The organism is Microbacterium meiriae (genome assembly GCF_025143875.1).
In the GTDB taxonomy this organism is placed as follows: Bacteria; Actinomycetota; Actinomycetes; order Actinomycetales; family Microbacteriaceae; genus Microbacterium; species Microbacterium meiriae.
On the sequence record NZ_JAMBDU010000010.1, the window covers coordinates 1 to 56826 of the forward strand.

The window sequence follows — 56826 nt, forward strand, 5'->3', positions numbered from 1 at the left end:
ACGGATGCACGACGTGGGGACCGATGTGTGACCGGGTGGGCGGTTCGGTCGTGCCGTCGTGACAGGGGTGTGCAGGTGAAACCGGATGGCCGAGTGGAGCCGTTCGGCCGTGGGACGGTCAGCCGAAGGTGCGGATGCACGACGCGGGGACCGATGTGTGACCGGGTGGGCGGTTCGGTCGTGCAGTCGTGGCAGGGGTGTGCAGGTGAAACCGGAGGGCCGAGCGGAGCCGTGTGGCACGAGGGACGGTCAGCCAGAAGGACGGACGTGGGCACGACGAGGGGCGGATGCACGACGGGGTGACGGGGGCACGACGAGGGGGCCGGAACGGGCGTGCGGGCGTGGCGAGGTCGTGCAGGTGAAACAGGGAGACGGAGAGGGGAGACGGAGAGGGGTCAGACGGGGTCAGAGGGGGCGGAGGAACGTGAGGATCGAGGTGGGCTCGACGATGAGTTCCTGGAGTGCGGCGTTGAAGGGGACGCCGGCGGGTGCGTGGAGATGGGCCTGGAAGGCGTCCTCGTCGCGGTAGACCTCGTAGACGAAGAAGCGGTCGGGGTCGTCGACGAGACGGTGGGCCTCGAAGACGATGTTGCCCTCCTCGGCGCGGACGACCTCGGCGAAGTCCCGCAGCAGTGCCGCGACGCGGTCGGCGGCCCCGGGCTGCGCGGTGAAGACGGCGTGGAGGACGGTGGGTTCGGGCATGACGACTCCTCGGGTTCGGGTGGTCAGGGGCGGAGGGTCAGGAAGCGCGCCGGCGTCGTGACGAGCATCCGGTGCACCGCGTCATCGCCGACGGCTTCGCGGAGTCGCGGGAGGTAGCGGTCGCCGAGGTAGGCGAGACCCGGCATGCCGCCGTAGGCGATGTACCGGGTGCGACGGGCGACGTCGCCCCCGAGCAGGATCCGGTCGCCGGCCCCGCGCTCGACCACGGCGACCGTGAGCGCCAGCAGCTCCGCGTCGGACCGGGTGCGCGGCCTGGCGAAGCCGTCGTAGCCGAGGTGGGCACCGCGCTCGGCGAGCGAGACGTGCAGACCGGGGTCGGGGTCACGGTCGGCGTGGGCCAGGACGACGCGATCCGCTGCCACCCCCTCGGCCTCCAGGAGATCGAGGACCTCGTGGGCCGCGGTGCCGAACTCCAGATGCACCATGACGGGCGCTCCCGTCTCCCGGTGCGCCCGGGCGACGGCGACCAGGGTCGTCCGCTCGAACGGGCTGATGCGCCAGTAGTCGGCGCCGCCCTTCAGCATCCCGGCGCGCACGGGCTCCCCTCCAGGGCCCGCGGCGAGGGGCACGTCTGGCGTCTCGAACACCGCGGCGTCATCCGCCGGCATCCCGCGCGTGAGGTCGGACACGAACAGGGCGGCCAGGCGGTCGGCGCCCCACACCTGCATCGGGTGGTCGGGGCCGTAGTGGGCCTCACGGTGTCGACCGGTCGTCGCGACGACATGCAGCCCGGTCGCGGCGCTGATGCGGGCGACGGCGGCGGGGTCGCGGCCCAGGCCGAACGGCGTGGCGTCGACCATGGCCTCGAAGCCGCTCGCCCGCAGCAGACCGGCCTCCTCGCCGGACGCGTCCTCGTCGTCGAGCTCGTCCCCGACCAGCAGCGGCGACGCCTGGAACAGGTGCTCGTGGTAGTCCACGCGCCCGAGTTGCGACGGGTCGATGTCGCCGAGGACGGTCCGCACGGCGGGCATCAGCGCACCGACTCCGCAGCCTCCGCGAGGCGCTCGACGGTCTCGGGCGTGAGGTCGAGGTCGAACACGTCCGCCACGACCTGCGACCAGCCGTGGATGAAGTACCGCCAGCCGTCGACCACGTGCAGCGCGCGATCGTCCTCCTGTGCCTCGGCCTGGTGCAGGAACTCCAGCGAGCCGCGGTAGTTGAACTCCCACACATACGCGCCCTCGGGGAACACGACGGCGTCGGTCAGCGGGGAGCCGGGGCGGTCCTTGCCGAGCCCGGTGGCGTTCGCGATGACCGATCCCGCGGGCGCAGCGGCGACCAGGGCGTCGGCCTCCTCCGGCGTCTCGGTGACGACGTAGCGGAGGAGTCCCCCGGGGGTGCCGTGCTGGCGGTGCACCTCGCGGAGGTGGTCGAGCTTGTCCTGGGTGCGCGCGGTGACGGTGATGAGCGCGGGGGCGTCGTCCCGCTCGGCGAGGGCCCAGCTCAGGGCGGTGCCGGAACCACCGGCCCCGAGGATGACGACCTCGGCACCGGTGCGCGCGAAGTGATCGGCGGGCAGGAAGTCGCGCAGCGCCAGGTCGACCGTGATCGGGTCCTTCGCGCGGCCGGACAGCGTGGAGCCGCGCTTGGCGATGCTCGAGATCTCGGCGCAGGACACCGCGAACGGATCGAGCTCGTCGAACAGGTCGGACGCCGCCGCGTACACGTTCATCTTGTGCGTGGTGACGAGCGCGCCGCGGTGGTGCGGGTCGTCGCGGATCTGTTCGACCATGGCGCGGTACTGCGCGGGGTCGGCATCCATCGGCAGGTCGTGGCCGACGAGGGTCCGGGTGGGGAGGCCGAGGATGTCGGCCCACAGCGGGAACACCTTCATGATCGACGACGAGGCGGTGGTGACGCCCACGAAGCCCATGTAGTCGGCGGTGGCGGGCGGTGCGGAGGGCGTCGCGGCGGTGGTCATCGGTTCTCCTGGGGGGCGGACGCGGGGACGGGGACGGGGTGGGCGGGGTCGGCGCCACGGAGGACCGCGATCACGTCGTCGAGGGACAGCGCCCCCATGTTGTCGACGGCCTGGGTGGTCTGGGCACCGAGGTGCGGGGTGACGATGACGCGGTCGGCGAGCGCCGGGTCGAGCAGGGGGCTGTCGTGCGCGGCCGTGTCGCCGTCGAGGGTGTCCGCCGCGTACCCGGCGAGGATGCCGTCGCGGAGGGCGTCGGCCACGGCCTGCTCGTCCACGAGGTCGCCGCGGGCGGTGTTGACGAGCACGGTGCCCGGTCGCATCCCGGCGAGGCGGTCGGCGTCGACGAGCTGTTGCCCGCCGGGGGCGTGCAGGGTGATCACATCGGCGGTGCGGAACAGGTCGTCGAGGGTGACGGGTTCGGCGCCGCGGTCCCGCACGAGGTCGGCGGGCAGGAACGGGTCGGAGGCGAGCAGTCGCGGACCGAATCCGCCCAGCCGCCGCGCGACCCCCTGGCCGATCCGCCCGAAGCCGACGATGCCGACCGTCGCGGCGCCGAGCTCCCGGCCGCGGCGCACGGTCCAGTCGCCGGTCCGCACGCGGCGGTCGCCGTCCGGGATGGTGCGCAGGGCGGCGAGCATGAGGCCGACCGCGTGGTCGGCGACCGCGTCGGCGTTCGCGCCGGGGGTGTTCGTGACCGGGATGCCGCGCTCGCGCGCCGCCGCGAGGTCCACCGCCTCGGTGCCGACCCCGTAGCGCGCCACGACCTTGAGCTTCGGGCCGGCGGCGAGGTGCGCGTCGGTGACCGGTCCGGTGCCGGCGATCCAGGCGTCGGCGCCGTGCAGCAGCACCCGCAGCTCGTCGAGGTCGTGATGCGCGGGTCCGCGGAGGATACGGTGTCCGGCCTGCGCGGCGCGCCCGACCAGGTCGAGGTCGCCGTCCGAGAAGGAGCGGCTCGTGACGAGGATGACGCCCATCAGTGCGGCCTTCCGGCGAACCACGGCGCGAGGGCCGTGTAGGCGTCGGTGAAACGCGCGTGGCGCTCGGCGTAGACCGCATGCCGGGAGGGGTCGGGCGTGAACTCGGCGGTGACCTCGCTGAGCGCTCGGGCGGCGGAAAAGTCGGTGAGGCCGAGACCGACGGCTCCCGTGACCGCGGCACCGAGGCTGTTCGCCTCCTCCACGATGGTGCGGCGACGAACCGGCACTCCCCAGACGTCGGCGAGGACGGCGAGGTAGACGTCGCTCTGCGCCCCGCCGCCGACCGCGTCGATGCGGTCGATCGTCGCCCCGGCGTCGCGGAACGCCTGGATGCAGGTGAGGAGGTTGAACGCCGTCCCCTCCAGCACGGCGCGCACGAGGTGGGCGCGCCCGTGGTGGCGGGCGAGACCGACGAACGCGCCGCGCGCGTCGGGATCCCACAGCGGGGAGCGCTCGCCGAGCAGGTAGGGAAGGAAGTAGAGATCGTCGGTGTCGACATCGCTCGCGGCCTCGGCGACGAGGCGCCCCGTCTCCGGGTGCGCGGGGTCGACGGAGAGGGCTTCGGCGATCCACTGCACGGAGGCGCCGCCGGCCTGCATGGTCGCGGTCGGCACGAACGAGCCCGGGACGACGTTGTCGAAGGTGAAGGTCCGCATCGCGGCGTCGTGCAGCGGGGCGTCCGCCGCGAAGGAGATCCACGACGAGGTGCCGAGGCAGACATAGGCGCCGTCCTCGGGCGCCACGATTCCGGAGCCGACCGCGGCGAGCGGTCCGTCGCCGCCGCCCATGACGACCCGGACGCCGGTGTGCAGCCCGAGCGCTTCGGCCGCGGCGGCCGTGAGCGGGCCCGCGATCTGCGTCGACTCCAGGATCTCGGGGAACAGGGCGGGATCGAGCCGCGCGGCGGCGAGGACCTCGGGGGACCACGTGCCGGCGACCTGGTCGTACGCGTTCGTGCCGGAGGCGTCCGAACGGTCGGTGGCCAACCGCCCGGTCAGCCGCAGCACGATGAAGTCCTTGGCCACGCACACCCGGCGCACGCGCTCCCACACCTCGGGTTCGTTGTCCCGGACCCACATGACCTTCTCGATCGAATAGGTGGGGTTGAGGCGATGACCGAGGATGCCGTACGCGCGCTCGGCGCCGACCGCCGCCTCGAGCTCGCGCTGCTGGGCGCCGGCGCGGGTGTCGGCCCAGATGATCGCCGGCCGCGCGGGCTCTCCGTCGGCATCGAGGAGCACGGCGCCCATCATCTGCCCGCTGACCACGAGCCCGGCGACGTCGGCGGCGGCGGTACCGGTGCGCGCGAGCAGATCGCGGGTCGCCGTGACGACCGCGTGCCACCAGTCCGCCGGGTTCTGCTCAGCGACCCCGCCGGCCGCGAAGTGGGCCGGGTACGGCACGGTGACCGCGGCGATCAGGCGACCGTCGTCGTGGTGCAGGGACGCCTTGTTCCCGGTGGTGCCGAGGTCGTGGGCGATGATCATGGCCGGAGCCTATTCCGCGTAGGGGCGGAGGTCGACGCCGGACTCCGCGCGGTACGCCCGCGAGCCCATGCCGTGCTCCAGCACCCAGCCGTAGTCGTGGCCGGCGCCCCCGGGGTACACGGCGAGGAAGGAGTAGGGCTCGTCCCCGGTGTTCACGGAGCGGTGCGCCCAGCCCGGCGGGATGTAGCCGATGGTGCCCGGGAGCATGTCGAGCCACTCGGTGCGCTCGCCGTCGAACATGAGCAGTCCGCCGCGGCCGTGCAGCGCGAGGTAGATCTCGCCCTGGTGGTCGGGGTGCTGGTGACCCTTGGTCATCCAGAGCTCGCCGCCCGTGTCGCCGGGCATGATCGTGGTGATCGACTGGGGCAGCTCGCGCTCGATCTCGGGGACCGGGGAGCTGACGACCGTGTAGACGATCGGGTCCTCGCCCGCGGCGGCGGCCGCCCAGGCGTCGCGGTCGCGGAACAGGCCCTCGAGGTCGGACATCCGCCGGGTCAGCGTGGGGCCTTCGGGGGAGAGGGTGAGCTTCTCGGCGTCGAAGGCGATCGCCCTCGGGGAGATCGGCGGGGTCTGGTACTCGGGCATCCATGCTCCTCGAAACGGGTGCTGCGTCGTCGCGCAACCTGTAATGACAAGCTCACTGTACCTGTTATGACAGGTTGCGTCCAGTGCTCTCCTGCGCGGAGCAGGCCGCGCGCGCGATGGCCGTCAGCCGCCGAGCACCCGTTCCAGCTGCTCGCGCCCGCCGCGGATGGCGCCCGCCGTCACGTCCGCCGACCCCGGGTACTCGGCGTGACCGGCGGGAAGGACCGCGAGGTCGAGGTCGCGCGCCCCGGCGGCGACCGCGAACTGCCCCTGCGGCGGCACGTACTGGTCCCACAGGGCCGCCTCCACCCGGACCGGCACCTCCGTGAAGCCGATCGCGGTCGAGGAGTCGAACCAGCGCAGCACCTCGCGGGCCTCGGGATGCCGCAGGACGTGCTGACGCACGGTCTCCCCGCTCCCCAGGCACGGCACCGCCAGCCGTTCGTCGTACTGGCCGAAGCTCGGCACGATGAGGGTGGCCCCCACGAACCGGTCGTCCCACGGCAGGGCGAGCGCGCCGATGCCGCCGCCGAAGCTCTCCCCGACGTAGTAGAGAGGAAGCGCGCCGACGACCGAGACGAGGACGTCCGCCGCCAGCCACAGGTCACGGGCGCAGAGGCCGAGCACGTAGCGCTCCGGATCGTCGATGCCCGCGAGCACGTGCTCGGGGGTGGGCTCGGGCGCTCCGATCCCCGCGTTCAGCACGCCGAGCCCGCGGGCCACGGGATAGATCGCCGCGACGTCGTCCGGCACCCGGGCGAGATCGACCGCGTCGCGACCCCCGTAGCCGTGGCCGTGCACGACGCCCGCGCGGGGAGGGCCGTCGAGGGGCTCGACCACCCAGGCCCGCAGTCGCACGCCGTCGACGCCGGCATGCTCGACGACGGACACCCGACGGCCCTGCTCCTCGGAGGTGGAGAGGACCACGGGGGCCGCGTCCACCGCGGCGGCCTCGCGCCGCCAGCGCCGCCAGCGGTCGGCGAAACCGGGCGGCGCGGGCACGGGGCGGACGGCGCGGAGGTCGGCTTCGGTGCGGCCGTAGCTGCCGTCGAACGCGGCATCGGGGAACCAGGTGGCGTAAGGCTCGGGGAAGGTCATGCGGGCTGAGGGATCCTGTTCCGGGAGTGGGGCGGGCGGGGGTGCGTGGCAGACTGGAGGCTCCATCGGAAGGAGACCGCGTGCTGGTCACGGAACGACGCGAGCGCATCCTCGCCCTGACCCGCGATCGCGGCACTGCGTCCATCGGCGAGCTCGCGGCCACGCTGCAGGTGAGCGAGATGACGGTGCGGCGCGACGTCGATCAGCTGGCCGAGGAGGGCGCGGTCGAGCGCATCCGTGGCGGCGTGCGGGCGCGGGGCCTCCAGCGTCTGGTTCCGGCTCCGGCGGCCTCGGCGGAACGGCGGGCGATCGTCGCGGCGGCCGCGGGCCTCGTCGAGCCGGGCATGGCGGTCGGCATCTCCGGCGGACCCACGGCCCTGGCGCTCGCGAGGGAGCTCGTGCGCGTCCCGGAGCTCACGATCGTCACGAACGCTCTGCCGGTCTCCGACCTGTTCTCGCCGCCGGACCGCGCCGACGCTCCGTACACGCAGACGGTCGTGCTCACCGGGGGCGTGCGCACGCCCTCCCAGGCGCTCGTCGGGCCGGTCGCCGTCCGCGCCCTCGAGCACCTGCACTGCGACCTCGTGTTCCTCGACGCCCACGGGCTCGACGAGCAGGCCGGCATCACGACCATGAACCTGCTGGAGGCCGAGACCAACCGGGCGCTCATGGCCGCGGGCCGGGAGGTCGTCGTCCTCGCGGAGCACACCCGCTGGGGCGTGGTCGGGCTCACGACCGTGGCCGACCTCAGCGACATCGACCGCCTCGTCACCGACGACGGCCTCGACGACGGCGCGCGGGAGCTGCTCGCCGCGCACGTCGGCACCCTGCACGTCGCGCCGCGCGACGGCGGCGACGAGCGTGCGCTCGCGACGGCCCTTGCGGACTGAGTCCGCCGCCGTCATCGGGCCGTGCTCGCCCGCGGGATGAGCCGGGCGCCGACCGTCACGTGCCGCACCGGGAGATCCGCTCCCGGCGGCGCGGCGATCTGCCGTTCGAGCTCCGTGAACGCGGCGTCCACGAGGCGGGCGTGGTCGGGAGCGATGGTGCTGAGGGCGGGGACGGCGAAGCGCGCGGCCCGGATGTCGTCGATGCCGACGACGGCGACGTCACCCGGCACGCTCCGTCCCTGGGCCTGAAGGGCGGCCAGCGCACCGAGGGCGACGGAGTCGTTCGAGCAGACGATGCCGTCGAGGTCGGGGACCGCGGCGGCCATCGCCCCGGCGACGCGCTCACCCTCCTCCGCCGTGAAGGCGTCGACCTGCGCGGTGAGGGCGGGGTCGGCCGGGATGCCGGCGGCGGCCAGGGCCTCCAGGTACCCGGCGTGCCGACGGTCGGCGGCATCCGAGGGGCGGGCGTCGCGGCGTCCGACGAATCCGATGCGGCGGCAGCCGACCGCGAGCAGGTGCTCGGTGGCCGTGTAGGCGGCGGCCCGGTTGTCGATCGTGACGTGCGTGAACGGGCTCACCTGGATGTGCTCGCCCAGCAGCACGAGCGGCCCGGGGGAGGTGCGGCGCGTGAGGTCGGCCACCGTGAGCGAGCGCGGGATGTGGATCAGCCCGTCGATGGGCGGCAGACCGACGCCGTTGGCGACGTCGATCTCGCGGCCGTGGTCGCCCTCGGTCTGCACGATGAGCACGGCCAGCCCTCGGTCGTCGGCGCCCCGGACGATGCGCGAGCCGAGCTCCGCGAAGTACGGCTCCTCCAGATGCGGCACCGCGAGCGCGATGAGTCCCGTTCGGGTGGCCCGCGCGACGGGGAGCACGCGGCCGCCGGGCGAGGTGGTCACCTGCGGCCTCCTGGAGGGACGACGGTCTCCGCCGGGACGACGGATGCCCTTCACGTTAGCGCTCTCCGTCACGATTGCACTCGGAACGCGATCACGCGTGCCTCCGCGACGCCGTTCGTCCGCTCCACCACGAGGCGGGCGGCCGTGAAGGCACCGAGGTCATCCGGCAGCGGATGCACCCGCAGGCGATGACGGTTGTCCCGCTCCTCGGCCACGGTGCGCCACTCCTCGGAACCCGCCTGCTGCACCTCGACCCGGTAGTCGCGCACGAGCTGGGGCAGCACCTCGTCGGGGCTGCGGTGGTGATGCAGGGTGTTGAGCTCGAGGTCCACGTCGTCGTCGAACACGAGGCGGATCTCGGAGGCCGAGACCGGCTGCTCCCAGTCCAGGCGCAGCCACTGCGGACCCTCGGCCTCCGGGGCGGACGCCCACAGGTGCGGTCCGCCGAACGGGCGGTTGTACCCGGAGACGGCGCGCTCCGGCGCGACCGCCTCGGAGTCCGGGCTCGTGCGGAACGCGGGCACCCGTCCGCGCAGCGGCTTGGTCGGCCACTGCACGAGGAGACCGTCGCGGTCGACCTGCACGTTCCGGTCGTCGTTGTCGACCCGGTGCACGAGGGTGAGCACTCCGGGCGGGAGCTCGTCGGCGAGCTGCACCTGCACCTGCGGGTTCGCGCGGAGCACGATGATCGCGTTCTGCGGGTCCTTGGGGGCGAAAGGCGTCTCCGCCCGCACCCAGGACGGACCACCGGCGGGGACGTCGATCACGGTGCGGTGCTCGAGCACCGCGGGCACGATGTTCTGCGGACGGCCCGTGGACCAGACCTCCACCGTGACCTGCGTGTCGGACTCGGCGCCGAGCAGCAGCTCGGTCGTGTCGAGGCGCGGGTGCACGGGGACGACGATGCCGAGGTCGTCCGTCAGGGTGTGCGGGGTCGCCGCGGCCACGGTGCTCTCCGGGGTGCCGATCGTGCGCAGGGTGCTGGACGCGGTGACGGCGGCGGTGCGGGCGAGGTCGGAGGGATCCTCGTTCGCCACGCCGATGAGGGAGGCGTCGGCGCGCAGCAGCGTCTGCCGGAGTTCCGCACGGTGGTTCTCGTACAGCGCCCGGGGCGTGGCGTCGTGGGCGTAGCAGAGGGCGGCGGCGGTGCCCGCGGCCTCGCCCATCGCGGCGCATGTCGCCATCACCCTGGCAGCGCCGAACGCGATGTGCGTGGCCGAGATGTCGCGGCCCGCCATCAGCAGGTTGTCGACGTTGACGGAGTAGAGCGAGCGGAACGGGATCTCGAAGACGCCGTCCGAGAAGCGCTGCACCGCGCCCGCCCCCGTCGCGTACATGCCCTCGGCGGGATGCAGGTCGATGGACCAGCCGCCGAACGCGATGCCGTCGTCGAACGACGTCTGCTCCAGGATGTCCTGCTGGCGCAGCGTGTAGTCGCCGATGAAGCGGCGGTACTCGCGCTTGCCGGGGATGTTGCCGATCCATTCCAGCGTCAGGTTGTCGGCGTCGAACTCGCCGGAGTTCTTGATGTGGTCCCAGATGCCGAGGATCACTGCCCGCAGCTCATCACGGATCGCCTCGTTGTCGTCGACGATGTCGAGCGTGCCGCCCCACTCGATCCACCAGTAGTGCGCGCCGCTGTCGCCGCTGCGGATGATGCGCGACGAGGGGATCGGGGTGGTCGAGATGTCCTTCGCGCTCTCCGGCGCGACGTACTTCACCGGGTGCCCGAGATCCTTCGTATAGAAGAGGAGCGTCGAGCCGAGGAACTCGCGCACGGGCTGCTCGGGCGCCCAGTCCTCACCGAACTCGCTGCGGCTCTCCTTGCCCAGCCGGTGCCGGGCGCCGACGAGACGGCCGACCAGCCCGTCGCCCGTGCAGTCCAGGAACAGGGGCCCGCGGAAGACCGTGCGGATCTCGGAGCCCATCGTCCAGCCGGTGACCGACCGGACCCGACGGGCGTCGTCGGGTCCGGTGGCCTCGGCCTCGAGCACCTCCGTGTTGAGGAACAGCGTGAGGTTGGGCTCGCGGCGCACGATGTCGAGCACCACGTCGTCCCAGTACACGGGGTTGCCCTCGGGGTTGCGGAACTGGTTCTCCCGGTACATCTCGCCGATGATCCCGGTCTCCCGCGCCCACCGCTGGTTGCCGTGGGCGGTCGCTCCGCACACCCAGACCCTCACCTCCGACGAGGAGTTGCCGCCGAGTACCGGCCGGTTGTTGATCAGCACGGTACGTCGGCCGAGGCGGGCGGCCGCGACGGCGGCGCTCACTCCGGCGAGGCCGCCGCCGACGACGATGATGTCGGCTTCGACGGTCTGGGTGCGCATGGGGATGGGTTCCTTTCGGGAGGGGTGGTGGTGCCGCTCAGCGCGCGGCGATCGCTTCGATCTCGTAGACGCGGACGACGTCGGTGGCGGAGTCGGACGGGTCGGTGATGAGGAGTCGCACGGCGTCGGCGGTCCGTCCCTGGGCGTCGACGACGACCGTCGTCTTCGTGTTGCCGGTGATGGTGCCGACAGTGACCCAGCCGCCGGCGGTCCGGACCTGCACGGTGAAGTCGCGCAGCACCGACGTCTGCGGCGGCCCGACGGTGTAGCCGCTGCGCACCCGGACGACGTCGAGCGGCGCGGCCTCGTCCCACGCGACCGTGATGGTCGGCTGGGTGTCGGAGGCCGCCGAGATCCACCGGCTCGCATCCGTGCACCCGCCGTCAATGGCCTTCTCCGGGCCGGTGTCGGCGCGGAGCTGGGACGAGGCGGTCGCGGTGCCGCCGAGCGCCAGGTTCTCGCCGCCGGCATCGCCGCGGAGGGAGGCGACGATGGCGGAGAGGCTGGTGGTGCCGGCCTGGCCGTCGCGCGGGATCTCGGCGTGCCGCAGCGTCCCGCCGCCGGGAACAGTGGGGGCGCTGAGGTAGACGACGTCGGTGCCGTCGGCGCGGGTCGCCGCGCGGAGCCGCTGCTGGCCCACGACGGGGTCGCCCACGGTGTCGGCGGTCCATCCGGAAGCTCCGGCGGTCAGCAGCACCGTCTGACTGCGGGTGATGCCGCAGTCCTGCACCGACACCACGGCGTAGACGCGGGTCTCACCGCCCGCGGTCGTCGTGTCGAGGGCGGCGATGGTCTGCACGCCGCCACCCAGGGCGTCCGTGTCCACGAGGGTCTCACTCGTCCAGGCCGAGCCGGTCCAGGTCGCCCATCGCACGTCGAAGGCGTTCTCCGTCTCATCCGCGTACCGGTAGGTCACGCCCACGAGCTCGCCGTCGGCGAGGGCCATCTTCGCGGTCTGCACTGCCGGCACGGCGTCGCCGATGGTCTCGCCGGGCTCGTAGCCGCGCCACACGACGGCGCCGGGGGTGTCCGGGCGGATCGGGGTCGGCAGCGCCTGCCCGGCGACGTCGCGGAAGCCGCCCGTGGCCGGGTCGTACACCGCGTACGAACCGAGGTGACGGTAGGGATCGGCGGGCCACGGACCCCACTCCCACAGCACGTGCACCTTGCCGTCCGCGTCGACCTCGAGGTCGTCCGGGTAGAAGGAGTGGTTCACGGCCGCGGCGATCGTGGTCTCCCGGCTCCACGTCCCGGCGGCGGGGTCGTAGTGGTACAGCACCCCGTCGCGGCGGGCCTGCGGGTCGGCGCCCACCCGCACCATGAGCCAGATGTCGCCGTCGGCGCCCTGCGCGGTGACCGGGTAGGAGATCGCGGCGCCGGCGTCGGGCATCTCGGCGCTCACGTCGACGAGCGAGGTCGCGTCGTAGGGCACGGTGGAGCGGAAGTACTTCCACGGCTCGTGGTGCATGGAGACGAACGCGTGGATGTACCCGTCGCCGTCGATCGCGATGGACGGCTGGTTGTGGCCGTTGTCGTCCGCATACTCCGCGCAGGCCCCGGTCGCCAGGCGCAGGCAGCCCGATGTCCACGTGCCGTCGGCGGCGCGGACGGCCAGGTTCACCTGGTGCTTCGCCGCCACCGAACCGGGCACGTTGTAGGCGAAGTACGTCTCGTCGCCGTCGACGACGAGCGGGTTCCACCAGCCGGACTGGTTGGAGCTGTCGACCGTGACGGGCACGGTCTCGACGTCGGGGGTCGCGGCGGCGGCCGGAGCCGGCGCGGCGAGGACGAGTGCGGTGAGGGCGGCGGCAGCGGTGGCGCCGGCCTTCCAGCGGAGGGTCATGGCGATGCTCCTCAGCCCAGCAGCTTCTGCGCCTGGTCGCCGGCCTGCGCCATCGCGTCCTTCGCGCTCTGCTGTCCCACGAGGACGGCCTGCACGCGGTCGGCGATCACGGTCTCGATCTGGGCGTACTGCGGGTACTGCCAGAACGGGTTGGTGGTCGCGGTCGCCGTGATCTTCTCGGCGAAGCGCGAGCCGAACGCGTCGGACGCCACTTCCTTCGAGGCCTGCGCCTCCTCGGTCACGGGCGGCAGTCCGCGCAGCTCGTAGTCGCCGAGCACCGCCTTCAGGTCGCTCGTGGCCCACTGGCCGAAGTCCGCGGCCGTGCGCGTGCTGTCGCCAGCTCCGCCGCCGACGATGGCGATCGCGCCGCCCCAGACGAGGGCGCGCGGGGTGTCGCCCTTCTTCAGCACGGGGCGGGACTCGGGCACGAGCTTGGAGGCGAGGTCCGGATCCGGCGAGTCCTTCGTGACGGACGCGCGGCCCACGGGGGCGTCGTCGTAGATGGCGGCGCGGCCCTGGGAGAACAGCGAGCGGGCGTCGAAGCGGTCGACGTCGGCGGCGATGAGCCCCTGGTCGTACAGCGACTTGTACCAGGTGACCGCTTCGATGCTCGCGTCGTCGCCGATCGTCACCTTGCCGTCCTTGACGAGGTCGCTGCCGAACGTCTGCATCCAGATGAGAACGTCCTTGAGCTGGGCGGCCTTGGTCGAGGCGGCGTAGGGGATGAGGCCGCCGCCGAGGGCCTTGAGCTTCTTCAGCGCCGCCTCGAAGTCGTCGACGGTGGTCGGGAACGTGGAGATCCCCGCCTTCTTCAGGAGCTCGGAGTTGGTGATGAGCCCGATCGCGCCGATGGTCCACGGGAACGCGTACTGCTTCCCGTCGAGCTGCGTGGCCTCCAGGCTCGACGCGGTGTAGCCGCGGCCCTTCGTGAGTGCCGAGACGTCCTCCAGCTTGCCGAGCGCGGCCAGCGAGGCGAGCCAGGCGACGTCGACGTGCGCGGCGCCGGTGAACTGCCCGCCGCGCACCTGCAGCATGAGCTGCTTGAAGTACTCGTTGTAGGGGAAGGAGACCTCGGTGATGCCGACGTCGTTGGTCTTCTTGTAGCCGTCGAGCAGCGCGCGGGTCGCCGGGGCGGCGGCCTCCTCGGTCAGCGACCAGCTGGAGAAGGAGAAGTCGGTGGCGGTGAAGTCGCCGGTGCCGAGCCCGGCGCCGGGGGAGGAGGACGGACTGCCGTTGCCGCCGCCGCTCGGCATGCAACCGGCGAGGAGGAGGCCGGCGGCGCCGAGCCCGGCGAACTGCAGGAGCTGGCGACGGGAGACGGTGGTGTTCTCGGACATGGGGGTGCTCTCTCTTCTTCGAGGGACTGCGGATGAGGGGTGGTGCGGGTCAGCCCTTGACCGCGCCGGCGGTGAGCCCGCCGACGAGGAAGCGCTGCAGGGCGATGAACGCGATGGCCACGGGGAGCGAGACCACCAGCGAAGCCGCCATGAGTTCCGGCCAGGCGGTGGACGCCTCGCCGATGAACGTGTTGACGAGTCCCGGCGGCAGGGTCTGCTTGTCGGGGCCGGCGAGCGTGAGGGCGAAGATGAAGTCGTTCCAGCCGCGGACGAACGCGAACAACCCCGCGGCGATGAGCCCGGGCGCGGCCAGGGGCAGCACGATCGAGTGGATGATGCGCATGCGGGAGGCGCCGTCGACGCGGGCGGCCTCGATGAGCTCGTCCGGGATCGTGTCGAAGAAGCCTTTCAGCATCCACACGCACAGCGGCAGCGTGAACGTCGTGAACGACAGCACGAGCGCCGTGTAGGTGTTGAGCAGGCCGTATGCCGAGAACACCGCATAGAGGGTGATGAGCAGCAGCGCCTGCGGGAACATCTGCGACGCCAGCACGAAGTACATGAGGCTGCGGCGGCCGCGATAGCGGAACTTCGAGAACGCGTAGCCCATGTACGCCGACACGAGGACCGAGAGGATCGCGGTGATGACGGAGACGACGATGCTGTTGCGGAGGTAGCCGAACAGGGCCGGGTTGTTCGCGAGGGCGGCGTAGGCCTCGAACGTGATCTCGGTGGGGAACAGCTTCGGCGGGTAGCTGAACACCTCCGTGCGGGGGGTGAGCGAGGTCGCGAGCAGCCAGTACACGGGTAGCAGGGCGAACCCGCCGAAGACGACGACGGCGATCCAGGCGCTCACGGTGGAGGCGCGGCGGTCGGCGCGGTGGCGCCGACGGCGGGGCGCGGCGGGTGGGGCGGAGACGGCGGCCACCGTCTCTTCGGTCAGCACGGCGGTCATCGCTTCTCTCCCTTCTCGGACAGGCGGACGTAGACGACGACGAGCGCCATCAGCAGGATCATCCAGAGCAGGCCGATCGCCCCGGCGTGGCCGAGGTCGAAACCGTCGAACGCGGTCTCGTACACGGCGGTCGCGAACGTCTGGGTGGAGCCGGCGGGACCGCCGCCGGTGAGGACGTAGATGATGTCGAAGTGCTGGAAGTTCCAGATGAACTCCAGCAGGATCACGAGGCCGATGATGCCGCTCATCTGCGGGACCGTGATGGAGAAGAAGCGGCGGATGGTGCCGGCGCCGTCGATCTCGGCGGCCTCGTGCAGCTCGATCGGCACGGTCTGCAGGCCCGCGAGGAGCATGACCATCATCCAGGGGAACGACTGCCAGGTCTTCGCGACGATCACGGCGATCATGGCGGTGGTGGGGTTCGCGAGCCACGCCTGCGGGGAGTCGATGAGGCCCACGGTCTCCAGGGCCGCGTTGAGCACGCCGTAGTTGGCGTTGAAGATCCACATCCAGAGGAACGACACGACCACGCCGGGGATCAGCCACGGGATGAGCATGAGGCCGCGGAGCACCTTGGCGCCGCGGATGCGCGTGTTCAGGGCGAGGGCGAGGCCGAAGCCGATCACGAACGGCGCGATGGTCGTGCCGAGGGTGAAGACGAGCGTCTGGGTGAGGAGCGGGAAGAACTCACCGGTGAGCACGTCGACGATGTTCTGGAAGCCGACGAACTCGCGGCCGGGCTCGACGAGGCTCTGCTTGTAGAACGCGGTGATGAGGGCCGTGATCAGCGGGTACACGACGACGGCGGCGAGGAGCGCGAGGCCGGGAGCCGTGAGGAGGAGCGCGAACATCCCGTCCGAGAGGCGACGGGGCCGGCGACCTGTTCCTATCTGTGAGGAAATGGTCTGTTCTGTCATCTAGGTCATCCTTGGCCTGGGGTGATGTGTCCGCACTCTCGCGGTGCGGTCTCGGGCTTCCTCAGTATTTCCGGCAGATTACAGCGACGTCAACTGGAGAGCGCAATAGTCAGAAAGTGGTGGAAAGTGTTTGTTTTGTGAACTGACTCCTTCGGAGGGAGCCCTCGGTACGATCACGACATGGGGTTCTCACTGCTCGGCCTGGCGGTGAGTCTCGCGATCTTCCTGCCGAACCTGCTGCTGATCCCCTTCCCGCCGAGGCCGAAGCTCGAAAGCCCGGCGGTGCCCCGTGTGCTCCTCGTGTTCGAGAGGGCAGGGCAGGCGCTCTGCATGACGGTCCCGGCGATCACGGCGACCGGCGCAATCGCGTGGGGGTGGGCGGTGCCGGTGGCGCTGGCGGTGCTCGCGTACGGGGCCCTCTGGATCCGCTACCTGCGTCGCGGCCGGCCCGCGTCGGCGCTGTTCGACACCGTCCTCGGCATCCCGGTCCCGATGGCCCTCGCGCCGGTGGCCGCCTTCCTCGGCACAGCGGCTTGGCTGCAGAACCCGTGGATCGCGCTGGCCGCGGTCGTCCTCGCGGTCGGGCACATCCCGACCTCCCTCCTCGCGGCTCGGGATCACTAGGCGTACTGCTCAGTGTGGGGCGGGCGTTCTGACACATCGCCGATCCGAAACGATCAGTATCGATCCTTGCTAGTCGATTATCGATTGGCTACGGTCGGAGCAGCCGCTCCCGCGGCGCCGCGCGCATCGGCCGTGCGGGAAGCGACAGTTCGGAGACGCGATGAAGCGTGTACTGGCAAGCCTGACCCTGGCGGCGGTGTTCGGATCCGCCCTCGGCGCGGCGATCCCGTCGGCGGCTGCGGCCGCGGACGATGACGCCCTCTACCTCGCGCCGGGAGGTGACGACGCGGCCTCCGGCACGATCGACGACCCCCTCGCGACGCTGGAAGGCGCCCGCGACCGGATCCGCGCGCTGAAGGCGGATTCCGCGCTCCCGAACGACGGCCTCACGGTGTACCTCCGGGAGGGCACGTACCCCCGCTCGGCGTCGTTCGAGATCGGCGCGCAGGACTCGGGCACTGCCGACGCCCCCATCACCTACCGCTCGTACCCGGGGGAGACTGCCACCCTCACCGGCGGTCGCGAGCTGCCGCGCGACCAGTTCGCCGCGGTCGACGACGCGGCGGTGACCGACCGCATCATCGACCCGGCTGCCCGCGATCGCGTGGTCGGGATCGACCTCGCCGACCTCGGCATCACCGACTACGGCCAGCTCAGCCGCCACGGCTACTGGAAGGCCAACGACGTCAGCACCACGCCGCCCATGGAGCTGTTCATCGACGGCCAGGGCATGACGCTCGCGCGGTGGCCCAACGCCGACGCGGCCACCCCGACCGTGCAGATGGGCGACATCGTCGACGCCGGGCCCGACCGCAACGACGCCGACCTGCAGGAGCGCGGCGGCACGTTCAGCTACGGCTACGACCGCCCGAAGTACTGGACCCAGGCCGAGGACGTGTGGCTGGACGGCATCTTCGGCTACAGCTGGGAGTGGTCGTACAACAAGATCGAGAGCATCGACACCGACGCGAAGACCATCACCCTCCGCTACGGCGAGATGTCCGGGATCATGAAGAGCTGGTTCCCCGACTTCCACTTCGCGCAGAACCTGCTGGAGGAGCTCGACGCCCCCGGCGAGTACTACATCGACCGCGACGCCGGGAAGCTGTACCTCATCCCCAACGCCGCGTTCACGTCGGGTCGCGGCGCCGTGACGGTGACGACCCTCGACGAGCCGATGCTGCGCGCCGACGGCGCCTCATATGTGAACTTCGACGACCTCGTGATGGAGTACGGACGCGCGACGGCCGCCGTGATCCTCGGCGGCTCGCACGTGACGATCTCGCACAGCGACATCCGCAACTTCACCGACGGCGGCGTGCTCATCAACTCGCCGGGGCGCTACACCTACGACGGCATCCCGGTGAACCGCGGCGGCCGCGACCACGCCGTCACCGACAGCCGGCTCACGCACGTCGGCGGCGTCGGCGTGGTGCTCCAGGGCGGCGACAAGACGACGCTCGAACCCGGCCGCAACCGGGTCGAGAATTCCGAGATCGCCGACTTCGCCTACTACCACAAGGCCTACAACCCCGGTGTGATGTTCGACGGCGTCGGCAACATCGCCAGGGACAACGAGATCCACGACGCTCCCCACCCCGGGATCATCGTGCACGGCAACGACCACCTGTTCGAGCGCAACGAGGTGTACGACGTCTGCAAGCAGTTCCACGACCTCGGTGCGATCTACATGAACTCCGGTAAGACCCCGCAGCAGCGCGGCCACGTGTTCCGTGAGAACTACTTCCACGACATCGGCGTCGGCATGGCGGGCGTCGAGGGCATCTACGCCGACAACTTCACGTGGGACCTCACGATCGAGAAGAACGTGTTCGTGAACATGGGCAACGGCGCGATCAAGAGCGGCTCGGCCGACTACATCGAGGCGCGCAACAACGTCTTCGTCGACGCGTACGCCCCGTACGACAACTACGAGCAGTGGATGGGCGACCAGGAGGGCAACGTCGTCGACCGCGACTACATGCCGGCCTGGGAGAAGGTGTTCGCCGACAACAACGACTTCGTGGGCACGCCGTACCTGACCAAGTATCCCGAGCTCGCGCACTTCTTCGAGGACGACCACCACTTCCCGAACCACAGCACCTTCGCCGAGAACGTCGTGTGGAACCCGAACCGGGCCCGGATGGCCGGCGTCAACGAACACGGCGCGAAGGACGGGAAGAACCTCCTGAACTACGAGGACAACTGGGTGGCCGACGCCGACCCCGGCTTCGTGGACGCCGCGAACGGCGACTACACGCTGAAGGCCGATGCGGCCGTGTTCGACCAGATCCCCGGCTTCGAGGCCATCGCCTTCGGCGAGATCGGGGTCGACGGCGCGATCGGGCAGACGCAGCAGCCGCAGACCATCCCGCTCGAGGGCATCGCGTTCGACAGCGACACGCTCACGATCGACGCGGGCGACGAGGTGCGCGTGCGCGCCGTGCCGCTGCCGTGGAACGCCGACGACGCCGCGGTGACCTACGCCTCGGCCGATGCCGCCGTCGCCACCGTGAACGACAAGGGCGTGGTGCTCGGCATGGGCCCCGGCACGACCACGGTCACGGCGACGGCGAAGGCCGATGCCACCAAGACCGCGACCATCGAGGTGATCGTCGAGGAGGGCGACGGCGTGCTGCACTTCACCGACTTCGAGTCGGGGGCGAACGGCTGGCCGACCGACCCGAACCGCTCCATTCAGGTGGATGCATCGGGCGACAAGGTGTACCGCATCCTCAAGGGCGCCAACAGCATCCTGCCGCGGGACTTCACGGAGTTCGTGCTCGACTTCGACGTCACGGCCCCGGCGACGACCCCCGCCAACGCGGGACTGATCGTCTACGACCGCAACGGCAAGGGCGGCGGCTACATCCGCTTCCGTCAGGCCGCGGCCGGTCCGACCTGGACGATCTTCGACGACGCCTGGAAGGTCGTCGCCGAGAAGGTCGTGCCGGCGGCGCAGGGCCTGACCCCCGGGGAGACGTCGCACGTCCGCATCGCGGTGCAGGACGGGCAGATCCGGATCTCCGTGAACGGGGCGATCGCGCTGGAAGGCGCCGACCCCGGGCCCGGCAAGGCCGGTCGGGTCGGGTTCTACGTGGAGAACTACGCCTCGCTCGACTTCGACGACATCGGGTTCTCGCTCTCCGGTGTTCCGGTCACGGGCGTGAGCCTGGATGCCGACGCCGTGGGACTGACCGTGGGGGAGCGGCGGTCCGTCGCGGCCACGGTCGCCCCGGAGGACGCCAGCGACGCCCGGGTCACCTGGACGACCGATGCGCCGGAGGTCGCCACGGTCTCCGGCGGCCGGATCGCGGGGGTCACGGCCGGAACCGCGACGATCACCGCGACCTCGGTCGCCGACCCGAGCCTCAGCGACACGGTCACCATCACGGTGGACGATGCCGAGTACCCGACCACCCGCCTCGACGGCCAGCTGAAGGACGGGGCGAACTGGAGTCAGTCCGACCACATCGCCGTGGACGACACCGGCGTCGTGATCAGCGGCCAGGGCGTGCACGGCTACGAGGCCGAGCGCTTCGGCGACACCCTGCTGCAGTTCGAGGCGGAGTTCGGTGCCTTCGACGGCGGCTGGTACGGCTTCCAGGCGCGCTCCGATCAGACCGGGCTCCCCGCCTGGCAGAACTCCAACACCGGCTACCTCGCGGTGATCAAGGAGGACGTGATCGAGTTCCAGAGCTGGACCCCGGGCCAGACCATGCTCGACAGCATCCCCAACACGGTCATCGAGCCGGGATCCACGCACCGCATCGAGTTCGGGACCGTCGCCGAGGACGGTGGCACCCGCATCGTGCTCCGGGTGGACGACGTGACCGTGTGGAACATGGTCGACGCCAGGGAGAACCTCCGCATCGGTGCCGACGGCTTCTTCAACGTCTACCACTACGGCAAGACGAACACCCTGGCCGTGCGGCCGACGCCGCCGCCCGCGACGGTGACCGGCATCTGCTGGGCCCCCGAGGCAGACCCGAAGACCCGCTACGTGCGCGGCGAGGAGCTCGACGTGACCGGAATGCTGCTGGGGGTGGACTGGAGCGACGGCTCCCGCACCACGCAGCAGGTGACGGCGGACATGGTCAGCGGCTTCGACAGCAGCAAGGTGCGCCCGCACCACACGCTCACCGTGACGTACGCTGGCGCGAGCGTCGAGCTCCCGATCTCGGTGCGACCCAAGCTCAAGAACGACGAACAGGACGTGCCACGATGCGGGTGACCTTCATCGGAGACTCGATCACCGACGCGGGGCGCGATCGCTCCGACCCCGGGTCCTTCGGCGATGGCTACGTGTCGCTCCTCGCGCCCGAGCTGCAGGCGGCGGGAGCCACGGTCCGCAACCTCGGGATCGCCGGGGACCGCGCCCGCGACATCGCCGCCCGGTGGGACGCGGAGCTGCTGCCGACGGCGCCGGAGCTGCTGACCGTGTACGTCGGCGTGAACGACATGTGGCGACGCTTCGACAGCGACGACCCGACCCCAGCCGAGGACTTCGAAGCGACGCTCGGCGACCTCCTCGCCCGAGCGGTGGCGACGCACGCCCCGCGACTGATCCTCATGGAGCCGTACTTCCTCCCGGTGACGGAGGAACAGCGCGCGTGGCTCGACGACCTCGACGGGAAACGGGCGGCCGTGCGGGCTCTCGCCGCGGAACACGGGGCGGCGTTCGTGCCCCTTCACGATGTCTTCACGGCGGCCGCGGAGGAGCATCCGGTCGTCGAGCTCGCGCCGGACGGGGTGCACCCGACGCCCCGCGGATCCGCCCTCATCGCGGATGCCTGGCGCACGGCCGCGTCCATTAGCGATAGTCGATAATGGACGTAGACTGATGGTCATGACGGATGCTCTCGGCACGGCCGGACTGCAGCGCGGACTGCTGTCTGATCAGATCTACGCGCTCATCAAGGCGATGATCAAGGACTCCACGCTGGCTCCCGGAGAGCAGCTCGTGGAGTCGCAGCTCGCCCGGCAGATGCAGGTGAGCCAGGCGCCCGTGCGCGACGCCCTCAAGCGGCTCGCCCACGAGGGTCTCGTGTCGCACGTGCGCCATCAGGGCAACTTCGTCGCGAGCTACTCCGCGGAGGAGGCGGCGCAGGCCAAGGTCGCGCGCGTCGAGCTGGAGGGGCTGGCCGGACGGCTGGCCTGCGGAGCGCTCGACCCGGCTCGCCGGGCCGAGCTCGTCGGCCTCATCGCACAGATGCACGAGGCGGCCGAGGCGGAGGACCTCGCCCGGTTCCGCGAGCTCGACTTCACCTTCCACCGTGCGGTGATCGAGGCCAGCGGCAACGTGTACCTCCCCCGCATGTGGGACCTCCTGGAGCCGAGCCTGCGCGTCATGCACGTGCTCGGCGACCCCACCTTCACGGGGGACTGGCACGAGGTCGCGGACTGGCACAAGGGCCTGCTCGACACGCTGGACGCCGGTGACGAAGAGGCCGCGTCCTCCCTGTTCCGCGCCCACGCCGCCGGCACCCTCCTCGACTGACCCCCGCGCGAGTTCGCAGTTTCGCACCGGGGTCGCACGGCTGGCCGGAGCCCCTGCGACACGGTGAGGATCCGCGACGGGGCTGCGGAGTCCCTGCGCGGGGTCGCAGTTTCGCACCGAGGCCGCACGGGTGACCGGAGTCCCTGCGACGCGGTGAGGATCTGCGACGGGGGGCTAGGCCGTGAAGGGGGAGAGGCGGTCGGCAGTGCCGGACCAGAACGCTCGGGCCTCGGAAGGGGACAGGGGAGGAAGGGCCCGCCGGGTCGCGGCGAGCACCTCTGCGTAGGTCGTGGTCCGCGTGGACATCGGCCAGTCGCTGCCGAACATCAGCCGGTCCGGGCCGAAGAGGGTGAATGCGGAGCGCAGCAGTTCCCGCGACTCCTCCGCCCCGCGCGCCGCGAGGTCGAGCCCGGACACCTTCGCCGACACGCCCGGAGCCGACGCGGCCTCGGCGAGGGCGGAGAGCCACGCGGCATCGGCCGTCCGGGCGCCGAGGCCGAGGTGGCAGAGGACGACCGCGGTGCCGGGGTGCCGTCGGGAGAGGGCGGCCACGGCGGGAAGCTGCTCCGGGCGGATGAGCAGTTCGAGGGTGCGGGCGGTCGCGCCCAGGTGCTCCGCGAGGGCGTCGAGGCCGTCCACATCGGACAGGTCAGCGGCGTACTGCGGCACCGCGGCGCGCACGCCGACCACGGCGGGGGAGAACGCGACTGCGGTGGCGCCGGCGGCCCGTCCCGGCGCGGGGGTGTACTGCAGCACCACGCGCCGCAGGTACGGGTCCCGGGCGGCCGTCGCCGTCAGCCATTCCGCCTCGGCCACCGAGTCCGCTGCTTGCACGGCGATGGCGGAGGAGACGCCGGCGTCCGTCAGCTCCCGCCCGAGGTCTGTGGCCGCGGCGTGGCGGGGAAGGCCGAGATCGTCGCGGAACCACGGGATCGGCACGGCATCCGCGTCCCAGACGTGCACGTGGGTGTCGACGATCCGCACGTCAGCTCCTGCGCCGCGCGATCACGCGGCCTCCGCGTCGAGGGTGTCCCACAGCGCGGCGGGCAGCTCGGCGTCGAGGCCGTCCACGAACGCGTCCACCTCCGCGGGCGTCCGTGCCCCGACGACCACGGCGTCCGCGCCGTGCCGCAGCGGGAACTGCACCGCGGCATCCGCGAGGCGCACGTCGTACGAGGCGCACACGGCCTGCAACCGCAGCGCCCGCTCCCGGAGCTCCGGTGGTGCGGGCTTGTACTCGAAGAACGGGGAGCCGACCGGGTCGACGAGGATGCCGGAGTTGAACACGGCGGCCGCGAGCACCCCGATGCCGCGGGCCGCCGCGGTCGGCAGCAGCCGGTCCAGGGCGGTGCGGTCGAGCAGAGTGAGTCGTCCGGCCTCCATCACCACGTCGAGCGGCGCCTCGGCGACGTAGCGCTCCAGGGGGTCGAGTCGCCCGAGGCCCACACTGATCGCGCGCACCACTCCTTCGTCGCGCAACTCGACGAGCGCCGGGAGTGCTGTCGCGAACGCCGCCTCCACGTCCAGGGGGTCGTGCAGATGGAGCACGTCCACGCGATCGACGCCCAGCCGGGCGAGGCTGCCGTCGAGGCTCCTCCGCACGCCGTCCCTGCTGAGATCGACGACCGAGTCGTGCCCGCTCGCGGCTCCCGAGACCGGCCGGCCGTCCGCATCGACGAGCACCCGGCCGACCTTCGTCGCGATCACGTAGTCGTCGCGCGGGACGTCGCGGAGGGCGAGGCCGAGCTTCCGTTCGCTCTCACCCGACCCGTACAGGGGCGCGGTGTCGAAGAACCGCACGTCCCGGGCGAGCGCCGCATGCACGGTGGCCACCGCGTCGGCGTCCGCCACGGGGGCGAAGAGGTTGCCGATCGGCGCGCAACCGAGTCCGACGTCGTCGCGCGCGGCGACGGCGGGGTTCAGCGGACGGAGCTCTGGACGGAACGCCATGCCTCGTACTCCTCGCGGCTGTCGGGGGTCAGCGGGTAGTAGTCGCTCAGGCGCGCGCCCTCGTCGAGGCGGCGGCGGCTGAACACCTCCCACTCCTCATGATCGCGCGCGTCGTCCACGACCTGCGGCGCCATCGCCTGCGGCACCACGACGGGGCCGTCGTCGTCGGCGACCACGAGGTCGCCCGGCATGCACAGCGCACCGCCCACCGCGACCGGCACGTCGTACGCCCACGGCACGAGCTCCGACTGCGAGGCGTAGTGCGGGGTCGTGCCCGTCGACCACACCGGGATGCCGAGCTCGCGGATGCGGCCGGCGTCGCGGATGCGGCCGTCCACGACGATCCCCGCCCCGCCCTTGCGTGCGAAGTAACGCGCCAGGATGTCGCCGATGCACCCGGAGAAGCGGCTGCCGTAGGCCTGGATCACCAGCACGTCGCCGGGCTGCACGGCCTCGAGCACGTGCCACAGGGCGGTGTGCCGCTCGGCGTACTCCTGACCGTCGCCGGAGGCCATGTCCTCGCGCTGCGGCATGAACTGCAGCGTCAGCGCCGAGCCGACCACGCGCTGACCGAGGCTCAGCGGCTCCGGCCCGTCGATGTAGCTGCGGCGGATCCCGAGCCCGTGCAGCTTGGCGCACGCGGTGGCGGAGGAGATCGCGTCGAAGGAGTCGACCACCTCGCGCGAGGGCCGCTCGTAGGCCCCACCCCGGACGGGCAGGGCGAAGTCGGGTCGGATCAGATCGGCGCTCATGCGTCTCCTTCAGGGAACAGGTGGCGCGGCGAGCCGGTCGCACGCGCGATGGTGAGGTCGAGGTCGGCGGTGTGCGCCGGGGGCAGGGTCACCACGAGGTCGTCGTCGACATCGAGGGTCGTCGTGACGAGCGGGGCGTCCGGGGCCGTGTAGGTGCCCGACGCTCCGGGCCAGAAGCCGGGCTCCTCCCCGGTGGCGGTCACCTGGACGATCCGGTCGAGCCCGAAGCGCCCGCCGCGCAGCCGCACGGTGCGGGTGTGCACGGCGGAGGTGTTCACGAGCTGCACGCCGATGCCGTGGTCGTCGAGGCGGTGCACGAGCGCGGCGACGTCCTCCGGGAGCCCGGGTCGCGCGCGGTCCACATCCTCGTAGCGCAGAGCCGTGAAACCGAGTCCGCCGTTGTAGAGCACCTGCGGCGCTCCGCCGACGAGCTGGGTCAGCACCTCGGTCACGACGGGGTTCACGCGCTGCCAGAAGTGCAGGTGCGCGGCGTCGGGGTCGCGGTCGTCGGCGAGCATCATCGCGGCACGGCGCGCCACCTGGCCGAGCGCCATCTCCAATGCCCGCACCGGGTACTCCGGGAGGTCGCCGGAGAGATACGCGAACCAGCCGGCCTCGTGGCCCGCCTCCTCCTTGTCGCGGAACGGCGCGACGAGGTCGGTGGAGTCGGGGAGACCGGCGATCGCCGTCTCCAGCCGCTCCCGGTCAGACGCCCGTCGCGACCACCACCAGAGCCACAGCGGGAGGTCGAGTTGCAGGGGCCCGTAGTCGAACCAGCCGTCCGCGCCGTGGCGGTAGGGGACGAGCAGAGCCGGCTCGGTGGCGGCGGCGCCGAGCCGGGCCATCCACCCGCCGCGCAGGCTGTAGGTGGACTCCGCGACGCTGCCGCTGCGCGCCTCGGCGAGCACCGTGTCGAGCATGGTGCGCACGAGGTCGAGGGCGGCGTCGTCGCCTGTGACGAGCGCGTGGTTGAGGGCACCGATCAGGGCGCTCATGCCGACCGAGTGCAGCCCGTGCGGCCAGGCCCAGCCGTAGTGCCCGCCCCACCAGCGGCCGTCGTGGAGGGAGCCGACGGTGCCGTCCGGGCCGACGTTGTCGGGGAGCAGCCCGCCGTCCGCCCGCGCGCGCCAGCCGTCGACGTACCGGCGGATCCACGCGGCCGCCTCCTCGTGGCCGTCGTAGAGCCAGCGGTTCGCGGCGAGGGAGGTCGCGGCGAGGTTCACGGCGATGTCACCGGCCGCGCGGCGCTGCATCTCCTCCGCCATGCGCTGGGCGTGCGCGGGATCGGCGAGGTCTTCCCACGAGGCGATCCCGTCCACACCGTGCAGCGGCAGGCCGTAGGGGCGCATCTCGTCCCGGTCGGCCGTGTACGGCACGATCTTCTCGTCGAGCCCCTCGCGGGCCCCGAGGGCACCATTGTGCGGTGAGCGGATCATGTTGCGCTCGGCGTCGTAGTTGCCCTTCGCGGGGTCGGTGAAGAGGGCCGCGAACCGGGCGGCGCGCGCGGCGAACGCGGTGTCGGCCGGGTCGGCGGCGCAGATGCCGGCGAGGAAGAGCAGCGACTCGCCCTGGTGGAACCAGTCGTAGCCGTTGTCGTACTCCTCGGCGAGCATGCCCGCCTCGGCCAGCTGCACGGTCACGCCCTCCCAGTGCCGCTTGGCGTCGGCGAGGACCTCGTCGGGGCCGCCGAGCAGGTAGAACGCGGGCCAGTTGAAGAACGGCTCGTACAGGTCGTCCACGCCGTCGCGGTCGATGAACTCGGCGACGCCGCGGAGGCGGCCGTCCGGCAGCGTGTAGCGGTCGCGGAAGAGGCGGCGGGCCTCCTCGACCTCGGCGAAGAGCCGGCGCTGCAGCACGGCCCATGCCGGGATCGTGCGCAGCGGACGGGTGAGCGGGGTCTCCGGCACGGTCATCCCTTCGTCGCTCCGGCGACCAGGCCGCCGATGATGTGGCGCTGCATCACGATGAAGAACACCATCGCGGGCAGCACGGCCAGCAGGAGGGTCGGGAACACCTGCGTGTAGTCGGTGGAGAACTGTCCGACCGCCGCATACACCCCGGTGGTCACCGTGTAGATCCCGGAGCTCGGCCCGAGGATGATCTGCGGACTCACGAAGTCGTTCCACACCCCGATCGAGTTGAGCACCACGACCGTCGCGACCACGGGCTTCATGATCGGGAAGATGCACGCCCAGAATGCGCGGATGGGACCGGCGCCGTCCAGGGACGCCGCCTCGTCGATGTCGCGGGGCACGCTACGGAGGTAGGCGGTGAACAGGAAGATCGTCACCGGCAGGGTCGCCGCGGTCTCGAAGAGGATGAACCCGGGGATCGTGTTGATGAGCCCGAGCACCCGCAGCACGAAGACCACAGGGATCAGCGTCACCTGGCCCGGGATGAAGAGCCCGGAGACGAAGAGCAGCAGGAGTCCCAGGTGCCACTTCGACCGTCCGCGCGCGATCACGTAGGCGACGGGCGCGGCGAGGGCGATGCAGCACAGGTTCACCAGCACGACGAACAGCAGCGTGATGCCGTACGCGGCGATCACGTTGAACTTGCTGCTCGTGATCGCGGCCCACAGGTAGTCGAACGTGAACATCTGCGGAGTGATCAGCAGGGGGTTCTCGATGATGTCGGCCTGCGGTTTGAAGGCGTTGATCAGCATCGTGTACATCGGGATCAGCATCGTGATCGCGACGACGCCGAGGACGATCCACCGGATCGCGCTGACGGCGAGGGCCGGGCAGTTGCGGGTCTGCTTCATCAGTCGGTCGCCTTCTGCTCGGCGCGGCGTCGCACCAGGGTGACGGCGAGGCCGACGACCGCGGTGACGATGAGGAGGATCATGGACTGCGCGGCGCCGAAGCCGAGGGCCGAGTTCGCGAAGGAGTCCTTGAGGATCTGGTAGACGATGGTCTGCGTCGAGCCGGCAGGCCCGCCGTCGGTGAGCGACAGCACCACGTCATACGCCTTGAGGAGCCCGACGAGCGTGAGCACGAGGTTCACGGTGAAGACGGGGGCGATGAGCGGCAGCGTGATGGAGCGGAACTGCTGCCACCGCGTGGCGCCGTCCACCGTCGCCGCCTCGTAGTACTCCGCCGGGACCGACTTGATGCCGGCGAGGAACAGGATCATGTTGAAGCCGAAGTGCGACCACACGATCGTGAAGATCACGCTCGCCTTGGCGAAGGTCGGGTCGGTGAGGAACGGCATCGCCGGGAGGCCGAGCGTGCTGAGCAGACCGTTGACGGCGCCGGTGGGGGAGAGCATCGCCGACCACAGGAAGCCGATGATGAGGGCGCTGATCACGTACGGGTAGAAGAAGACCGTCCGCAGGATCGTGTTCGAGCGGCCGGGCCCGGAGATGAGGGCGGCGATCGCGAGGCCGATGGCGTTGCAGAGGATCGTGCCGACCACGGCGATGATGCCCGTGAAGATCGCGGCCTGTATCGAGCGCGGGCTGCGGAACGCCTTGATGTAGTTGTCCCAGCCGACGAAGGTGAAATTGAGGCTGTACCCGTTCCAGTCGGTGAAGCTGAGCACCGCCGCGAGGATCATCGGTATGACGAACATCGCCAGGAACACGGCGACCGCCGGGCCTCCCATGAGGATGCCGGGGATCCGGTTCCGCCACTGCTGCAGCGCGGTGCGGCGGCGCGGGGCGGGGGTCGAGCTCATCGGCGTCGATGGTCCTGTCGGGGAGGTGGCCGCGGCCGGGGGCGGCGCGGTCGTGGTGGGCGGGGTCATGGCGGCACTCTCGTTCTCGGTGGCGCGTAAGCGGGGAGGGCGCTGGAGCAGCGCCGGGGAGGAGCCGGGGACGATGTGTCCCCGGCTCCTCGAGGGTCAGCCGGCGTTCGCGGCGAACCAGTCGTCCATGGCCTGCAGCACCTGGTCGGCGGGCGCGCCGCCGAGGAGGGCCTGGGTCTGGGTGTTGATCTCGCCTGCGTAACCGTCGGGGAGGGTGCGCTCGCCGTAGCCACCGCCGGTGGGCGTGTAGGCCTCGGCGGGGGTGTCGGCGACGATCTGCAGCAGCTCCTCGCCGAGCGGCGTCATGTCGTACTCGTAGCCGTCGCGGAAGTTGCCGTCGACAGCGAGCTGGTCGCTCACGGCGGTCTGGTCGGTGGTGAGGAACTCGATGAGCTTCGCCGCAGCATCCTGGTTCTTGCTCGCCTTGAGGATCGAGTAGGGACTGGCGATGTTGGCGCCCATAGCGGGCTGCTCGTCGGCGCTCATCGCGGGGGCGCGGAAGACGCCGATGTCGGCCGAGTCCGTCGCCTTCGCCTGGGTGCCGGCGAACCAGCTGCCCATCGAGTACACCGCGGTCTTGCCGGAGAGGAAGGCCTGCTCGGCATCCGGGTACTTGATGCCCAGGGCGTCGCCGGGGATGTACCCCTCGGACACCCAGTCCGCGTAGGTCTCGACCGCGTCGCCGTAGGTCTCGCTGAACGTGACGTCGCCCGTCGAGATGTCCTGGAACCACTCCGGGTCGTCGGCGATGATGGTCGGCAGTCCGAGCGCCTGCAGCGTGTGGCTGGTCATCCAGTCACCGCCGGTCTGGACGGGGGTCCACCCTGCGTCCTTGAGCTTCCCGAGGGCGTCCGTGAGCTCGTCGACGGTCGTCGGCAGCTCCGTGATCCCGGCCTCCTCGAAGGCGGTCTTGTTGTAGAAGAAGAGGCTCTGCAGCTGCACGCCGATGCCGGCCATGTAGTTCTTGCCGTCGATCGAGTACTGGTCGGCGAGCGGACCGGACGACGCCCATTCGTACTGCGAGAGGTCGACGAGCTCGGGAGCGAGCTTGGTCGTCGGGGCGATGGACTGCACGACGTCGGGAGCGTCACCGGCGGCCAGCAGACGCGGCACGGCGGCTTCGACCCCCTCGGCACCCGGGTTCTGGATGACGACGTCGATGTTCGGGTTGGCGTCCTCGAACGGGGCGACGAGGTCGTTCCAGAACTCCTCGGTCAGGTTCGGGGTGACGTTCACGAGCATGCGGACGGTGACGTCGCCGCCGGCATCGCCGCCGTCGTCACCGGCGGTGGTCGAGCAGCCGGCGATGGCGAGGGCGGATACCGCCGCGATGCCGGCGAGGGGGAGGACTCGGGCCTTGATCATCGTTGATCCTTTCCTGATGCATGAGGGAGGGCCGCTCGCGACATTACACTAATCGATAATCGTTTGTGAAGAGCGGGCAGCATCAGATCTCGCTCGGAGAGGGCGGCCTCCGAGCGTGGCGGGCGACGGGGTCAGCCGGCGGCGCGCCGGGCGCGATAGGCCGCCACGGCGTTGCGGTTGGCGCAGCTCGTGGAGCAGTACCGTTTGGAGCGGTTGCGGGAGAGGTCGAGCGCGATCGCCTGGCAGGTCTCGTCCGCGCAGACGGTGAGGCGAGAGCCTTCGTCCGTGCGGATGACGTCGATCAGAGCCATCGCCGTCTCCACGAGCACGCGTTCGGCCAGCGGGCGCTCATCGGCGAGGCCGTGCAGGTGCCAGTCCAGCTCGTCGTGACGGACGAGCCGCGGGGTCAGACGCACCTCCGCGAGAGCGGCGTTCACGTGCGCGGCCATCTCGTCGCGCGGAGCCAGCAGCATGGCACGGAGCCGCGGGCGCAGAGCGCGGAGGTCGTCGAGCTCCACCGCGTCCCTGTCGACCCGTCCCGTGTACGGGAACACCTGGAGGAAGGTCTTCTCGTCGTCGATATCCACGAGGGTGTCCGGCTCTTCCGCCGAGTTCGCGAGCCAGACCGCCGCTCGGAGTGCGTCCTCGGTGTCATCGGTGAAGACCATGTTGACAGCTTACTCCCGTCGGCGTAGCGTCATCTCCCATGAGCACCGTGGCTGATGACACGATAAGCACACGGGCGAGTGTGCGTCTCGGCCTCCCGCTCGCGATCGCCGCCGCTTTCGCGTTCGGGTCCTCCGGGGCCTGGGCGCGCGGGCTTATCGATGCGGGGTGGACGCCGGGTGCCGCCGTCACCGTGCGGGTGTGGGTCGCGGCGCTCGTGCTGCTCGTCCCCACTCTTCTCGCGCTGCGGGGACGGTGGCGTGCGCTCCGGCAGAACGCGGGGATGGTCGCCGCCTATGGCCTGCTCGCCGTCGCAGCCACCCAGCTCTGCTACTTCCAGGCTGTCGCGGTGATGGACGTCGGGATCGCTCTGCTCATCGAGTACACCGCCCCGGTCGCGGTGCTCGTCTGGCTCTGGCTGCGGCGGGGAGAGCGTCCCACGCGGCGCAGCGTCCTCGGTGCCGGCATCGCCTTCGTCGGACTCGTCCTCATGCTCGACATCGTCACCGGTGCGCAGGTGAACGTGCCCGGGGTGCTCTGGGCGCTCGGTGCGATGGTGGGGGCCGCGAGCTACTTCGTGCTGTCCGCCCGGGCCGACACCGGCATCCCGCCGATCGCGCTCGCGGGGAGCGGGTTGCTGCTCGGCGCCGTCGGCCTGAGTCTCGCCGCGCTCGTCGGGGTGCTGCCCTTCGCGTGGACGACCGCCGACGTCGACTACCGCTTCGGCGCGGTGCCCTGGTTCGTGCCGGTGCTCGCGATCGGCGTGATCGCGACGGCCCTCGCGTACGTGCTCGGCATCGTCTCGACACGGATGCTCGGCTCGCGCCTGGCCTCGTTCGTCGCCCTCGCCGAGGTCGTGGCCGCCCTCCTCTTCGGCTGGCTTCTGCTCGGCCAGCTCCCCGGCCCGCTGCAGGCCGTCGGTGGCGTGCTCGTGCTCGCCGGCGTGGTCGTGGTCAAGCTCGGCGAGCCCCGCCCCGCGGCCTGAGCGGCGTCTCCGCGGGCACGACTTCGGACTCCAGGGCCGACACGCCGCCCCGCGGCCCCGCCGTGCGGCGTGTCCCCGGCGGTCTCCGAAGCTGTGCCCGGATGGGGGAACGGCTGGGCGGAGATTATGTATACGAATGCACCGCCTGAATGAGACAGGTAGCCTACTGGGGGCCATTTATGTATACACTGGCGATATGGTCCTCCCGGTCGAGCGCACGTCCATGGGTGATCGCGCCTATGCGGCGCTCCTGGACGGCATCCAGTCCGGGGAGCTGCCGGCCGGTTTCGTGCTCGGCGAGGTGGAGCAGGCCGAGCGCCTCGGCGTGAGCCGGACCCCGCTGCGGGAGGCGCTGCGTCGCCTGGCCGCCGACGGCCTGGTCGTGCAGCAGTCGCCCCGCGTCACCGTGGTCGCCGACCTCGATGCCGACGACATCCGGTCCCTGTTCGAGATCCGCCGCGCGCTGGAGGAGACCTCCGCCCGCCTCGCGGCCGTCCGGGGCGACGCCGACCGGTTCGCCGCGCTCGCCGCGGAGTTCGCGCACGTGGACCTCACCAGGGCGGAGGGCCGCGACGCCTACTACGCGCTGATCGCGCGGTTCGATGCGGCCCTCGACGACGCCGTCGCCAACGACTACATCGCCGCGGCGCTGCGCACCGTCCGCACCCACCTCGTGCGCGTGCGGCGCATGGCCCGTGACAAGCCCGCGCGGCTCGCCGCCTCCGCGGCCGAGCATCGCACGATCGCCGAGGCGCTCGCCGCCCGCGACGGCGACCTCGCCGCCCATGCCACGCATGTGCACCTGCACAACGCGCTCACCGGCATCCTCGACTCCCTCCCCGACAGCGAAGGACACTCATGACCGTCACCCACCACGTCCGCGTGCACGCCAGCTCCGAGAACCTCGTCCGTGAGGACCAGCTCGCCTGGAAGATCGCCGAGGTCGCGGTCGACCAGGTCGAGGTCGAGCAGCCCGTCGTCGACATGATCATCAACCGCATCATCGACAACGCGTCCGTCGCCGCGGCCTCCCTCACCCGTGCGCCGATCGTCGCAGCCCGCGCGCAGGCGTTCAGCCACCCCGTGTCCACCGGTGGTGCCGGCGCCAACCTCTTCGGAACACCGCTCGACCGCCGCACCAGCCCGGAGTGGGCGGCCTGGGCGAACGGCGTGGCCGTGCGCGAGCTCGACTACCACGACACGTTCCTCGCCGCCGAGTACTCGCACCCGGGCGACAACATCCCGCCGATCCTCGCGGTCGCGCAGCACACCGGCAAGGACGGCCGCGCGCTCGTGCGCGGCATCGCCACCGGCTACGAGATCCAGATGGACCTGGTGCGCGCGATCTGCCTGCACAAGCACAAGATCGACCACGTCGCGCACCTCGGCCCGTCCGCCGCCGCCGGCATCGGCACCCTCCTCGGCCTCGACGTCGAGACGATCTACCAGGCGGTCGGCCAGGCGCTGCACACCACGACCGCCACCCGGCAGAGCCGCAAGGGCGAGATCTCCACGTGGAAGGCGCACGCCCCGGCCTTCGCCGGCAAGATGGCCGTCGAGGCGGTCGACCGGGCGATGCGCGGACAGACGAGCCCCGCGCCGATCTACGAAGGCGAGGACGGCGTGATCGCCTGGATGCTCGACGGCAAGGACGCCGCCTACGAGGTGCCGCTGCCCGCTGCGGGCGAACCCAAGCGCGCGATCCTCGACTCCTACACGAAGGAGCACTCCGCGGAGTACCAGGCGCAGGCGTGGATCGACCTCGCCCGCAAGCTCGGCACGGCGAACCCGGCCCTCCGTGACCCCGCGAACATCGCCTCGATCGTGCTGCACACCAGCCACCACACGCACTACGTGATCGGCTCGGGTGCGAACGACCCGCAGAAGTACGACCCGACGGCGTCCCGCGAGACGCTCGACCACTCGATCCCGTACATCTTCGCGGTGGCGCTGCAGGACGGCGGCTGGCACCACGTCGACTCCTACACGCCGGAGCGCGCCGGCCGGGCCGACACGGTCGCCCTGTGGCACAAGATCACCACGGCCGAGGACGCGGAGTGGACGCGCCGCTACCACTCGGAGGACCCGGACGAGAAGGCCTTCGGCGGCCGCGTCGAGATCCTCCTCACCGACGGCTCGACCCTGGTGGACGAGATCGCCGTCGCCGACGCCCACCCGCTCGGTGCGCGCCCGTTCGCACGGGAGAACTACATCGCCAAGTTCCGCCTGCTCGCGGAGCCCGTGCTCGAGGCCGCTGAGATCGAGCGGTTCCTGGAGCTCGTGCAGCGCCTGCCCGAGCTCACGGCCGCCGAGGTCGCCGAGCTCTCGATCGTCGCGAAGCCGGGTCTGCTCGACGACGCCGCGGCGCCCGCCGGTCTGTTCTGATGCCCACGCCGTTCATAACTCAGGAGAATCGGCGCGGAACGCGTCGGCTGACCGCCTACACGGCACTTTCCCCCGCCGGTCTCCTGCGTTGTGAACATCGATCGAAGGGGAGCAACTGATGCTGTACTCCACCACGACGCCGGCCGAGAAGCGGCGCCTGTTCCGGGAACGGCTCGCCTCCGGGGAGCTGCTGCGCTTCCCCGGCGCGTTCAACCCCCTGAGCGCCCGACTGATCGAGCAGAAGGGGTTCGAGGGGGTCTACATCTCGGGCGCCGTGCTCTCCGCCGACCTCGGCCTGCCCGACATCGGCCTCACCACGCTCACCGAGGTCGCCGGGCGGGCGAAGCAGATCGCCCGGATGACCGACCTCCCCGCGATCGTCGACGCCGACACCGGCTTTGGGGAGCCGATGAACGTCGCCCGCACGATCCAGGAGCTCGAGGACGCTGGCCTCGCGGGAACGCACATCGAGGACCAGATCAACCCCAAGCGCTGCGGCCACCTCGACGGCAAGGCCGTGGTCGACGAGGACACCGCAATCAAGCGCATCCGCGCAGCCGCCGACGCCCGCCGTGACGAGAACTTCCTGATCATGGCGCGCACCGACATCCGGGCGATCGAGGGGCTGGATGCCGCGATCGACCGGGCCCAGGCGCTCGTCGACGCGGGAGCCGATGCGATCTTCCCCGAGGCGATGCGCACGATCGGCGAGTTCGAGGCCATGGCCGCGGCGCTGGACGTGCCGATCCTCGCGAACATGACCGAGTTCGGCAAGAGCGAGCTGTTCTCCGTCGACAGTCTCCGCGATGCCGGGGTGCGCATGGTCATCTGGCCGGTGTCGCTGCTGCGCATCTCGATGGGGGCCGCGGGCCGCGCACTGGATACGCTGAACGACGAGGGGCACCTGACCTCGAAGCTCGGCGAGATGCAGCACCGCGCCGACCTCTACGAGCTGATCGACTACGAGTCGTACAACCGTTTCGACTCCGGCGTCTTCAACTTCACCGTTACGAAGGAGTGACCATGACCGAGCCGGACATCAAGAAGGGCCTCGCGGGCGTCGTCGTCGACACGACCGCGATCTCGAAGGTCAACCCCGAGACGAACAGCCTGCTCTACCGCGGCTATCCCGTGCAGGAGCTCGCCGACACGCAGTCCTTCGAGGCGGTGGCGTACCTGCTGTGGAACGGCGAGCTGCCGACGGGCGACGAGCTGGCCGCGTTCCGGCTGGAGGAGCGCAAGCACCGCGCCCTGGCCGACAACGTCAAGGCCGCGATCGATCTCGTGCCGCTCGAGGCGCATCCGATGGACGAGGTGCGCACCGCGGTCAGCCTGATCGGCGCATCGGACCCCGAGGCCGGCGGCTCGGTGCTCGACGCCGGTGGCAGCCCGGAGCAGAACCTGGCGCGCAGCATCCGCCTGTTCGCGGCGCTGCCGGCCATCGTCGCCTACGGTCAGCGTCGCCGTCGTGGCCAGGAGCTCATCCCTCCGCGCGACGACCTCGACTACTCGGCGAACTTCCTCTGGATGACCTTCGGGGAAGAGGCCGACGACGTCGTGGTCGACGCCTTCAACCGGTCGATGATCCTCTACGCCGAGCACTCCTTCAACGCCTCGACCTTCACCGCCCGGGTCATCACCTCGACCCTCAGCGACATCTACTCGGCTGTGGTCGGGGCCATCGGTGCGCTCAAGGGCCCGCTGCACGGCGGGGCGAACGAGGCCGTGCTGCACATCTTCAAGGAGATCGGATCGGCGGACGCCGTCGAGACCTGGCTCGACAAGGCTCTCGCGGAGAAGCGCAAGATCATGGGCTTCGGACACCGCGTCTACAAGAACGGCGACTCACGGGTGCCGACCATGAAGGCCGCGCTCGACACCCTCGTCGCGCACTACGGCCGGGAGGACGTCGCCGAGCTGTACGACGCGCTGGAGTCGCAGTTCGTCGAGCGCAAGGGCATCCACCCGAACCTCGACTACCCGTCCGGCCCCGCGTACAGCCTCATCGGCTTCGACACGCTCACCTTCACGCCGCTGTTCGTCGCGGCGCGGGTGACGGGATGGACGGCCCACGTCATCGAGCAGGCCGGCGCGAACGCCCTGATCCGTCCGCTGTCCCACTACGACGGCCCCGACGAGCGGCACGTGGCCGGCTGACCCCTCCGTTCGAATCGCCTGAATGGCTCCATCTCACCGCGGGATGGAGCCATTCGCGCGATTCGGAGCAGTAGCGTGCCGACGGCCCCCGGGTCAAGCGGATGCGGCGGATTTCCGGGAGGAGTAAACCGGATCCGGGACGAAAGCATGTCCCGCGAGAAGGAGGCCCCATGTCCGCGTCCGACGTCACCGTCAAGGAGGTCCGGTCGCTCGTCCCCGCGCGCATGGACCGGCTCCCCTGGTCGCGCTTCCACTGGATGATCGTCGTCGGACTCGGGTTCTCCTGGATCCTCGACGGCCTCGAGGTGCAGATCGTCGCGGCCAACGGCTACGCGCAGACGCTGGGGATGGGTCCCGCCGAGGTCGGCCTCGCCGGCACCTGCTACCTGCTCGGCCAGGTGTTCGGCGCCCTCGTGTTCGGCCGCCTCGCCGACCGCCTCGGCCGCAAGAACCTCTTCCTGCTCTCGCTCGGGGTGTACCTCGTCGGGTCGGCCGTCGCCGGTCTCGCGTTCGCCCCCTGGTTCTTCTACATCTGGCGCTTCGTCGCCGGCGCGGGCATCGGCGGCGAGTACGCGGCGATCAACTCGGCCATCGACGAGATCATCCCCGCGAAGTACCGCGGCCGCGTCGACATCGCCATCAACGGCACCTACTGGGGCGGTGCGGCGCTCGGTGCCGTGGCCAACATGTTCTTCCTCAACACCGACCTCCTCCCCGCCGACATCGGCTGGCGGCTGAGCTTCTTCGTCGGTCCGATCCTCGGCATCCTCATCATCTGGCTGCGGCGGCACATCCCGGAGAGCCCCCGCTGGCAGATGACGCACGGCCGCGAGGAGGAGGCCGAGCGCAACGTCGACGAGATCGAGGAGCGCATCCGCAAGGAGGGCAAGTCGATCGAGCCCGTGGACGAGAGCAAGGCCATCACCGTCAAGGAGTACGGCAGCGTCCCGCTCCTCGTGATAGCGAAGGTGCTGTTCAAGAAGTACCCGCGGCGCACCCTCGTCGGCATCACGATGATGGTGACGCAGTCCTTCCTCTACAACGCGATCTTCTTCACCTACGCGCTCGTGCTGGAGAACTTCTACGACACCCCGCCGGCATCCGCATCGCAGTACTTCATCGTCTTCGCGGTCGGCAACCTCGCGGGCGCCCTCATCCTCGGCCACTTCTTCGACACGTGGGGCCGTCGGCGGATGCTGTTCGGCACCTATGTGCTCGCGGGTCTGATCCTGCTCGTCAGCGCCTTCCTCTTCAACGCGGGTGTGCTGAACGCGGGCACGCACACGGCGTTCTGGTGCGCGTCGTTCTTCTTCGCCTCGGCCGGAGCATCGGCCGCGTACCTGACCGTGAGCGAGATCTTCCCGCTCGAACTGCGCAGCCAGGTGATCTCCTACGTGTTCTCCATCGGGCAGCTCGTCGGCGCTGTCGCTCCGGTGCTCTACGGCGCGCTGATCGGTGCGAGCGCGGAGTCGGGCGACCGCGGTCCGCTGTTCTGGGGGTACGTGCTCGGTGCGGCGATCATGATGTTCGGCGGCGTCGTGTGCGGCGTCTTCGGCGTCAGTGCGGCCGGGAAGTCGCTGGAGGACATCGCCGATCCGCTCTCGCTCGTGGAACCGGCGAAGAAGGGCGTCACCCCGGGAGCGGAGTCCGGCTCCTGAGAAGGCGTTTCCGCTAGCGGGCGAGCCAGTTCCGCAGGGAGCGCGTGACGAACGGCAGCACCCAGTACGTCATGATCGGCGTGAGCACGAGGGTGGTGATGAGCACGCGGAGCCACAGCGGAACGGCGTCCCATCCCGGCACCGGGCTCATGGCGTAGGTGAACGCGAGGTTCACGGGGAAGAAGCCGAGCCAGATCGAGACGGCCTGCTTCCACCGCGGCGGCGCCGGGGCGACGGTCACGGTGCTCGTCGTGCCGTCCGGGTCGACGACGGGGATGGAGCCGGTGGACGGCTCGTCGAACCAGCCCTCGATGCCCGAGCGGCGCTTGGACCTCTCGCTGCGGACGAAGCCCTGGCCCATCGACAGCCACCACGCGCGTTCCCCGGACTGCTCCCACGCGGTGAGCGCGTCCTCGCTCGCGAAGCGGTAGAGCATGTGCCAGACCTGGGAGTCCTCGCCGGCACGGACCCAGCCGGAGCCGAGGAAGCCCGGGTACTTCGTCGCGAGGTTCACCCCGGTCTGCACCCACGCGGTCGCCTCGGCGATGCGCTCCGGGTCGACCTCGCGGCGGATGGAGACGGTGACGGGTTCGGACACAGGGGCGGATGCGGACATGGTGCGGTCCTCGGGGTGAGCGGCGTCGGGGTGCGGACGCGGGGCGACGGCGCCAGGGTCGCGGCGCCTGGTCGATTCTAGTTCTCCTTCGAGTCGCGCGATTGGCTCCAGATCCGGGCCGGATGCCGCCAGCATCTCCCGCAGCTCATCGATCGTCGCCCAGGGCTGCCTCGCGACATCCGGCCGCCCGACCCCCGGCCTCCAGCGTCGGCAGAAGTAGTCGCCGAGCGCCACCAGGTCCGCGAGCGGCAGCGTGCCGAGGGAGACCCAGGTCGCGGCGGGGGAGGTCACCCGGAGGCCGTCCCGATAACGGATCGAGGTGAGGCTGGACAGCGTGCGGTGTCCGGTCACGCCGCGGGCGCGAGGGAACGGGATCCTGCCGGACGCGCTGACGTGGAGGGCGAGGTCGTCCGCCGTCGCGACGCTCCCGCGGTCGTCGAAGGCGAGCGGTAGCGGGCCTCCCCAGATCGAGGCCGCGGTCTCGTGGCTGAAGAAGTGTCCGGTCGGATCCGCGCAATCGACCGCGGCTCACGCCGTGCAGCCGCGCCGTCCGTACCGCGAAGTCCGCCCCGAAACCGGCCGGAAGCTCGTGTCGTCGTCCCATGCCCCCACGCTCCCACCGCTGCTGTCGGGCTGGGTTCGAAGGGAAGAAGAAGACCCCCGCCGACCCGATTCGGCGGGGGTCTCGGGAGCGAGAGTGCTCACCGTGTGCACGGGAGACGCGACTACCCGATCCGGTCTGAGTCTGTGCCGTGCATCTGCAGTTGTAATCGGCCCAGGTGGCCAGCGGGTGAACGAGGGGCGAACGGCGCCGTGCGGCCACTCGTCTGCCCGACGACGAGAGATACAAGGACGTCCTCGTATTTTCACGGTCGTCGGAGTAAACTCGCCGATGTGCCAAAGAGGGCACGGAGGGATGTCGCACAATGACCCGCACTATCCCGCACTTCGTGGGCGGAACGCATGTCACCCCGGAAGACGGCCGCTTCGCCGACGTCTTCGATCCGAGCACCGGCGCCGTGCAGGCCCGGGTGCCGCTCGCATCCGCGGAGGAGGTGCGCCGCGTCATCGGGAACGCCGAGCAGGCCCAGGCCGCGTGGGCGGCGACCAACCCGCAGAAGCGCGCCCGCGTCCTCCTGCGGTTCCTCGACCTCGTGCAGCAGGAGATGACCTCGCTCGCCGAACTCCTCGCGAGCGAGCACGGCAAGACCGTCGACGACGCCAAGGGTGACATCCAGCGGGGTCTCGAGGTCATCGAGTTCTCCGCCGGGGCCCCGCACCTGCTCAAGGGCGAGTACTCCACCGGGGCCGGGGCGGGCATCGACGTGTACTCGATGCGGCAGCCGCTCGGGGTCGTCGCGGCGATCACGCCCTTCAACTTCCCCGCCATGATCCCGCTGTGGAAGGCCGGCCCCGCCCTCGCCGCCGGCAACGCCGTGGTGCTCAAGCCGAGCGAGCGCGACCCCTCCGTGCCCGTGCGCCTCGCCGAGCTGTTCCTCGAGGCGGGCCTGCCCGCCGGTGTCCTCAACGTCGTGCACGGAGACAAGGAGGCGGTGGACACGCTGCTCACCGACGACCGGATCCGCGCGGTCGGCTTCGTGGGCTCCACGCCCATCGCCGAGTACATCTACGCCACCGCGGCCGCTCACGGCAAGCGGGCGCAGTGCTTCGGCGGCGCGAAGAACCACATGATCGTGATGCCCGACGCCGACCTCGACCAGGCCGTCGACGCCCTCATCGGCGCCGGCTACGGCTCCGCGGGGGAGCGGTGCATGGCCATCTCCGTCGCGGTCCCGGTCGGCGAGGAGACCGCGGACGCCCTCGCCGCCAAGCTCACCGAACGCGTCGCCCAGCTGCGGGTCGGGCCGTCCCTGGCGAAGGACGTCGACTACGGCCCCCTCGTCACGAGTGCCGCGGTCGAGCGGGTCGAGGGCTACATCCAGCAGGGGATCGATGAGGGGGCGACACTGCTCGCCGACGGCCGCGGTTTCACGGTCCCCGGGCACGAGGAGGGCTTCTACCTCGGACCGACCCTGTTCGACCACGTGACCACCGACATGGCGATCTACCGTGAGGAGATCTTCGGCCCGGTGCTCGTGATCGCCCGCGCCGCCGACTACGAGGAGGCGCTGCGCATGGCCTCCGAGCACGAATACGGCAACGGCGTCGCCATCTTCACGCGCGACGGCGATGCCGCCCGCGACTTCGCCGCTCGGGTGGAGGTCGGGATGGTGGGCGTGAACGTGCCCATCCCGGTGCCGATCGCCTACTACACGTTCGGCGGCTGGAAGCGCAGCGGCTTCGGCGACCTCAACCAGCACGGCGCCGACGCCTTCCGCTTCTACACGAAGACCAAGACCGTGACGAGCCGCTGGCCGTCGGGGATCCGCGAGGGCGCGAGCTTCGTGATCCCCACCATGCACTAAGGACACGCGATGACCATGACCACTGTCACCACCACCGACGAGGAGCGCGAGGCGATCCTCGACGCCGTGCGGGAGTTCGCCGACGCGGAGCTCGCTCCGTTCGCCGCCGAACGCGACGAGAAGCACCTGTTCCCGCGCGAGTCGCTCCAGCGCGGTGGCGAGCTCGGCCTCGGCGGGATCTATGTGAGCGAGGAGTTCGGCGGCACGGGGCTCACCCGCGTCGACACCGTCGCCATCTTCGAGGAGCTCGCCAAGGCCGACCCTGCCGTGGCCGCCTACATCTCCATCCACAACATGGTGGTGTGGATGATCGACACCTACGGCGACGACGAGCAGCGGTCGCGCTGGCTGCCGTCGCTGACCGCCATGCAGGAGTTCGGCGGCTACTGCCTCACGGAGCCGGGAGCCGGATCCGACGCGGCGAACATCGCGACCAGCGCCGTCCGCGAGGGCGACGAGTACGTGCTGACCGGGGTGAAGCAGTTCATCTCCGGAGCCGGTGAGGCCGCGGTATACGTCGTCATGGCGCGGACCGGCGAGCCGGGAGCCCGGGGCATCAGCGCCTTCCTCGTCCCCGGCGACGCGGAGAACCTGAGCTTCGGCGCCCCGGAGAAGAAGATGGGGTGGCACGCGCAGCCCACCCGTCCCGTGATCATGGACGGCGTGCGGGTGCCGGCGTCCGCGATGCTCGGCGACGAGGGCCGCGGCTTCGCGATCGCGATGTCGGCGCTCAACGGCGGACGCCTCAACATCGCGGCGTGCTCGATCGGCGGTGCGCAGGCAGCGCTCGACAAGGCCGTGCAGTACGTGCACGAGCGCGTCGCGTTCGGGGAGCCGCTGGCGGAGAAGCAGTCGATCCTCTTCGCGATCGCCGACATGCGCACCGACCTGCAGGCGGCGAGGCTGATGGTGCGCGACGGCGCGGAGGCGGTGGACGAGAAGGCGCCGGACGCGACGATGCGCTGCGCAATGGCCAAGCGCTTCGCGACCGACGCCGGCTTCGAGGTGGCCAACCGCGCCCTCCAGCTGCACGGCGGCTACGGCTACCTGCAGGACTACGGCATCGAGAAGATCGTCCGCGACCTCCGCGTGCACCAGATCCTCGAGGGGACGAACGAGATCATGCGCCTCATCGTCGGCCGGGAGATGCTGCGACCCGCGGGGTCGGCGTCGATGCGGAGCGCATCATGACCCGCGTGGCCTTCCTCGGGCTCGGGCACATGGGACTGCCGATGGCGAAGAACCTCGTCGCCGCCGGACACGAGGTGCACGGCTTCGACCTCGTGCCCGCGGCCATCGAGGCGGCGCGGGCGGGCGGGATCCCCGTGGCGGCGAGCGGCGCGGAGGCGGTGGCGGACGCGGAGGTCGTGGTGACGATGTTCCCGGCGGGGAAGCACGTCATCGAGGCCTACCGCACGGAGCTGCTGGCGGCCGCGCGCCCCGGGACGCTGTTCATCGAGTCGTCGACCATCGCGGTGGACGAGGCGCGGGCCGCTCATGCGCTCGCGCTCGCCGCGGGCCATCGGCACATCGACGCTCCAGTCTCCGGAGGTGTGGTCGGGGCGGAGGCCGGGACCCTGGCGTTCATGGTCGGGGGCTCCGACGACGACTTCGCGGCGGCGCTTCCGCTGCTGGAGATCATGGGAAAGCGCATCGTGCACTGCGGCGGACCGGGACTCGGACAGGCGGCGAAGGTCTGCAACAACATGGTGCTCGCGGTGTCGCAGATCGCCGTGGCCGAGGCGTTCGTGCTGGGCGAGCGGCTCGGACTCGAGCATCAGGCCCTGTTCGACGTGGTGTCCCAGGCGTCCGGGCAGTGCTGGGCGCTCACCACGAACTGTCCCGTGCCCGGACCGGTGCCCACGAGCCCCGCGAACCGGGACTACCAGCCGGGGTTCGCGGGGGCACTCATGGCGAAGGACCTCGGTCTCGCGCTGCAGGCCATCGAGCAGACCTCGACGGATGCCCGGATGGGTCGTCTGGCGCAGGAGCTGTACGCCGCCTACGCCGCCGGCGACGGCGCCGCCCGCGACTTCTCCGGCATCATCACCGACATCCGCGGCTGACCCCGGCTTTCGAATCGCGCGATTGGCGCCGAATCCGGCCGAAATGCAGCACATCGGGCGATTCGAAGGGGAGGGTGGATGACAAACGACAGGAAGGCGGCAGCGATGACCGAGTACGAGACGATCCTGGTGGAGCAGCGCGGACGCGTGGGGTGGATCACCCTCCACCGTCCGGAGGCGCTCAACGCGCTGAACAGCCGGCTCGCCGAGGAGGTCACCGCGGCCGCGCAGGCCTTCGATGCGGATGACGGGATCGGGGCGATCGTCCTGACCGGCTCCGAGAAGGCCTTCGCGGCGGGTGCCGACATCAAGGAGATGGAGGGCATGTCCGCGGCGGAGATGCTCGAGACCGACCACTTCGGCGTCTGGCACGACTTCGCTGCCGTGCGCACCCCGGTCATCGCGGCGGTCTCCGGATTCGCGCTCGGCGGCGGCTGCGAGCTGGCGATGATGTGCGACATCATCCTCGCCGCGGACACTGCGAAGTTCGGACAGCCGGAGATCAATCTCGGCGTGATCCCCGGCATGGGCGGCACGCAGCGGCTCATCCGCGCGGTCGGGTACTACAAGGCCGCGGAGCTCGTGCTGTCCGGCCGCTTCATGGGGGCCGAGGAAGCGGAGCGTTCCGGACTCGTGTCCCGCGTCGTCCCGGCGGCGGACCTCCTGGCCGAGGCGACGACGTTGGCGGAGACGATCGCGTCGAAGTCGCTGCCGTCGGTCTACGCCGCCAAGGCCGCGCTCGATGCAGCGATGGAGACGACGCTGTCCGCCGGCCTCGCCCATGAGAAGCAGGCGTTCGCGGCGCTGTTCGACACGCACGACCAGAAGGAGGGGATGTCGGCCTTCCGCGAGAAGCGCACGCCCGACTTCCAGAACAGCTGATCGCGGTTCACAACTCAGGAGGTCGAGTCGCGGAGCCGGCGTTCTGCGGTGCCGGGGCCCAGTCGGCCGCAATTCTCCTGAGTTGTGAACGGGTCAGCCGCGCAGGGACTCCACGATCTTCGCGATCCGACGGTCGCGCGTCGCGTCCTGCTTGGCGTCGGCGACCGCCCTGGCGTGCTCCTTCCGCGCTGAGGGGGAGAGGGCGTCGAAGGCGGCGCGCACCGCGGGGTCGACGTCGAGGGCGGCGGCCAGGGCGGCCGGCACCTCGACCGTCCGCTCTGCGGTGTCGAGCCGGATCACGGCGTCCACCTCCTGGTCGATCTCCACCGCGAGGTCTGCGCGGGCGGCCTTGCTGAGACCGATCATGTTCTCGCCGCCCATCCGGGCCAGGCGCAGGCGGGCGGTGCGGCCGCCGATCGTGACCGCGACCGGGAAGGTCTTCCCCGCGCCGAAGGAGGCCACCTGTTCGTCGGTGAGGAGGATCGCCGCGGCGGGACCGCGACCGGTGAGGACGGTGTGCACGCGCAGTTCGCTCATGCAGGAAGAGTACGCCCGCCGTCCTCGATCGCGGCGACGAGGGCGGTGTTGCGCTCCGCGATCAGCCGCTCCATGTACCGCCCCAGGACCAGGGCGTCGACGAGGCGGCCGAGGGGCCCGAAAGGCGACCGGAACGCGACGGTGTCCCGCATGAGGGTGCCACGCGGGTGCTCCTCGAACACATGCTCGTGCCGGAGCTCGCGGAACGGTCCGGCGATCTGACGGTCCGTGAACCGATGCGGCGCGTCGATGTCGAACACCACGGAGCGCAGGCGGAACGGGATGCCGAAGTGCCGCGCGCGCCAGGTCACCGTGGACCCCTCGGTGAACGCGCCGCCCGCAGGCTCCTCGATCATGGTCTCGCTGTAGCGCGCCATGGACTGCAGATGCAGTTCGGGGTCCAGAGCCGCGGCGAAGACGACCGGGCGGGGCGCCGCGGTCACGGTGTCGAGCACGAACCGGGGCATCAGAGCGGTTCGGGGAGGGGGCGCGGATCGATGAAGTCGCCGGCGTCACGGCGCAGGCGGGCGACGATGGCGACGAGCTCCGCGGCATCGGCCTCGCTCATGCCGGGATCGGCGAAGACGTCGGCGTTCAGGGCGGTCGTGGCGCGCTCGACGAGGTCGCGCCCGGCGTCGGTCAGGGCGAGCATCGCGGCGCGTCCGTCGTGGGGGTGCGGTTCGCGGATCACGAGGCCGTCGCGCACGAGCCGCTCGGCGGTGCTGGTGATGGTGGTGGCGTGGACCTGCAGGCGCGCGACGACGCTCGACAGCGGCAGTCGTCCGGCCCGGCTGAAGGCGAGCAGCCGGAGCACCTCGTACCGCGCGAAGCTCAGCGCGAAGGGTTTGAGGGCCGCGTCGACGCGGGCGAGGAGGAGCTGCTGTGCCCGCATCACCGACGTGACGACCGTCATGCCGTCTGCGGCCTCGGTCCAGCCGTGCGCGATCCACTGCCGCTTCGCCTCGGCGAGCGGGTCGACGGGAAGCGGGCGGGGTCGGACCACGTCTCTACGGTACCGGGGGAGGGCGCCCCCGGTCGCCAGCGGCGAGCCGAGGACGGCAACTGTCGACTATGTATACATTCGTGACCGAAATGTCGGGTGCAGCCTGCGGATCCCTCTGCCTTTGGCTACATAGAAGAGCGGGCGGATAGACTCAGCGTGTCGTGAGGAGCATTCGATGAAGATCTTCGTCCTGGTCAAAGAGGTGCCGGACACCTATGGTGATCGCACGTTGAATCTGGAGACCGGCCTCGCCGATCGCGGCGCCGGGGATGTGGTCCTCGACGAGATCACGGAACGGGCCCTCGAGGTCGCTCTCTCCTACGCCGACAAGAACGAGGGCACCGAGGTCGTGGCCCTCACGATGGCGCCGGAGAGCGCGACCGCGTCGGTGCGACGGGCCCTCGCGATCGGCGCCGCCTCCGCGATCCACATCGTCGACGAGCAGCTCGTCGGCGCCGACCTGGGACTCACCGCCGAGGTCCTCGCCGCCGCGATCCGCCGTGGCGCCCCCGACCTCGTCATCACCGGCAACCTGTCCACCGACGGCGCCGGTGGCGTCCTGCCCGCGATGCTCGCCGAGCACCTCGGCTGGGCGCAGGCCACCGCCCTCTCCGCGGTCGAGATCACGGCCGAGGGCATCTCCGGCACCCGGGGCGCGGACGCGGGGAACCAGCAGGTGACCGCGCCGCTGCCCGCCGTGATCTCCATCACCGAGGCGCTCCCTGACGCCCGGTTCCCGAACTTCAAGGGGATCATGGCGGCGAAGAAGAAGCCGCTGGAGGTGCTGTCCCTCGCCGACCTCGACGTGTCGGCGGACCCCGCGGCGGCTCCGCGCACCATCATGACCGCCGTCTCCGAGAAGCCTCCGCGGGCGGCCGGTGTCAAGATCACCGACGAGGGCGATGCCGCCGAGAAGCTCGTCGAGTTCCTCGTGCAGAACAGGCTGGTGTGACATGGCGTACCCCGAGAACCCGATCCTCGTGCTCCTCGACGTCGACCCGTCCGGCGAGCTCGCCAGCAGCGCGGCCGGACTCCTCGGCGCGGCGGCGGGCATCGGCACCCCGGTGGCGCTGATCGTCGGCGGTTCCGAGTCCGCGGTCGCCACGGCCGCGGCGGCCGGAGCCGCGGTCGTGCTCACGGCCGAGGGCGACCCGTCGGCGCTCACGGTCCCGATCGTCGACGCGCTGCAGGCCGCCGCCGTGCAGGCGCAGCCCGAAGCCGTCCTCATCTCGAACTCGATCTCCGGGCGCGATGTCGCCGGCCGGTTCGCGGTGCGATCGAAGAGCGCTCTCGCCGTGGATGCCGTCGGGGTCTCCCGCGACGACGAGGGCATCGTCGCCCACCACTCGGTCTACGGCGGGGCGTACCTCGTCGATGCGGCCGCGACGTACGGCACGCTCGTCGTCACGGTGCGGCAGGGCGCGGTGGAGGCCAGGGCCGAGGCGGTCGCCTCCCCGCAGATCGAGCAGCTCGCGGTCACCCCGTCAGGAGCGGTCGCCGCGACGGCGGGCCCCGTCGAGACCGTCGAGGCCACCTCGTCCCGTCCCGAGCTGCGCGGAGCGACCCGCGTCGTCTCCGGTGGCCGCGGCCTCGCGTCGAAGGAGAAGTTCGTGCTCGTCGAGGAGCTCGCCGACGCTCTCGGCGCGGCCGTGGGTGCCTCGCGCGCCGCGGTCGACGCGGGCTACATCCCGCAGTCCCACCAGGTCGGGCAGACCGGGGTCTCGGTGTCGCCGCAGCTCTATGTCGCGCTCGGGATCTCCGGGGCGATTCAGCATCGCGCCGGCATGCAGACGTCGAAGAACATCGTGGCGATCAACAAGGACCCGGAGGCGCCGATCTTCGACGTCGCCGACTTCGGCATCGTCGGCGACGTGTTCGCGATCGTCCCGCAGGTGATCGCCGCGCTCGAGGCGCGGAAGAAGTAGTCATGGCGACGCGGGTGCTGCGCCGCGGGCTTCCGCGGGTGCCGGGCGGCGAGCCGTGGCCGCCCGCCGATGCGACGGTCGAGACCGTCGATGCGGCCGTCGCCGTCGAGGCGCCGGTGGCGACGCCGGTCTCTGCGACGACGGAGGGCGGGGAGGACGGCCCCGCCGCGGTCACGCCGGACGCCACCGGCGTCCAGGCTGCGCAGCCGGACGCCGCGCCGCGTCGGGCACTCCGCCGGGGTCTCCCGCGCGTTCCGGGCGGTGAGCCCTGGCCGCCGTCTACGGTCGGGGCCGCGCTCGCGGCGTCGTCCGCACCCGCCGCGGTGCCGGGCGAGACCGCACCTTCCGCCGCGGCCGTTGCGCCTCCTGCCGCGCCCGCTGCCGCCGCGTCGTCCGCCGCGCCGGCTCGGACTCCTGCTGCGGCGCCCGCTCCCGAGACGCCCGCCGCAGGCGAGAGCGTCCGCCGCGGACTGCCCCGAGTCCCGGGTGGCGAGCCCTGGCCCCCCGCGGGGACCGTGCCCGCCCGTCCGACCTCCCCTCCGTCCGCGGCCGTGGCGGCGGATGTCTCCGCGATCCCGGAGACGGCGGCGCCGTCCGCGACCCTCGTCTCCGACCCCGCCGCTGTCCCGGGGACCGCGCTCGCCACCGGCGCCGACATCAGCGCGCCGCTGCCCTGGACCCGTACGGTCTGGAACGGTCGAGCACCGCGGCATCTCCCGGCCGCCGCCTCATCGACCGTCTCCGGCGCTCGCCGGCGCCCGACCTGGACCCAGGCGATCGCGACGCTGTTCGGCGCCGCCGCCCTCGGCGTGCTCGCGGCCGCGGCCGTGGCCCTCGTCCGCACGCTGCTGAGCCTCCCGTTCATGCAGGACTTCCTGGCGGCCTTCCCTGGCGAGTACGAGCCACCGATCCCGGTCGAGCCCGGCTTCGCGCCGTGGGTCAACTGGGCGCACTTCTTCAACATGTTCCTGATCGTGCTGATCATCCGCTCGGGGCTGCAGGTGCGCACCGAGAAGCGGCCGAGCGTGTTCTGGTCCCCGCGGAACAACCCGAAGGGCAAGATCAGCCTGAACCTCTGGTTCCACCAGGCGCTCGACATCCTGTGGCTGGTCAACGGCGTGATCTTCGTCGTCCTGCTGTTCGTCACCGGGCACTGGGTGCGGATCGTGCCGACGAGCTGGGAGGTGTTCCCGAACGCGCTGTCGGCGGCCCTCCAGTACATCTCGTTCGACTGGCCGCACGAGAACGGCTGGAACAACTACAACAGCCTGCAGCAGCTCGCCTACTTCGTCACCGTCTTCCTCGCGGCGCCGCTCGCCGCGGTCACCGGGTTCCGCATGTCGGGGCTCTGGCCCAAGAGGGCGGAGCGCCTGTCGAAGGCGTACCCGGTGGAGTGGGCGCGTGCCCTGCACTTCCCGGTGATGCTCTACTTCGTGGCGTTCATCATCGCGCACGTCGCGCTCGTGATGCTGACCGGCTTCCTGCGGAACCTCAACCACATGTTCGCCGCGCAGGATGCCGCGACGTGGACGGGATTCTGGGTGTTCATCGCCTCGCTCGTCGTGATCGCGGTCGCCTGGGTCGCTGCGCGTCCGCTCGTGCTCGCCCCGATCGCGAAGGCGTTCGGCAAGGTCTCGGGGCGCTGATCCATGACCGATCGCACCGCCATCGAGGACTACTGGCGCGAGACCCGCATCGCGCTGCCCCACCTGCCGGAGCCTCTTCCCGAGGCGTGGGGTTTCGGCGCGACGCCGGAGCACGCCGACGAGCTCCTGGAGCTCGTGCTCGCGGGTATCAAGGTGGGCACGGCGTCCTCTCTCTGGGACTACGAGGAGTCGGGGGATCCGCTGCCGACCGTCGGCGAGCTCAGCATCATCCTCGATGGGACCGGCGCTCCGCGCGCCGTGATCGAGACCACGGCGATCGACATCGTTCCGTTCGACGAGGTCGACGAGGCGCACGCCTTCGACGAGGGGGAGGGGGATCGTACCCTGGCGCACTGGCGCGAGGTGCACGAGCGCTACTGGCGCACCCACTCCGAGAACCCGCGCGGCTACGAACCCGACATGCCGGTGCTGTGCGAGCGCTTCCGGCTGCTCCTGCCGGCCGGCACGGAGGACTGAGAAGAGGGAGATCATGGCAGAGGCCTACATCGTCGACGCGGTCCGTTCGCCGGTCGGACGCCGTGGCGGCGCTCTCGCGGAGATCCACCCCGCCGACCTCGGCGCGCACAGTCTGCGGGCCCTCGTCGACCGGACCGGCATCGACCCCGGCGCCGTGGACGACGTGATCCTCGGAGCCATCGATGCGATCGGCGGGCAGGCCGGGAACGTCGCGCGCACCGCGTCGCTCGTCGCCGGCTTCCCGGAACACGTGCCGGGCGTCACGATCGATCGGCAATGCGGATCGAGTCAGCAGGCCGTGCACTTCGCCGCGCAGGCGGTGCTCAGTGGCACCAGCGACCTCGTGATCGCCGGCGGGCTGCAGAACATGTCGCGGATCCCGCTCACCGCCGCCGCGACCGTCGGCCGGGAGTACGGTTTCACGACGCCGTACGCCGAGTCGCCCGGATGGCAGGAGCGCTACGGCGACCAGGAGATCTCGCAGTTCCGCGGAGCGGAGCTCATCGCCGAGCGGTGGGACATCTCACGGGAGGAGATGGAGCGGTACGCGCTGGAGAGCCACCGCCGGGCGGCCCAGGCCCAGGACGACGGGCGGTTCGCGGCGGAGATCGCGCCGCTCGCCGGGCTCGACCACGACGAGGGCGTGCGCCGGGACACCACCCTCGAACGCATGGCCGGCCTGCCGCCGCTCGCGCCCGACGGGCGGATCACCGCTGCGGTCGCGTCGCAGATCAGCGATGCGTCGAGTGCCGTGCTCATCGCCAGCGCGCGGGCGGTGCAGGAGCACGGCCTCACGCCGCGGGCCCGCATCCACCACGTCTCCGTCCGCGGCGACGACCCCGTGCTCATGCTCACGGCGCCGATCCCGGCGACCCGGCACGCGTTGGAGCGTACGGGACTCCGGATCGAGGACATCGACCTGTTCGAGGTCAACGAGGCGTTCGCCTCGGTCGTGCTCGCCTGGATGCGCGAGACCGGTGCGCCGCACGAGAAGGTCAACGTCAACGGCGGCGGCATCGCACTGGGGCATCCGATCGGCGCGACGGGCACCCGCATCCTCGCGACCCTGCTGAACGAGCTCGAGCGCACCGGCGGACGGTACGGCCTGCAGACGATGTGCGAGGGCGGCGGCGTCGCGAACGTCACGATCATCGAACGCCTCTGAGCGCAGACGAAAGGGCCGCCCCGCGGGGCGGCCCTTTCGGTGAGGACGAGGGTCAGGGGCGCACGAAGCGGACCTCGGTGAGCGTCTCGCCCAGGAACGGCTCGGTGTGCGCCGCGCCGTCGAGGTGGAACCCGTTGCGCGTGTAGAAGCGGTGCGCGCGGGGGTTGTCCTCGGCGACCCAGAGGTAGAGCGGCTCGTCCTTCTCGACGGCCGCATCGAACAGCTTCTGCCCGATGCCGGTCGAGTGGTACGCGTCGAGCAGGTAGATGAAGTACAGCTCGCGGAACGCCGGGGCGTCCTTGTCGCGAGCCGGACCCGAGCCGACGAAGCCGACGATCTCGCCGTCGACGAGCGCCGCGTTCATCTTGAAGTCGGGGCCCTGCGAGGCCCAGTGCGTCCACAGCTCGGCCATACGGCGGGGCGAGACCTTCTCCAGCGCCGCCTTGCTGATGAGGTGATCGTAGGTCTCGTGCCAGCACTGCGCATGCACGCGACCGAGGGCTTCCGCATCCACATCACGGACCGGACGGACGATGACTTCGGGCTGGGCTTCGGCGCTCATGCGGTGACTCTACGGCGGGTCCGTGGAAATCGGAAATCGGGATGACGGCCCGTGGGAGGCCCTTCGACGGCATGGAGGAATCGGACAACGAAGTTCGACCGTCGTGCGCGGATGGCTACGATCAGTCCTCGTGAATGTGATCTGGCGGACCCTCCTCGTGATCCTCGGTGCACGTCGTCGCGTACGGCAGGGGAAGACCCTCGACCCCACCGCCGTCGGCACCGTCACCGTGACCACCCTGCCCACGGACCTCGACATCCTCCGCCACATGAACAACGGCCGGTACCTGTCGCTGTTCGACCTCGGCCGCTGGGACCACCTCATCCGCACGGGGCTGTTCGACGTGATGAAGGAGCAGGGCTGGTACGCGGTGGTCTCCAGCGAGACCATCACCTTCCGCAAGTCGCTCCAGCTCTGGCAGCGGTTCGAGGTGCAGTCGCGCTTCATCGGGCACGACGAGAAGGCGCTGTTCCTGGAGCACCGGGCCGTGGTCGCCGGCGAGGTCTACGCCAGGGCCATCGTGCGGGCCCGCGTGCTGCGCCGGTCCGGCGGCACGGTCAGCAACGAGGAGCTGTTCGCCGCGGTGGGCAAGCCCGACGGGGTGCCCGAGATCGACGCGTGGGTGCACGACTGGGCCGCCGCGTCCGCTCTGCCTCCCGTGCGCACGCCCGCCCCCAGCATCTGGAACTGACCCGACTGCGGCCCGCCCGGTCGGGCACCCCGGGATTCCGCGACCGGAGACCTAGGGTGGTCACATGGCAGAGTCGTCGTCATCCTCCGCGGAGGCGGGGGCATCCGCATCCCTCGCCGATCAGGCCGTCGAACTCGCGCGCCGTTGGGTGATCGAGGCGGCTGCGGCCGACGTCGACCCCGCCGCCGAGCGTCTCGCCGGCGTCCTCCGCGACGCCAACGGCCTGCCGTTCACCCTCGGTTTCGTCGACGGCGTGATGCGGCCGGAGAGCCTGACCGCTGCGGCCGCCCAGCTGCGCCGCATCGCGCCCATCGTGCCGGAGTTCCTGCCGTGGTACCTGCGCTCCGCCGTGCGGCTCGGCGGCGGGGTCGCCCCGGTGCTGCCGACGCCGGTCGTGCCGATCGCGCGGCGGGCGCTGCGCGAGATGGTGGGGCACCTGGTGGTGGACGCCCGGCCCGCGAAGCTCGGACCCGCGATCGAGAAGCTGCGGGAGTCGGGGTCGCGACTGAACCTCAACCTCCTCGGGGAGGCGGTGCTCGGGGAGGCAGAGGCGCAGCGGCGGCTCGACGGCATCCACGAGCTCATCCGGCGTCCGGATGTCGACTACGTGTCGGTCAAGGTCTCCGCCATCGTCAGCCGCATCTCGATGTGGGGCTTCGACGAGGTCGTCGAGCGGGTCATCGACCGGCTGCTCCCTCTCTACGTGACGGCTGCGGAAGACGGCACCTTCATCAACCTCGACATGGAGGAGTATCGCGACCTCGACCTCACGATCGCCGTCTTCACGCGGATCCTGGAGGACCCTCGGCTCACCGGACTCGAGGCCGGGATCGTGCTGCAGGCCTACCTGCCCGACGCGCTGCCGGCGTTGCAGGAGCTCACCGCCTGGGCACAGGATCGCGTGATCCACGGCGGGGCCCGCATCAAGGTGCGCCTCGTGAAGGGCGCGAACCTCGCGATGGAGCACGTCGAGGCGACCCTGCACGGATGGACGCCCGCGCCCTACGACACGAAGCTCGACACCGACGCCAACTACCTGCGCTGCCTGGACTGGGCGCTGCAGCCCGAGCACACGACCGCCGTGCGGCTCGGCGTAGCCGGCCACAACCTCTTCGGCATCGCCCATGCGTGGCTGCTCGCCGGGGAGCGCGGGGTCCGCGACGCGGTCGAGTTCGAGATGCTGCTCGGCATGGCTCAGGGGCAGGTGCAGGCGGTGTCCCGCGAAGTGGGTCCGGTGCTGCTGTACGTGCCGGTCGTCGCGCCCGCCGAGTTCGATGTGGCCATCAGCTACCTCGTGCGGCGGCTGGAGGAGAACGCGTCGTCCGAGAACTTCCTCTCCGCGGCGTTCCACCTGCACGACGACGAGTCCCTCTTCGCGCGGGAGGCCGAGCGCTTCCTCGACGCCCTGGACCGGGCGGGGGACCCGGCCCTCGGCCTCGGCCCGCGGCGCACCCAGGACCGCCTCGCGCCCGTGCACGAGTCCGTGCGACCCGCCCCGGTCGGTCCGGCGGCGGAGGCCGACCTCACGAAGGCGGTGCTCGGCATCGTGCGCGGCTCCGACGACACCGACACCGGCGCCTACCTCGAGACCGCCGTGTACGCCGCGCGCGAGCGCGGGGAGGACACCGGGGGCGCCCCGGGCTTCGTGAACACGGCCGATAGCGACCTCGCCCTCCCCGCCAATCGTGAGTGGGCGGCGGGGATCCGTGCGAGGCTCGCGGACTCGACGGTCGGGAGGGATGTCCTGGACGCGGCCCGCGTCGATGACGCCGATGACCTCGGCCGCATCGTGCGCGGCGTGCAGGGCGCGGCGGCAGCGTGGGGATCACGTCCCGCGGCCGAGCGGGCGGAGGTGCTGCTGCGCGCGGCGGCCGCTCTCGAGTCCCGCCGCGGGGAGCTGATCGAGGTCGCGGCGGCGGAGACCGGCAAGGTCTTCGCCGAGGCCGACGTCGAGGTGAGCGAGGCCGTCGACTTCGCCCGGTACTACGCCGCGACGTGCCGCGAGCTCGATGCGATCTCCGGCGCCGTGTTCGTCCCCGCCAGGGTGACCGTCGTCGCTCCGCCGTGGAACTTCCCCCTCGCGATCCCTGCCGGTGGCGTTCTGGCGGCGCTCGCCGCGGGGTCCGGCGTCGTCCTCAAGCCCGCCCCGCAGGCACGCAGGTGCGCGGCGGTGCTCGTGGCGGCGCTGTGGGAGGGCGGCGTGCCCCGCGAAGCCCTCGCTCTCGTCGACATCGAGGAAGGCGACCTCGGCCGTGCCCTCATCACGGACGAGGCCGTGGACCGGGTGATCCTCACCGGCTCGTGGGAGACCGCGGCGCTGTTCCGCTCCTGGCGCCCCGACCTGCCTCTGCTCGCGGAGACCAGCGGCAAGAACGCGATGATCATCACGCCCTCGGCCGACCTCGACCTCGCCGTGGCCGACCTCGTGAAGAGCGCGTTCGGGCACGCGGGGCAGAAATGCTCCGCGGCGTCGCTCGCGATCCTCGTCGGGCCGGTGGGGCGCTCGCAGCGCTTCGCGCGTCAGCTCGCCGACGCGGTCCGCTCGCTGCGGGTCGGCTGGCCCTCGGATCCGCTCGCCGAGGTGGGCCCCGTCATCGAGAAGCCCGAGGGCAAGCTCGCCTGGGCCCTCTCCGAGCTGGAGGGCGACGAGCGGTGGCTCATCGAACCCGCCCTCGACCCCGCCGACGACGGCAGCGGACGGCTCTGGCGCCCCGGCGTGCGGGTCGGCGTGCAGTCCGGCTCTCGCTTCCACACCGAGGAGTTCTTCGGACCGGTCCTCGGGATCATGCACGCCCCGACCCTCGCGAAGGCCGTCGACCTGCAGAACGCGGTCGCCTACGGTCTCACGGCGGGGCTCCACACCCAGGATCCCGACGACCTGGCCTTCTGGCTCGACCGCGTGCAGGCCGGGAACCTCTACGTCAATCGCGGCACGACGGGAGCGATCGTACAGCGGCAGCCGTTCGGCGGGTGGAAGCGCTCCTCCGTCGGCGCCGGCGCCAAGCCCGGCGGGCCGAACCACCTCATCGGGCTCGGAACGTGGCGCGCGCAGCACGGGTCCCCGGCGTCGAGCACCCTCCACCTCCGCGGGCTCGACTCCCGGATCACCGGGCTCATCGAGGCCGCGCAGCCCTCCCTCCCGTTCGAGTCGTTCGAGTGGCTTCGACGCTCCGCCCTGTCGGACGCGCTGGCCTGGGACCGGGAGTTCGGCCGGGTGCGGGATGTCTCGCGGCTGGAGATCGAGCGCAACCTCTTCCGGTATCGGCCCGTGCCGGTGGAGATCCGCGCCACCGAGGACGCCGCCCTGCACGACCTGCTGCGGGTCGTGATCGCGGGGGTGCGTGCGGGGGCGGGCTTCGTCGTGTCCACTCCGGTCGGGCTTCCGGCGGGCGTGCGGCATGCTCTGGGCGACCTCGACGCCGTGGTGTTCCTGGAGACCGAGGCCGAGTGGCTCCAGCGGATGCAGGCGACCGCGGGTGAGGGGTCCTCGGGTGACGCCGAGGGTCCGGTGCTTCCGCGGCATGAGCGTGTGCGGCTCGTGGGCGGACGGGAGTCGGTGGCGGCGCTGCGCTCCGCGCTGGCGGTGGCGACGGGCGGCGATCCGGACCTCGCGGTGTACGACGCGGAGGTGACGGCGGCGGCCCGCATCGAGCTCCTCCCGTTCGTGCACGAGCAGTCCGTCTCGATCACCGCCCACCGCTACGGAAACCCCGACCCCTGGAGCGCCTCCGTCATCTGACCCCGTCCCCCGGCGCGGCGCCGGTGCCGGTACCGGTGCCGTGCGGGCTCGAAAAAGGTGCCTTCCCGGCCCCCGGCTGGTGCGTTTTCGATCCCGCTTCGGGATGCGCGGGACATGCGGGATCGGAAACGGGCGGGAGCGGCGGCTCGGGGGTGCGATTGTGATCCCGGAAGAGACTGCGCGGGACGGAATCCGGGTGTAAAAGATTCTTGACACGGGTGCAATGCGGACGTACTCTCGTGTCAAGAATCTTTGACACGAGGAGAAGCGCATGGTCTACGAGGAGCGCAACGTCTGGGCCGGGCTCATCGTCAGTCCGATCGTCGCGGTCGTCTACGTGCTGCTGCTCATGCAGCAGGCCGGTGGCGGACCGCTCACCGCGACGGACTGGTTCCCGCTGATGCTGTGGACGATCGGCGGGGGCATCGTCGGGACGATCGTGCTCAGCATCCTCTGGGGCATCATCGCCGGGATGTCCGATCCGGACGGCGTCGGCCGCTCCGACATCCGCGACCGGGACATCGGCCGGATGGGGGCGCGCGTGGAGCAGGCCTTCGTCGCCATCGCCGGCCTCGGGGTCATCGTCCTGTGCGGTCTCGGTGCCGACGTGTTCTGGATCGCGAACACCATGTTCGCCGGGTTCCTCGTGGCCGCCGTCGTCGGTGGCGTCGCTCGGGCGATCGCGTACCGTCGGGGGCTGCTCTGATGGTCAAACCGACCCTCGTCTCCAACAGCATCCGCGCCCACCGCGAGCGTGCCGGACTCACGCAGGCCGAGCTCGCTCGCACGATCGGGGTAACGAGGCAGACGCTCATCGCGATCGAACAGCAGAAGTACTCGCCGACGCTCGAGCTCGCGTTCCAGATCGCCCGGGCCTTCGGCGTCGGGATCGACGACCTGTTCGCGTATCCCACCGACCCCGGAGGTCTCGCGTGACCGAGACGATGCCCGCCTGGACCCGCGAGACGTACGGCCCGGCCGCCGGGACGACGCTGACCCGCGTGCCCGTGCCGCAGCCCCACCGGGGAGAGGTCGTGCTGCGCGTGCAGGCCACCGCCCTCAACGCCGGCGACGTGCGGCTGCTCCTCGGCGATCCGCTGCTGGTCCGGCCTTTCTTCGGCCTCACGCGCCCGAAGCACCCGGTCCGGGGGCTCGACGTCGCGGGCACCGTCGTGGCGGTCGGCGCCGACGTCGTGAACGCCGAACTCGGCGAACTCGTGGTGGGAGAGCTGCAGGGTGGAGGCGGCCTCGCCTCCCACGCCCGCATCGCGGCCGACCGCGTCGTGCCCGTCCCGCCCGATGTCACGCCCGAGGCGGCGGCCTGCCTGCCGATCGCCGGA

At 71.2% G+C, this 56826-nt stretch carries 51 protein-coding genes (1 of these 51 only partly in view); 25 read left to right on the forward strand and 26 right to left on the reverse strand.

All coding sequences use genetic code 11. The annotated features are described in order from the left end of the window. Positions 1-405: 405 nt before the first annotated feature. The 7 genes from M4D53_RS07935 to M4D53_RS07965 all read right to left on the reverse strand — a co-directional run bounded on the left by M4D53_RS07935 (position 406) and on the right by M4D53_RS07965 (position 6791). Entirely contained in the window at positions 406-702 is a 297-nt protein-coding gene (locus M4D53_RS07935) for a putative quinol monooxygenase (protein WP_126894150.1), read from the reverse strand. A gap of 23 nt (positions 703-725) precedes the next feature. Beyond that, positions 726-1694, reverse strand: coding sequence for a phosphotriesterase family protein (locus M4D53_RS07940; protein WP_259953279.1), 969 nt, complete (start codon positions 1692-1694; stop codon positions 726-728). Continuing rightward, positions 1694-2644 carry a shikimate dehydrogenase family protein gene (locus M4D53_RS07945; RefSeq protein WP_259953285.1) on the reverse strand — a complete coding sequence of 317 codons (951 nt, stop codon included), beginning with the start codon at positions 2642-2644 and terminating at the stop codon, positions 1694-1696. The genes M4D53_RS07940 and M4D53_RS07945 overlap by 1 nt, the downstream gene beginning before the upstream one ends. Next, the gene (locus M4D53_RS07950) at positions 2641-3618 is read right to left on the reverse strand and encodes a phosphoglycerate dehydrogenase (protein ID WP_259953289.1); all 978 of its coding nucleotides are present in this window, start codon (positions 3616-3618) and stop codon (positions 2641-2643) included. The genes M4D53_RS07945 and M4D53_RS07950 overlap by 4 nt, the downstream gene beginning before the upstream one ends. Continuing rightward, positions 3618-5108 carry a xylulokinase gene (gene xylB, locus M4D53_RS07955; RefSeq protein ID WP_259953290.1) on the reverse strand — a complete coding sequence of 497 codons (1491 nt, stop codon included), beginning with the start codon at positions 5106-5108 and terminating at the stop codon, positions 3618-3620. The genes M4D53_RS07950 and xylB overlap by 1 nt, the downstream gene beginning before the upstream one ends. A 9-nt stretch (positions 5109-5117) precedes the next feature. Next, positions 5118-5693 (reverse strand): glucose-6-phosphate isomerase family protein, encoded by a 576-nt coding sequence (locus tag M4D53_RS07960; protein WP_259953291.1) that lies wholly within the window; start codon positions 5691-5693, stop codon positions 5118-5120. Between the two features lie 123 nt (positions 5694-5816). Next, positions 5817-6791, reverse strand: coding sequence for an acetylxylan esterase (locus M4D53_RS07965; protein ID WP_259953293.1), 975 nt, complete (start codon positions 6789-6791; stop codon positions 5817-5819). Between the two features lie 80 nt (positions 6792-6871). On the opposite strand from M4D53_RS07965, the gene M4D53_RS07970 reads away from it, so the two are divergent. Further along, positions 6872-7681, forward strand: coding sequence for a DeoR/GlpR family DNA-binding transcription regulator (locus M4D53_RS07970; protein WP_083370935.1), 810 nt, complete (start codon positions 6872-6874; stop codon positions 7679-7681). A gap of 11 nt (positions 7682-7692) precedes the next feature. Here the strand turns inward: M4D53_RS07970 and M4D53_RS07975 are convergent, their stop codons facing one another. The 6 genes from M4D53_RS07975 to M4D53_RS08000 form a co-directional block, all read right to left on the reverse strand. Next, positions 7693-8580: a LacI family DNA-binding transcriptional regulator gene (locus M4D53_RS07975; RefSeq protein WP_231919662.1), complete on the reverse strand. Its 888-nt coding sequence runs from the start codon at positions 8578-8580 to the stop codon at positions 7693-7695. A 68-nt stretch (positions 8581-8648) separates the two neighbouring features. Then, entirely contained in the window at positions 8649-10910 is a 2262-nt protein-coding gene (locus tag M4D53_RS07980) for an FAD-dependent oxidoreductase (protein WP_259953299.1), read from the reverse strand. Between the two features lie 37 nt (positions 10911-10947). Further along, positions 10948-12753, reverse strand: a complete 1806-nt coding sequence (locus M4D53_RS07985; protein WP_259953300.1) for a BNR-4 repeat-containing protein — start codon at positions 12751-12753, stop codon at positions 10948-10950. Between the two features lie 11 nt (positions 12754-12764). After that, positions 12765-14090 carry an extracellular solute-binding protein gene (locus M4D53_RS07990; RefSeq protein ID WP_259953302.1) on the reverse strand — a complete coding sequence of 442 codons (1326 nt, stop codon included), beginning with the start codon at positions 14088-14090 and terminating at the stop codon, positions 12765-12767. 49 nt (positions 14091-14139) lie between these two features. Further along, entirely contained in the window at positions 14140-15045 is a 906-nt protein-coding gene (locus M4D53_RS07995) for a carbohydrate ABC transporter permease (RefSeq protein WP_101848185.1), read from the reverse strand. After that, positions 15042-15962, reverse strand: coding sequence for a carbohydrate ABC transporter permease (locus M4D53_RS08000; protein ID WP_025105393.1), 921 nt, complete (start codon positions 15960-15962; stop codon positions 15042-15044). The genes M4D53_RS07995 and M4D53_RS08000 overlap by 4 nt, the downstream gene beginning before the upstream one ends. 180 nt (positions 15963-16142) lie before the next feature. Here M4D53_RS08000 and M4D53_RS08005 point away from each other — a divergent pair, with 180 nt between their 5' ends. The 4 genes from M4D53_RS08005 to M4D53_RS08020 all read left to right on the forward strand — a co-directional run bounded on the left by M4D53_RS08005 (position 16143) and on the right by M4D53_RS08020 (position 22086). Then, the gene (locus M4D53_RS08005) at positions 16143-16586 is read left to right on the forward strand and encodes a hypothetical protein (RefSeq protein WP_187662507.1); all 444 of its coding nucleotides are present in this window, start codon (positions 16143-16145) and stop codon (positions 16584-16586) included. Positions 16587-16746: 160 nt separating this feature from the next. Continuing rightward, entirely contained in the window at positions 16747-20820 is a 4074-nt protein-coding gene (locus M4D53_RS08010; RefSeq protein ID WP_259953309.1) for an Ig-like domain-containing protein, read from the forward strand. Next, on the forward strand, positions 20811-21416 hold the full coding sequence (locus M4D53_RS08015) for an SGNH/GDSL hydrolase family protein (protein WP_259953311.1): 606 nt from the start codon (positions 20811-20813) through the stop codon (positions 21414-21416). The genes M4D53_RS08010 and M4D53_RS08015 overlap by 10 nt, the downstream gene beginning before the upstream one ends. A 19-nt stretch (positions 21417-21435) precedes the next feature. After that, on the forward strand, positions 21436-22086 hold the full coding sequence (locus M4D53_RS08020) for a GntR family transcriptional regulator (protein ID WP_136051814.1): 651 nt from the start codon (positions 21436-21438) through the stop codon (positions 22084-22086). A 174-nt stretch (positions 22087-22260) separates the two neighbouring features. On the opposite strand, the gene M4D53_RS08025 is transcribed toward M4D53_RS08020, so the two are convergent. The 8 genes from M4D53_RS08025 to M4D53_RS08060 all read right to left on the reverse strand — a co-directional run bounded on the left by M4D53_RS08025 (position 22261) and on the right by M4D53_RS08060 (position 30568). Continuing rightward, the gene (locus M4D53_RS08025; protein ID WP_259953315.1) at positions 22261-23070 is read right to left on the reverse strand and encodes an amidohydrolase family protein; all 810 of its coding nucleotides are present in this window, start codon (positions 23068-23070) and stop codon (positions 22261-22263) included. Positions 23071-23091: 21 nt separating this feature from the next. Further along, positions 23092-24036, reverse strand: coding sequence for an aldo/keto reductase (locus tag M4D53_RS08030; protein ID WP_259953316.1), 945 nt, complete (start codon positions 24034-24036; stop codon positions 23092-23094). Beyond that, the gene (locus tag M4D53_RS08035) at positions 24006-24788 is read right to left on the reverse strand and encodes an RraA family protein (RefSeq protein WP_259953317.1); all 783 of its coding nucleotides are present in this window, start codon (positions 24786-24788) and stop codon (positions 24006-24008) included. Before M4D53_RS08035 ends, M4D53_RS08030 begins: the two co-directional genes overlap by 31 nt. Next, a complete protein-coding gene (locus M4D53_RS08040; protein WP_259953318.1) occupies positions 24785-26701 on the reverse strand; it encodes a DUF8034 domain-containing protein in 1917 nt (638 codons plus the stop codon). The genes M4D53_RS08035 and M4D53_RS08040 overlap by 4 nt, the downstream gene beginning before the upstream one ends. Next, on the reverse strand, positions 26698-27552 hold the full coding sequence (locus tag M4D53_RS08045; protein WP_259953321.1) for a carbohydrate ABC transporter permease: 855 nt from the start codon (positions 27550-27552) through the stop codon (positions 26698-26700). Before M4D53_RS08045 ends, M4D53_RS08040 begins: the two co-directional genes overlap by 4 nt. Then, positions 27552-28535, reverse strand: a complete 984-nt coding sequence (locus M4D53_RS08050; protein ID WP_259953323.1) for a carbohydrate ABC transporter permease — start codon at positions 28533-28535, stop codon at positions 27552-27554. The genes M4D53_RS08045 and M4D53_RS08050 overlap by 1 nt, the downstream gene beginning before the upstream one ends. A 96-nt stretch (positions 28536-28631) precedes the next feature. Then, positions 28632-29900, reverse strand: a complete 1269-nt coding sequence (locus tag M4D53_RS08055; protein WP_259953326.1) for an ABC transporter substrate-binding protein — start codon at positions 29898-29900, stop codon at positions 28632-28634. A gap of 131 nt (positions 29901-30031) precedes the next feature. Continuing rightward, on the reverse strand, positions 30032-30568 hold the full coding sequence (locus M4D53_RS08060) for a CGNR zinc finger domain-containing protein (RefSeq protein WP_210675806.1): 537 nt from the start codon (positions 30566-30568) through the stop codon (positions 30032-30034). 38 nt (positions 30569-30606) lie between these two features. On the opposite strand from M4D53_RS08060, the gene M4D53_RS08065 reads away from it, so the two are divergent. The 6 genes from M4D53_RS08065 (at position 30607) to M4D53_RS08090 (ending at position 37751) form a co-directional block, all read left to right on the forward strand. Then, a complete protein-coding gene (locus tag M4D53_RS08065) occupies positions 30607-31551 on the forward strand; it encodes an EamA family transporter (protein WP_259953329.1) in 945 nt (314 codons plus the stop codon). 196 nt (positions 31552-31747) lie between these two features. Beyond that, positions 31748-32413 carry a GntR family transcriptional regulator gene (locus tag M4D53_RS08070; protein WP_187662496.1) on the forward strand — a complete coding sequence of 222 codons (666 nt, stop codon included), beginning with the start codon at positions 31748-31750 and terminating at the stop codon, positions 32411-32413. Further along, positions 32410-33936 (forward strand): MmgE/PrpD family protein, encoded by a 1527-nt coding sequence (locus M4D53_RS08075; RefSeq protein ID WP_259953331.1) that lies wholly within the window; start codon positions 32410-32412, stop codon positions 33934-33936. The genes M4D53_RS08070 and M4D53_RS08075 overlap by 4 nt, the downstream gene beginning before the upstream one ends. Positions 33937-34054: 118 nt before the next feature. Continuing rightward, positions 34055-34957: a methylisocitrate lyase gene (gene prpB, locus M4D53_RS08080; protein WP_259953332.1), complete on the forward strand. Its 903-nt coding sequence runs from the start codon at positions 34055-34057 to the stop codon at positions 34955-34957. A gap of 2 nt (positions 34958-34959) precedes the next feature. Further along, entirely contained in the window at positions 34960-36093 is a 1134-nt protein-coding gene (locus tag M4D53_RS08085) for a bifunctional 2-methylcitrate synthase/citrate synthase (protein ID WP_187662493.1), read from the forward strand. Positions 36094-36263: 170 nt separating this feature from the next. Then, entirely contained in the window at positions 36264-37751 is a 1488-nt protein-coding gene (locus M4D53_RS08090) for an MFS transporter (protein WP_259953333.1), read from the forward strand. A gap of 13 nt (positions 37752-37764) precedes the next feature. Here the strand turns inward: M4D53_RS08090 and M4D53_RS08095 are convergent, their stop codons facing one another. Next, positions 37765-38349 carry an antibiotic biosynthesis monooxygenase gene (locus M4D53_RS08095; protein ID WP_259953418.1) on the reverse strand — a complete coding sequence of 195 codons (585 nt, stop codon included), beginning with the start codon at positions 38347-38349 and terminating at the stop codon, positions 37765-37767. A gap of 944 nt (positions 38350-39293) precedes the next feature. Here M4D53_RS08095 and M4D53_RS08100 point away from each other — a divergent pair. The 4 genes from M4D53_RS08100 (at position 39294) to M4D53_RS08115 (ending at position 43741) form a co-directional block, all read left to right on the forward strand. Then, positions 39294-40793, forward strand: a complete 1500-nt coding sequence (locus M4D53_RS08100; RefSeq protein ID WP_259953334.1) for a CoA-acylating methylmalonate-semialdehyde dehydrogenase — start codon at positions 39294-39296, stop codon at positions 40791-40793. 9 nt (positions 40794-40802) lie between these two features. Next, positions 40803-41984 (forward strand): acyl-CoA dehydrogenase family protein, encoded by a 1182-nt coding sequence (locus tag M4D53_RS08105; RefSeq protein ID WP_259953335.1) that lies wholly within the window; start codon positions 40803-40805, stop codon positions 41982-41984. Further along, positions 41981-42859, forward strand: coding sequence for a 3-hydroxyisobutyrate dehydrogenase (gene mmsB, locus M4D53_RS08110; protein ID WP_259953336.1), 879 nt, complete (start codon positions 41981-41983; stop codon positions 42857-42859). The genes M4D53_RS08105 and mmsB overlap by 4 nt, the downstream gene beginning before the upstream one ends. A 105-nt stretch (positions 42860-42964) precedes the next feature. After that, positions 42965-43741 (forward strand): enoyl-CoA hydratase-related protein, encoded by a 777-nt coding sequence (locus tag M4D53_RS08115; protein ID WP_259953419.1) that lies wholly within the window; start codon positions 42965-42967, stop codon positions 43739-43741. Between the two features lie 93 nt (positions 43742-43834). On the opposite strand, the gene M4D53_RS08120 is transcribed toward M4D53_RS08115, so the two are convergent. Genes M4D53_RS08120 through M4D53_RS08130 form a run of 3 tightly spaced genes read right to left on the reverse strand, consistent with a single transcriptional unit; the run spans position 43835 to position 45281 of the window. Continuing rightward, entirely contained in the window at positions 43835-44278 is a 444-nt protein-coding gene (locus M4D53_RS08120) for a YdeI/OmpD-associated family protein (protein WP_259953339.1), read from the reverse strand. Next, a complete protein-coding gene (locus M4D53_RS08125; RefSeq protein ID WP_259953341.1) occupies positions 44275-44745 on the reverse strand; it encodes an SRPBCC family protein in 471 nt (156 codons plus the stop codon). The genes M4D53_RS08120 and M4D53_RS08125 overlap by 4 nt, the downstream gene beginning before the upstream one ends. Beyond that, positions 44745-45281, reverse strand: a complete 537-nt coding sequence (locus M4D53_RS08130) for a MarR family winged helix-turn-helix transcriptional regulator (RefSeq protein WP_259953343.1) — start codon at positions 45279-45281, stop codon at positions 44745-44747. Before M4D53_RS08130 ends, M4D53_RS08125 begins: the two co-directional genes overlap by 1 nt. Before the next feature lie 175 nt (positions 45282-45456). Between M4D53_RS08130 and M4D53_RS08135 the strand changes: the two genes are divergently transcribed. Genes M4D53_RS08135 through M4D53_RS08155 form a run of 5 tightly spaced genes read left to right on the forward strand, consistent with a single transcriptional unit; the run spans position 45457 to position 50494 of the window. Then, a complete protein-coding gene (locus M4D53_RS08135; protein WP_259953345.1) occupies positions 45457-46233 on the forward strand; it encodes an electron transfer flavoprotein subunit beta/FixA family protein in 777 nt (258 codons plus the stop codon). 1 nt (position 46234) lies between these two features. Then, the gene (locus M4D53_RS08140; RefSeq protein WP_259953347.1) at positions 46235-47206 is read left to right on the forward strand and encodes an electron transfer flavoprotein subunit alpha/FixB family protein; all 972 of its coding nucleotides are present in this window, start codon (positions 46235-46237) and stop codon (positions 47204-47206) included. 2 nt (positions 47207-47208) lie between these two features. Next, complete coding sequence (locus M4D53_RS08145; RefSeq protein ID WP_259953349.1) at positions 47209-48852, forward strand: cytochrome b/b6 domain-containing protein; 1644 nt, start codon at positions 47209-47211, stop codon at positions 48850-48852. A gap of 3 nt (positions 48853-48855) precedes the next feature. Continuing rightward, positions 48856-49329: an ASCH domain-containing protein gene (locus M4D53_RS08150; RefSeq protein ID WP_259953350.1), complete on the forward strand. Its 474-nt coding sequence runs from the start codon at positions 48856-48858 to the stop codon at positions 49327-49329. Positions 49330-49342: 13 nt separating this feature from the next. Beyond that, positions 49343-50494 (forward strand): acetyl-CoA C-acetyltransferase, encoded by a 1152-nt coding sequence (locus M4D53_RS08155; protein WP_259953351.1) that lies wholly within the window; start codon positions 49343-49345, stop codon positions 50492-50494. Between the two features lie 52 nt (positions 50495-50546). On the opposite strand, the gene M4D53_RS08160 is transcribed toward M4D53_RS08155, so the two are convergent. Further along, positions 50547-51056 (reverse strand): GNAT family N-acetyltransferase, encoded by a 510-nt coding sequence (locus M4D53_RS08160; RefSeq protein ID WP_060922628.1) that lies wholly within the window; start codon positions 51054-51056, stop codon positions 50547-50549. Positions 51057-51186: 130 nt separating this feature from the next. Here M4D53_RS08160 and M4D53_RS08165 point away from each other — a divergent pair, with 130 nt between their 5' ends. The 5 genes from M4D53_RS08165 to M4D53_RS08185 form a co-directional block, all read left to right on the forward strand. After that, on the forward strand, positions 51187-51747 hold the full coding sequence (locus M4D53_RS08165; protein ID WP_187662479.1) for an acyl-CoA thioesterase: 561 nt from the start codon (positions 51187-51189) through the stop codon (positions 51745-51747). A 64-nt stretch (positions 51748-51811) separates the two neighbouring features. Further along, complete coding sequence (locus M4D53_RS08170) at positions 51812-55486, forward strand: proline dehydrogenase family protein (protein WP_259953352.1); 3675 nt, start codon at positions 51812-51814, stop codon at positions 55484-55486. 271 nt (positions 55487-55757) lie between these two features. Next, a complete protein-coding gene (locus tag M4D53_RS08175) occupies positions 55758-56192 on the forward strand; it encodes a hypothetical protein (RefSeq protein WP_259953353.1) in 435 nt (144 codons plus the stop codon). Further along, positions 56192-56422 (forward strand): helix-turn-helix transcriptional regulator, encoded by a 231-nt coding sequence (locus M4D53_RS08180; RefSeq protein ID WP_259953354.1) that lies wholly within the window; start codon positions 56192-56194, stop codon positions 56420-56422. Before M4D53_RS08175 ends, M4D53_RS08180 begins: the two co-directional genes overlap by 1 nt. After that, positions 56419-56826: the beginning of an NAD(P)-dependent alcohol dehydrogenase gene (locus tag M4D53_RS08185; protein ID WP_259953356.1), read on the forward strand. The gene runs 591 nt beyond the window's last position; the window shows 408 of its 999 coding nt (coding positions 1-408); its start codon is at positions 56419-56421; the stop codon falls past the right edge of the window. The genes M4D53_RS08180 and M4D53_RS08185 overlap by 4 nt, the downstream gene beginning before the upstream one ends.

Excerpts from the sequence above, each read along its gene's own strand:
- M4D53_RS07935 (WP_126894150.1), bottom strand. The coding sequence starts at position 702 with ATGCCCGAACCCACCGTCCTCCACGCCGTCTTCACCGCGCAGCCCGGG.
- M4D53_RS07940 (WP_259953279.1), bottom strand. The coding sequence starts at position 1,694 with ATGCCCGCCGTGCGGACCGTCCTCGGCGACATCGACCCGTCGCAACTC.
- M4D53_RS07945 (WP_259953285.1), bottom strand. The coding sequence starts at position 2,644 with ATGACCACCGCCGCGACGCCCTCCGCACCGCCCGCCACCGCCGACTAC.
- M4D53_RS07950 (WP_259953289.1), bottom strand. The coding sequence starts at position 3,618 with ATGGGCGTCATCCTCGTCACGAGCCGCTCCTTCTCGGACGGCGACCTC.
- xylB (WP_259953290.1), bottom strand. The coding sequence starts at position 5,108 with ATGATCATCGCCCACGACCTCGGCACCACCGGGAACAAGGCGTCCCTG.
- M4D53_RS07960 (WP_259953291.1), bottom strand. The coding sequence starts at position 5,693 with ATGCCCGAGTACCAGACCCCGCCGATCTCCCCGAGGGCGATCGCCTTC.
- M4D53_RS07965 (WP_259953293.1), bottom strand. The coding sequence starts at position 6,791 with ATGACCTTCCCCGAGCCTTACGCCACCTGGTTCCCCGATGCCGCGTTC.
- M4D53_RS07980 (WP_259953299.1), bottom strand. The coding sequence starts at position 10,910 with ATGCGCACCCAGACCGTCGAAGCCGACATCATCGTCGTCGGCGGCGGC.
- M4D53_RS07985 (WP_259953300.1), bottom strand. The coding sequence starts at position 12,753 with ATGACCCTCCGCTGGAAGGCCGGCGCCACCGCTGCCGCCGCCCTCACC.
- M4D53_RS07990 (WP_259953302.1), bottom strand. The coding sequence starts at position 14,090 with ATGTCCGAGAACACCACCGTCTCCCGTCGCCAGCTCCTGCAGTTCGCC.
- M4D53_RS07995 (WP_101848185.1), bottom strand. The coding sequence starts at position 15,045 with ATGACCGCCGTGCTGACCGAAGAGACGGTGGCCGCCGTCTCCGCCCCA.
- M4D53_RS08000 (WP_025105393.1), bottom strand. The coding sequence starts at position 15,962 with ATGACAGAACAGACCATTTCCTCACAGATAGGAACAGGTCGCCGGCCC.
- M4D53_RS08005 (WP_187662507.1), top strand. The coding sequence starts at position 16,143 with ATGGGGTTCTCACTGCTCGGCCTGGCGGTGAGTCTCGCGATCTTCCTG.
- M4D53_RS08010 (WP_259953309.1), top strand. The coding sequence starts at position 16,747 with ATGAAGCGTGTACTGGCAAGCCTGACCCTGGCGGCGGTGTTCGGATCC.
- M4D53_RS08015 (WP_259953311.1), top strand. The coding sequence starts at position 20,811 with ATGCGGGTGACCTTCATCGGAGACTCGATCACCGACGCGGGGCGCGAT.
- M4D53_RS08020 (WP_136051814.1), top strand. The coding sequence starts at position 21,436 with ATGACGGATGCTCTCGGCACGGCCGGACTGCAGCGCGGACTGCTGTCT.
- M4D53_RS08030 (WP_259953316.1), bottom strand. The coding sequence starts at position 24,036 with ATGGCGTTCCGTCCAGAGCTCCGTCCGCTGAACCCCGCCGTCGCCGCG.
- M4D53_RS08035 (WP_259953317.1), bottom strand. The coding sequence starts at position 24,788 with ATGAGCGCCGATCTGATCCGACCCGACTTCGCCCTGCCCGTCCGGGGT.
- M4D53_RS08040 (WP_259953318.1), bottom strand. The coding sequence starts at position 26,701 with ATGACCGTGCCGGAGACCCCGCTCACCCGTCCGCTGCGCACGATCCCG.
- M4D53_RS08045 (WP_259953321.1), bottom strand. The coding sequence starts at position 27,552 with ATGAAGCAGACCCGCAACTGCCCGGCCCTCGCCGTCAGCGCGATCCGG.
- M4D53_RS08050 (WP_259953323.1), bottom strand. The coding sequence starts at position 28,535 with ATGACCCCGCCCACCACGACCGCGCCGCCCCCGGCCGCGGCCACCTCC.
- M4D53_RS08055 (WP_259953326.1), bottom strand. The coding sequence starts at position 29,900 with ATGATCAAGGCCCGAGTCCTCCCCCTCGCCGGCATCGCGGCGGTATCC.
- M4D53_RS08060 (WP_210675806.1), bottom strand. The coding sequence starts at position 30,568 with ATGGTCTTCACCGATGACACCGAGGACGCACTCCGAGCGGCGGTCTGG.
- M4D53_RS08065 (WP_259953329.1), top strand. The coding sequence starts at position 30,607 with ATGAGCACCGTGGCTGATGACACGATAAGCACACGGGCGAGTGTGCGT.
- M4D53_RS08070 (WP_187662496.1), top strand. The coding sequence starts at position 31,748 with ATGGTCCTCCCGGTCGAGCGCACGTCCATGGGTGATCGCGCCTATGCG.
- M4D53_RS08075 (WP_259953331.1), top strand. The coding sequence starts at position 32,410 with ATGACCGTCACCCACCACGTCCGCGTGCACGCCAGCTCCGAGAACCTC.
- prpB (WP_259953332.1), top strand. The coding sequence starts at position 34,055 with ATGCTGTACTCCACCACGACGCCGGCCGAGAAGCGGCGCCTGTTCCGG.
- M4D53_RS08085 (WP_187662493.1), top strand. The coding sequence starts at position 34,960 with ATGACCGAGCCGGACATCAAGAAGGGCCTCGCGGGCGTCGTCGTCGAC.
- M4D53_RS08090 (WP_259953333.1), top strand. The coding sequence starts at position 36,264 with ATGTCCGCGTCCGACGTCACCGTCAAGGAGGTCCGGTCGCTCGTCCCC.
- M4D53_RS08100 (WP_259953334.1), top strand. The coding sequence starts at position 39,294 with ATGACCCGCACTATCCCGCACTTCGTGGGCGGAACGCATGTCACCCCG.
- M4D53_RS08105 (WP_259953335.1), top strand. The coding sequence starts at position 40,803 with ATGACCATGACCACTGTCACCACCACCGACGAGGAGCGCGAGGCGATC.
- mmsB (WP_259953336.1), top strand. The coding sequence starts at position 41,981 with ATGACCCGCGTGGCCTTCCTCGGGCTCGGGCACATGGGACTGCCGATG.
- M4D53_RS08115 (WP_259953419.1), top strand. The coding sequence starts at position 42,965 with ATGACCGAGTACGAGACGATCCTGGTGGAGCAGCGCGGACGCGTGGGG.
- M4D53_RS08120 (WP_259953339.1), bottom strand. The coding sequence starts at position 44,278 with ATGAGCGAACTGCGCGTGCACACCGTCCTCACCGGTCGCGGTCCCGCC.
- M4D53_RS08125 (WP_259953341.1), bottom strand. The coding sequence starts at position 44,745 with ATGCCCCGGTTCGTGCTCGACACCGTGACCGCGGCGCCCCGCCCGGTC.
- M4D53_RS08135 (WP_259953345.1), top strand. The coding sequence starts at position 45,457 with ATGAAGATCTTCGTCCTGGTCAAAGAGGTGCCGGACACCTATGGTGAT.
- M4D53_RS08140 (WP_259953347.1), top strand. The coding sequence starts at position 46,235 with ATGGCGTACCCCGAGAACCCGATCCTCGTGCTCCTCGACGTCGACCCG.
- M4D53_RS08145 (WP_259953349.1), top strand. The coding sequence starts at position 47,209 with ATGGCGACGCGGGTGCTGCGCCGCGGGCTTCCGCGGGTGCCGGGCGGC.
- M4D53_RS08150 (WP_259953350.1), top strand. The coding sequence starts at position 48,856 with ATGACCGATCGCACCGCCATCGAGGACTACTGGCGCGAGACCCGCATC.
- M4D53_RS08155 (WP_259953351.1), top strand. The coding sequence starts at position 49,343 with ATGGCAGAGGCCTACATCGTCGACGCGGTCCGTTCGCCGGTCGGACGC.
- M4D53_RS08160 (WP_060922628.1), bottom strand. The coding sequence starts at position 51,056 with ATGAGCGCCGAAGCCCAGCCCGAAGTCATCGTCCGTCCGGTCCGTGAT.
- M4D53_RS08170 (WP_259953352.1), top strand. The coding sequence starts at position 51,812 with ATGGCAGAGTCGTCGTCATCCTCCGCGGAGGCGGGGGCATCCGCATCC.
- M4D53_RS08175 (WP_259953353.1), top strand. The coding sequence starts at position 55,758 with ATGGTCTACGAGGAGCGCAACGTCTGGGCCGGGCTCATCGTCAGTCCG.
- M4D53_RS08180 (WP_259953354.1), top strand. The coding sequence starts at position 56,192 with ATGGTCAAACCGACCCTCGTCTCCAACAGCATCCGCGCCCACCGCGAG.